Source organism: Brevibacillus sp. FSL K6-0770, assembly GCF_038000275.1.
Taxonomy (GTDB): Bacteria; Bacillota; Bacilli; order Brevibacillales; family Brevibacillaceae; genus Brevibacillus; species Brevibacillus parabrevis.
Window position 1 is genome coordinate 85,856 of sequence record NZ_JBBOBQ010000001.1, and the last position, 57,671, is coordinate 143,526.

General features: G+C 50.9%; 56 protein-coding genes (1 of these 56 cut by a window edge). 52 read left to right on the forward strand and 4 right to left on the reverse strand.

Going from position 1 to position 57,671, the window contains the following annotated elements:
• Positions 1-15: 15 nt before the first annotated feature.
• From NST23_RS00550 to rsmI, 11 genes are all read left to right on the forward strand, one after another.
• Entirely contained in the window at positions 16-198 is a 183-nt protein-coding gene (locus tag NST23_RS00550; protein WP_005830511.1) for a sigma factor G inhibitor Gin, read from the forward strand.
• 129 nt (positions 199-327) lie between these two features.
• Positions 328-1,800 carry an aminotransferase class I/II-fold pyridoxal phosphate-dependent enzyme gene (locus NST23_RS00555; RefSeq protein ID WP_340962960.1) on the forward strand — a complete coding sequence of 491 codons (1,473 nt, stop codon included), beginning with the start codon at positions 328-330 and terminating at the stop codon, positions 1,798-1,800.
• Positions 1,801-1,847: 47 nt separating this feature from the next.
• The gene (gene tmk, locus NST23_RS00560; RefSeq protein ID WP_122966039.1) at positions 1,848-2,489 is read left to right on the forward strand and encodes a dTMP kinase; all 642 of its coding nucleotides are present in this window, start codon (positions 1,848-1,850) and stop codon (positions 2,487-2,489) included.
• 128 nt (positions 2,490-2,617) lie between these two features.
• Positions 2,618-2,947: a cyclic-di-AMP receptor gene (locus NST23_RS00565; RefSeq protein ID WP_007719896.1), complete on the forward strand. Its 330-nt coding sequence runs from the start codon at positions 2,618-2,620 to the stop codon at positions 2,945-2,947.
• 137 nt (positions 2,948-3,084) lie between these two features.
• Complete coding sequence (locus tag NST23_RS00570) at positions 3,085-3,531, forward strand: YaaR family protein (RefSeq protein WP_122966038.1); 447 nt, start codon at positions 3,085-3,087, stop codon at positions 3,529-3,531.
• A 16-nt stretch (positions 3,532-3,547) separates the two neighbouring features.
• Positions 3,548-4,528, forward strand: a complete 981-nt coding sequence (gene holB / locus NST23_RS00575; protein ID WP_063230308.1) for a DNA polymerase III subunit delta' — start codon at positions 3,548-3,550, stop codon at positions 4,526-4,528.
• A gap of 3 nt (positions 4,529-4,531) precedes the next feature.
• Positions 4,532-5,347 (forward strand): PSP1 domain-containing protein, encoded by an 816-nt coding sequence (locus NST23_RS00580; protein WP_063230309.1) that lies wholly within the window; start codon positions 4,532-4,534, stop codon positions 5,345-5,347.
• Between the two features lie 28 nt (positions 5,348-5,375).
• Entirely contained in the window at positions 5,376-5,747 is a 372-nt protein-coding gene (gene yabA / locus NST23_RS00585; protein ID WP_122966037.1) for a DNA replication initiation control protein YabA, read from the forward strand.
• Between the two features lie 95 nt (positions 5,748-5,842).
• Positions 5,843-6,610, forward strand: coding sequence for a tRNA1(Val) (adenine(37)-N6)-methyltransferase (locus NST23_RS00590; RefSeq protein WP_122966036.1), 768 nt, complete (start codon positions 5,843-5,845; stop codon positions 6,608-6,610).
• Positions 6,585-6,860: a GIY-YIG nuclease family protein gene (locus tag NST23_RS00595; RefSeq protein ID WP_233454143.1), complete on the forward strand. Its 276-nt coding sequence runs from the start codon at positions 6,585-6,587 to the stop codon at positions 6,858-6,860. Before NST23_RS00590 ends, NST23_RS00595 begins: the two co-directional genes overlap by 26 nt.
• Positions 6,857-7,741 (forward strand): 16S rRNA (cytidine(1402)-2'-O)-methyltransferase, encoded by an 885-nt coding sequence (gene rsmI / locus NST23_RS00600; protein WP_173598010.1) that lies wholly within the window; start codon positions 6,857-6,859, stop codon positions 7,739-7,741. The genes NST23_RS00595 and rsmI overlap by 4 nt, the downstream gene beginning before the upstream one ends.
• Before the next feature lie 115 nt (positions 7,742-7,856).
• Here rsmI and NST23_RS00605 read toward each other — a convergent pair whose 3' ends face one another.
• On the reverse strand, positions 7,857-8,108 hold the full coding sequence (locus NST23_RS00605; RefSeq protein WP_007776347.1) for an AbrB/MazE/SpoVT family DNA-binding domain-containing protein: 252 nt from the start codon (positions 8,106-8,108) through the stop codon (positions 7,857-7,859).
• Between the two features lie 742 nt (positions 8,109-8,850).
• Between NST23_RS00605 and metG the strand changes: the two genes are divergently transcribed.
• The 11 genes from metG to spoVG all read left to right on the forward strand — a co-directional run bounded on the left by metG (position 8,851) and on the right by spoVG (position 18,520).
• Positions 8,851-10,875 carry a methionine--tRNA ligase gene (metG, locus tag NST23_RS00610; RefSeq protein ID WP_122966033.1) on the forward strand — a complete coding sequence of 675 codons (2,025 nt, stop codon included), beginning with the start codon at positions 8,851-8,853 and terminating at the stop codon, positions 10,873-10,875.
• 27 nt (positions 10,876-10,902) lie between these two features.
• Positions 10,903-11,673, forward strand: a complete 771-nt coding sequence (locus tag NST23_RS00615) for a TatD family hydrolase (protein WP_063230315.1) — start codon at positions 10,903-10,905, stop codon at positions 11,671-11,673.
• A 367-nt stretch (positions 11,674-12,040) separates the two neighbouring features.
• The gene (locus NST23_RS00620; RefSeq protein WP_173598011.1) at positions 12,041-13,135 is read left to right on the forward strand and encodes a 3D domain-containing protein; all 1,095 of its coding nucleotides are present in this window, start codon (positions 12,041-12,043) and stop codon (positions 13,133-13,135) included.
• 176 nt (positions 13,136-13,311) lie between these two features.
• Complete coding sequence (gene rnmV, locus NST23_RS00625) at positions 13,312-13,860, forward strand: ribonuclease M5 (protein ID WP_340962963.1); 549 nt, start codon at positions 13,312-13,314, stop codon at positions 13,858-13,860.
• Positions 13,861-13,863: 3 nt separating this feature from the next.
• Complete coding sequence (gene rsmA / locus NST23_RS00630; protein ID WP_242773324.1) at positions 13,864-14,760, forward strand: 16S rRNA (adenine(1518)-N(6)/adenine(1519)-N(6))-dimethyltransferase RsmA; 897 nt, start codon at positions 13,864-13,866, stop codon at positions 14,758-14,760.
• A gap of 290 nt (positions 14,761-15,050) precedes the next feature.
• Complete coding sequence (gene veg, locus NST23_RS00635; protein ID WP_122966031.1) at positions 15,051-15,323, forward strand: biofilm formation stimulator Veg; 273 nt, start codon at positions 15,051-15,053, stop codon at positions 15,321-15,323.
• A gap of 119 nt (positions 15,324-15,442) precedes the next feature.
• Positions 15,443-15,622: a small, acid-soluble spore protein, alpha/beta type gene (locus NST23_RS00640; protein WP_063230319.1), complete on the forward strand. Its 180-nt coding sequence runs from the start codon at positions 15,443-15,445 to the stop codon at positions 15,620-15,622.
• Positions 15,623-15,855: 233 nt separating this feature from the next.
• On the forward strand, positions 15,856-16,734 hold the full coding sequence (gene ispE, locus NST23_RS00645) for a 4-(cytidine 5'-diphospho)-2-C-methyl-D-erythritol kinase (protein WP_063230320.1): 879 nt from the start codon (positions 15,856-15,858) through the stop codon (positions 16,732-16,734).
• A 55-nt stretch (positions 16,735-16,789) separates the two neighbouring features.
• A complete protein-coding gene (purR, locus tag NST23_RS00650; protein ID WP_063230321.1) occupies positions 16,790-17,623 on the forward strand; it encodes a pur operon repressor in 834 nt (277 codons plus the stop codon).
• A gap of 6 nt (positions 17,624-17,629) precedes the next feature.
• Positions 17,630-18,013 carry a RidA family protein gene (locus NST23_RS00655; protein ID WP_063230322.1) on the forward strand — a complete coding sequence of 128 codons (384 nt, stop codon included), beginning with the start codon at positions 17,630-17,632 and terminating at the stop codon, positions 18,011-18,013.
• A 219-nt stretch (positions 18,014-18,232) separates the two neighbouring features.
• Positions 18,233-18,520, forward strand: a complete 288-nt coding sequence (spoVG, locus tag NST23_RS00660; RefSeq protein ID WP_005828662.1) for a septation regulator SpoVG — start codon at positions 18,233-18,235, stop codon at positions 18,518-18,520.
• A 57-nt stretch (positions 18,521-18,577) separates the two neighbouring features.
• On the opposite strand, the gene NST23_RS00665 is transcribed toward spoVG, so the two are convergent.
• On the reverse strand, positions 18,578-19,588 hold the full coding sequence (locus NST23_RS00665; RefSeq protein ID WP_173598012.1) for a CobW family GTP-binding protein: 1,011 nt from the start codon (positions 19,586-19,588) through the stop codon (positions 18,578-18,580).
• A gap of 195 nt (positions 19,589-19,783) precedes the next feature.
• On the opposite strand from NST23_RS00665, the gene glmU reads away from it, so the two are divergent.
• The 12 genes from glmU to NST23_RS00725 all read left to right on the forward strand — a co-directional run bounded on the left by glmU (position 19,784) and on the right by NST23_RS00725 (position 35,332).
• On the forward strand, positions 19,784-21,169 hold the full coding sequence (glmU, locus tag NST23_RS00670; protein WP_122966028.1) for a bifunctional UDP-N-acetylglucosamine diphosphorylase/glucosamine-1-phosphate N-acetyltransferase GlmU: 1,386 nt from the start codon (positions 19,784-19,786) through the stop codon (positions 21,167-21,169).
• 22 nt (positions 21,170-21,191) lie between these two features.
• Complete coding sequence (locus tag NST23_RS00675) at positions 21,192-22,142, forward strand: ribose-phosphate diphosphokinase (RefSeq protein WP_063230325.1); 951 nt, start codon at positions 21,192-21,194, stop codon at positions 22,140-22,142.
• 93 nt (positions 22,143-22,235) lie between these two features.
• The gene (locus NST23_RS00680; protein ID WP_063230326.1) at positions 22,236-22,838 is read left to right on the forward strand and encodes a 50S ribosomal protein L25; all 603 of its coding nucleotides are present in this window, start codon (positions 22,236-22,238) and stop codon (positions 22,836-22,838) included.
• Positions 22,839-22,949: 111 nt separating this feature from the next.
• Positions 22,950-23,519: an aminoacyl-tRNA hydrolase gene (gene pth, locus NST23_RS00685; protein ID WP_063230327.1), complete on the forward strand. Its 570-nt coding sequence runs from the start codon at positions 22,950-22,952 to the stop codon at positions 23,517-23,519.
• 94 nt (positions 23,520-23,613) lie between these two features.
• Positions 23,614-23,844, forward strand: coding sequence for an anti-sigma-F factor Fin (locus NST23_RS00690; RefSeq protein ID WP_007726431.1), 231 nt, complete (start codon positions 23,614-23,616; stop codon positions 23,842-23,844).
• A 151-nt stretch (positions 23,845-23,995) separates the two neighbouring features.
• Positions 23,996-27,544, forward strand: coding sequence for a transcription-repair coupling factor (mfd, locus tag NST23_RS00695; protein WP_122966027.1), 3,549 nt, complete (start codon positions 23,996-23,998; stop codon positions 27,542-27,544).
• Between the two features lie 33 nt (positions 27,545-27,577).
• The gene (locus tag NST23_RS00700) at positions 27,578-28,654 is read left to right on the forward strand and encodes a peptidylprolyl isomerase (RefSeq protein ID WP_122966026.1); all 1,077 of its coding nucleotides are present in this window, start codon (positions 27,578-27,580) and stop codon (positions 28,652-28,654) included.
• A 237-nt stretch (positions 28,655-28,891) separates the two neighbouring features.
• Positions 28,892-29,434, forward strand: a complete 543-nt coding sequence (gene spoVT / locus NST23_RS00705; RefSeq protein WP_092274966.1) for a stage V sporulation protein T — start codon at positions 28,892-28,894, stop codon at positions 29,432-29,434.
• A gap of 157 nt (positions 29,435-29,591) precedes the next feature.
• Positions 29,592-31,226, forward strand: a complete 1,635-nt coding sequence (locus NST23_RS00710) for a putative polysaccharide biosynthesis protein (protein WP_122966025.1) — start codon at positions 29,592-29,594, stop codon at positions 31,224-31,226.
• Positions 31,227-31,259: 33 nt separating this feature from the next.
• A complete protein-coding gene (gene mazG / locus NST23_RS00715; protein ID WP_340962964.1) occupies positions 31,260-32,747 on the forward strand; it encodes a nucleoside triphosphate pyrophosphohydrolase in 1,488 nt (495 codons plus the stop codon).
• Positions 32,748-32,749: 2 nt separating this feature from the next.
• Positions 32,750-33,043: an RNA-binding S4 domain-containing protein gene (locus NST23_RS00720; protein ID WP_063230333.1), complete on the forward strand. Its 294-nt coding sequence runs from the start codon at positions 32,750-32,752 to the stop codon at positions 33,041-33,043.
• Positions 33,044-33,151: 108 nt separating this feature from the next.
• Positions 33,152-35,332 (forward strand): GDYXXLXY domain-containing protein, encoded by a 2,181-nt coding sequence (locus tag NST23_RS00725; RefSeq protein ID WP_340962967.1) that lies wholly within the window; start codon positions 33,152-33,154, stop codon positions 35,330-35,332.
• A 44-nt stretch (positions 35,333-35,376) separates the two neighbouring features.
• On the opposite strand, the gene NST23_RS00730 is transcribed toward NST23_RS00725, so the two are convergent.
• Complete coding sequence (locus NST23_RS00730; protein WP_122966023.1) at positions 35,377-36,666, reverse strand: MDR family MFS transporter; 1,290 nt, start codon at positions 36,664-36,666, stop codon at positions 35,377-35,379.
• Between the two features lie 103 nt (positions 36,667-36,769).
• Between NST23_RS00730 and NST23_RS00735 the strand changes: the two genes are divergently transcribed.
• The 18 genes from NST23_RS00735 to nadA all read left to right on the forward strand — a co-directional run bounded on the left by NST23_RS00735 (position 36,770) and on the right by nadA (position 57,122).
• Positions 36,770-38,575, forward strand: coding sequence for an SgrR family transcriptional regulator (locus NST23_RS00735; protein ID WP_340962969.1), 1,806 nt, complete (start codon positions 36,770-36,772; stop codon positions 38,573-38,575).
• A 158-nt stretch (positions 38,576-38,733) separates the two neighbouring features.
• Complete coding sequence (locus tag NST23_RS00740) at positions 38,734-40,761, forward strand: copper amine oxidase N-terminal domain-containing protein (protein WP_340962971.1); 2,028 nt, start codon at positions 38,734-38,736, stop codon at positions 40,759-40,761.
• A gap of 103 nt (positions 40,762-40,864) precedes the next feature.
• The gene (gene yabP, locus NST23_RS00745; RefSeq protein ID WP_063230335.1) at positions 40,865-41,149 is read left to right on the forward strand and encodes a sporulation protein YabP; all 285 of its coding nucleotides are present in this window, start codon (positions 40,865-40,867) and stop codon (positions 41,147-41,149) included.
• Positions 41,146-41,718, forward strand: a complete 573-nt coding sequence (yabQ, locus tag NST23_RS00750) for a spore cortex biosynthesis protein YabQ (protein WP_063230336.1) — start codon at positions 41,146-41,148, stop codon at positions 41,716-41,718. Before yabP ends, yabQ begins: the two co-directional genes overlap by 4 nt.
• A 17-nt stretch (positions 41,719-41,735) precedes the next feature.
• The gene (locus NST23_RS00755) at positions 41,736-42,044 is read left to right on the forward strand and encodes an FtsB family cell division protein (protein ID WP_122966020.1); all 309 of its coding nucleotides are present in this window, start codon (positions 41,736-41,738) and stop codon (positions 42,042-42,044) included.
• A gap of 43 nt (positions 42,045-42,087) precedes the next feature.
• Complete coding sequence (locus NST23_RS00760) at positions 42,088-42,453, forward strand: S1 RNA-binding domain-containing protein (protein WP_063230338.1); 366 nt, start codon at positions 42,088-42,090, stop codon at positions 42,451-42,453.
• Positions 42,454-42,745: 292 nt separating this feature from the next.
• Positions 42,746-45,220 carry a stage II sporulation protein E gene (spoIIE, locus tag NST23_RS00765; protein WP_122966019.1) on the forward strand — a complete coding sequence of 825 codons (2,475 nt, stop codon included), beginning with the start codon at positions 42,746-42,748 and terminating at the stop codon, positions 45,218-45,220.
• 65 nt (positions 45,221-45,285) lie between these two features.
• Positions 45,286-46,047, forward strand: a complete 762-nt coding sequence (locus NST23_RS00770; RefSeq protein ID WP_122966018.1) for a vWA domain-containing protein — start codon at positions 45,286-45,288, stop codon at positions 46,045-46,047.
• Entirely contained in the window at positions 46,037-46,963 is a 927-nt protein-coding gene (locus NST23_RS00775) for a serine/threonine protein kinase (protein WP_122966017.1), read from the forward strand. Before NST23_RS00770 ends, NST23_RS00775 begins: the two co-directional genes overlap by 11 nt.
• A 15-nt stretch (positions 46,964-46,978) precedes the next feature.
• Positions 46,979-47,725 carry a threonine/serine exporter family protein gene (locus NST23_RS00780; protein WP_122966016.1) on the forward strand — a complete coding sequence of 249 codons (747 nt, stop codon included), beginning with the start codon at positions 46,979-46,981 and terminating at the stop codon, positions 47,723-47,725.
• Between the two features lie 6 nt (positions 47,726-47,731).
• The gene (locus NST23_RS00785) at positions 47,732-48,184 is read left to right on the forward strand and encodes a threonine/serine exporter family protein (protein ID WP_063230343.1); all 453 of its coding nucleotides are present in this window, start codon (positions 47,732-47,734) and stop codon (positions 48,182-48,184) included.
• On the forward strand, positions 48,156-49,583 hold the full coding sequence (tilS, locus tag NST23_RS00790; RefSeq protein ID WP_122966015.1) for a tRNA lysidine(34) synthetase TilS: 1,428 nt from the start codon (positions 48,156-48,158) through the stop codon (positions 49,581-49,583). The genes NST23_RS00785 and tilS overlap by 29 nt, the downstream gene beginning before the upstream one ends.
• Entirely contained in the window at positions 49,580-50,119 is a 540-nt protein-coding gene (hpt, locus tag NST23_RS00795) for a hypoxanthine phosphoribosyltransferase (protein ID WP_063230345.1), read from the forward strand. The genes tilS and hpt overlap by 4 nt, the downstream gene beginning before the upstream one ends.
• A gap of 69 nt (positions 50,120-50,188) precedes the next feature.
• Complete coding sequence (gene ftsH / locus NST23_RS00800; protein WP_122966014.1) at positions 50,189-52,114, forward strand: ATP-dependent zinc metalloprotease FtsH; 1,926 nt, start codon at positions 50,189-50,191, stop codon at positions 52,112-52,114.
• Between the two features lie 88 nt (positions 52,115-52,202).
• Entirely contained in the window at positions 52,203-53,075 is an 873-nt protein-coding gene (locus NST23_RS00805) for an HAD family hydrolase (RefSeq protein WP_173599738.1), read from the forward strand.
• 144 nt (positions 53,076-53,219) lie between these two features.
• A complete protein-coding gene (locus NST23_RS00810) occupies positions 53,220-55,205 on the forward strand; it encodes a helix-turn-helix domain-containing protein (protein ID WP_173599739.1) in 1,986 nt (661 codons plus the stop codon).
• Between the two features lie 41 nt (positions 55,206-55,246).
• Entirely contained in the window at positions 55,247-56,002 is a 756-nt protein-coding gene (locus NST23_RS00815) for an alpha/beta hydrolase (RefSeq protein WP_173598021.1), read from the forward strand.
• Between the two features lie 175 nt (positions 56,003-56,177).
• Positions 56,178-57,122 (forward strand): quinolinate synthase NadA, encoded by a 945-nt coding sequence (nadA, locus tag NST23_RS00820; RefSeq protein ID WP_063230349.1) that lies wholly within the window; start codon positions 56,178-56,180, stop codon positions 57,120-57,122.
• 82 nt (positions 57,123-57,204) lie between these two features.
• Here nadA and NST23_RS00825 read toward each other — a convergent pair whose 3' ends face one another.
• Positions 57,205-57,671: the end of an FtsW/RodA/SpoVE family cell cycle protein gene (locus tag NST23_RS00825; protein ID WP_340962973.1), read on the reverse strand. Its footprint extends 823 nt past the window's final position; 467 of the gene's 1,290 nt are visible here — the last part of the coding sequence; its start codon lies beyond the right edge, outside the window; the stop codon is at positions 57,205-57,207.

The following is a 57,671-nucleotide window of genomic DNA, read 5'->3' on the forward strand; positions in this document are numbered from 1 at the left end:
GCAGGCGTTTGCACTATGGAAAAAGTTGCTCAGCGATGTATCGTCTGTGAACAGGAGCAGAACGACGGGATCGCCATTTGTGAGCAGTTTATTTGTCAAAAATGCGAACAGGAAATGGTAAATACCGACGTCCAGGACGAAAAGTATCCGTTCTTTATCCACCAGATGAGACGAATTTGGCTGCGAAAAGATGCGTGACGGAAAAAGGCATCGGCATCCCCGGTGTCTTTTTTCATTTGCCAAAAAGCTTGGCGAATTTCCGTTTTCCTCATGTCAAATCATGCTAAAATAATGGGTAATATTCATGACAAAGGACGTGAGTCGCGCGTGCTTATGAGAGATGCTGAATTTCGGGAGCGACAAAAGCGTGCGCCCCTGTATGAACAGCTGGAACGGCACGCCAAGCATCGCCCGCATCCGTTTCATGTGCCTGGGCACAAAATGGGCCACAGCTTTGACAGCCACGCCAAACATCGTTTTCAATCCGTATTGGAGCTTGATTTGACTGAAATTAGCGGGACCGATGATTTGCACCAGCCTCAAGGCGTGATTGCGGAAGCACAGTCTTTGGCTGCGGAAGCTTTCGGTGCGGAAGAGACGAAGTTTTTGATTGGCGGCAGCACAGTCGGGAATCTTGCCCTGATCATGACGGTATGCCGACCGGGTGACAAAATTCTCGTGCAGCGGAATTGCCATAAATCGGTTTATCACGGGATCATCATGGCCAGAGCGGAGCCGATTTTTCTGGTGCCTGCCGTGGATTTGGCAACAGGTGTTGCCGCCGGGGTCAGGCGCGAGGATGTCGAGCGTGCCCTACAGACACATCCGGATGCCAAGGCAGTCTTTTTGACGAATCCGACCTATTACGGCATGGGCATCGACTTGGCGAAAATGGCGGCTACGGTGCATCGGCATGACATTCCGCTTTTGATTGACGAGGCGCATGGTGCCCACTTTGGCTTTCATCCGGCTTTTCCTCGCTCGGCGATGCAGTCGGGTGCGGACGCTGCCGTACAATCCACACATAAAATGGCTTCGGCCATGACGATGTCCTCCATGCTGCATCTGCAAGGCGGGCGAATAGACAGGGAACGATTGTATCGGCATCTAGCCATGCTCCAGTCGTCCAGCCCTTCGTACATATTGATGGCTTCGCTCGATCTGGCCCGGCGTCATCTGGCGCTTGAAGCCTGTGAAGAATGGGAGCGACTGCTGCCGCTACTGGACAAGCTCCGGGAGAGAACAGGCAAGCTGGAATGGCTGGAATGGCCGCAGCTTTCCGCGAACTGCGTATATACGACGTTTGATCCTTTGAAGCTGTTTTTGCACTTGCGCACGGGACAGACGAGCGGATTTGCGTTGCAGGAATTAATGGAAAGACATGGAATCTTTCCTGAGTTGGCTGATGATTCTCACGTACTGCTGGCAGCATCGGCAGGAACGACTCATAAAGACTTGGAAGCCTTGGCCCGATTGCTGGAATCGCTCTCGCCCCAGGTCGAAGCGGAAGCGGAGCGGATTCTTTTGCACGGCGTTGTCTCCTCGCACTATTTGCGCAAGCAGGCTGTGCCGATGCACGAAGCGGTTGACCGTCCGCGGGAGACGATTCCGCTCGAACAGGCAACGGGACGAATCGTGGCCGAGATGGTCATTCCTTATCCTCCAGGTATTCCGGTACTCGTTCCGGGTGAGCGAATGGATGAGGAAGGATTGGAAATGCTCGCCGAGTTGCGGCGGGGGCGCACTCGCTTTCACGGGGTGCAGGACGATCGTTTGCATACCATCCAGGTGTTGCGTTAGTTACAGATAGGAAGCAAGTGGCCTGCTACAACAGGTGCGGAAGGAGCATGCAAGTGACAACAGGAACAAAAGGCCGTTTTATTACTGTCGAAGGTGGCGAAGGGGCGGGCAAATCGACTGTCATCGCCAAGCTGTACGAGGAATTGCAGGCGCGTGGCGTGGATGTGCTGTTGACACGCGAGCCGGGCGGTATCGATATTGCGGAAAAAATTCGGGAGATCATCCTGAATCCGGCTCATACGCAAATGGACGAGAGAACGGAAGCATTGCTGTACGCCGCAGCGAGACGCCAGCATTTGGCTGAAAAAGTGTTGCCTGCCTTGCAAGCCGGCAAGCTCGTACTTTGCGATCGCTTTATCGACAGCAGTCTTGCTTATCAAGGCCATGCAAGAGGGCTTGGCATAGAGGCAGTCTATGAGATCAACCGCTTCGCCGTCGGTGACTGCATGCCGGAACTGACGCTGTTTTTCGATATACGTCCCGAGGTTGGACTGGCGAGAATCAACAAGGCGCGCGGCAGAGAAGTCAATCGGCTCGATCTGGAAGGGATCCGCTTCCACCAGCTGGTAAGAGAAGGGTATCAGCTTGTCATGGAAAAAGACCCCGATCGCTTCGTCGTTATTGATGCCGAGCAGCCGATGGAGCAGGTGTACGAATCGGCATTGCGCGTATTGCTGGACAGATTGTAAGGTTCGCAGTACCGCATGTACAGGTACATACTGTATAATATGTTTAGGCGAAATAGCGTACCAAGCCTACATGATTTTCATACAATAAAGCACGTGCGGGATAATTCTTGCGGAAAGGGTGATAGCCGATGAAAATGGTAGTTGCGGTCGTCCAGGACAAAGATAGTGGTCGTCTGTCTCAACAACTGGTAAAGAAAGGGTTTCGCGCGACGAAGCTCGCCAGTACCGGCAGTTTTTTGCGAGCTGGCAACACAACGTTTTTGATCGGTACGTCTGACGAAAGCGTGCCGGAAGTAATCGACATCATTGCACACAACTGCAAATCCCGCAAGCAAATGGTCACTCCTGTTTCCCCTCTCAGCAATGCAGTGGATTCGTTCATGCCTTACCCGCTGGAGGTACAGGTAGGCGGAGCCGCCGTGTTTGTACTGGATGTAGGAGAGTTCCACTCTTTTTGACATATGATGCGCAAAAGTGAAGAGCATCCTCATTCTCATCTGCAGGTTAGTTCATGCTCTCTTTTTTCGCCGCTTTCGTTTATACTTGATGTAACGGGGGGTTTATCCCCTACTGATCGGGCCTGTGGGGTGGCGAGATGAAAATCGGCGATGGGCTTAGACCTAAGCTGGACATGATAAAAACGGCAGATTCACGTAGAAATCCTCAGCTCGAAAAGCTGAATTTTGGCACGATGGTGCAAGGAGAAGACGAGCGCATGTCCCAGGAGCTGATCAATCGGCTGCTCGGCGACATCGACAGGATGGGGCAAGTTCTTGCCAGATCGCGCTCTGTTCGCGATTTTTATGCATATAAAAACCTCGTCAAGCAATTCATGGAGGAAGCCGTCAAATACGGGGTTGCCCTGGATGACAGACGAGGAATCAATCGGCGAGGCCGCAGCAGGCTGTACAAAATCGTCAAGCAGGTCGATGAGGAGCTTTTGCGTCTGACAGATGAGCTTTTGAGCGACCAGGCGCCGACGATTGATTTGTTGGCCCGGATTGGCGAAATCCGCGGCATGCTGATCAACTTGTATTTTTAGTGGGTGTGAAACCATTATGACATGGACCCGTTTTTCCCAGCAGCCGAGAGCTTCCGAGCTGCTGTATCATAGCCTGCTCAACAACAGATTGGCACACGCCTATTTATTGGCTGGTCCCAAAGGAGCGGGTAAAAAGCAGATGGCCCTGCATCTGGCGAAGTCCCTTTTTTGTCCGGAAAGGGAAGCGGACGCCTGCGGGGCCTGTCTTACATGCAGGCGGATTGAAGGGGGAAACCACCCCGACGTCCTGTTTATTACACCTGATGGAGCTTCTATTAAAATCGACCAGATTCGCGCGCTGCAAAAAGAAATGGCCATGCGCGCGGTAGAGTCCAAGCACAAGGTGTACATCATCGAACACGTCGACAAAATGACGACGCAAGCTTCCAACAGCCTGCTGAAGTTTTTGGAGGAACCGCCCGCTGGTGTACTGGCCTTGCTTCTGACGGAACATAGCCACTCGATCCTCCCGACGATTTTATCCCGGTGCCAAATCGTGCAATTCTCTCCACTTTCTGCCGAAGCCATTGCGGCACAGCTGCGGTCAGACGGCATTTCTGCCGGGATGGCGCAGATTGCCTCCCACATTACGACAAATGTGGAAGAGGCCAAGGCACTCAGCCAATCAGAATCGTTTGCACAGCTAAGAAATCTAGTGATACAATTGAGCCATGAGTGCAAACAGCGTAATTCGTCTGCGCTCTTCACCATCCATGATATGTTGCAAAAGAGCGACAAAATCAAAGAGGAACTACCCCTCTTTTTAGATTTGCTCATCCTTTGGCTGCGCGATATCCTGTATGTGCAAGTAGGCAGGCATGCCCATCTCATTAACAGCGACCAACAGGATGTGCTGCAAGGACAAGCACTGGTATGGACAAAAGCTGAGCTCTTGCACGGGATAGATTTGGTCATGGATACGAAAAATCGGATAGAGCGAAACGCCAACGCACAGTTGGCTCTTGAGCGGTTGGTTCTTCAATTCCAGGAGGGATAACCCTTGTATGAGGTTGTTGGGGTCCGTTTTAAAAAAGCGGGCAAAATATATTACTTCGACCCTGACCGACTGCCGATAGAGAAAGATTGCACTGTAATCGTCGAAACGGCGAGAGGGGTCGAATATGGCAAGGTCGTCATCGGCAAAAAGGAAGTCGCTGAGTCCGATGTGGTGCTGCCGTTGAAAAAGGTCATTCGCATGGCTGACGATAAAGACGCTAAGCAGGTTGATGAAAACAAGCAAGCTGCGAAAAACGCCTTTTCCGTGTGCCAGACGAAGATCAAGGAGCACAAGCTCGATATGAAGCTGGTCGATGTGGAATACACATTTGACCGCAACAAGATCATTTTTTATTTTACCGCTGACGGCAGGGTTGATTTCCGCGAGCTGGTAAAAGACCTCGCTTCCGTGTTTCGCACCCGCATTGAACTGCGTCAGATTGGCGTGCGCGACGAAGCAAAAATGCTTGGCGGCATTGGTCCCTGTGGCAGGCTGCTGTGCTGTTCGACATTCCTCGGCGATTTCGAGCCAGTTTCGATCAAAATGGCCAAGGATCAAAACCTTTCGTTGAATCCAGCAAAAATCTCCGGTCTGTGCGGCCGTTTGATGTGCTGTTTAAAATACGAGAATGACAACTACGAAAGCACGCGTGATGAAATGCCGGATGTCGGCAAGGTGGTCACTACCCCGATGGGAAATGGACGAGTCGTTTCTGTTAACGTACTGGATCAGTCCGTTCAGGTGGAGCTTTCGATCGACAAACGCATCACGGAATTTGGATTGGATGAGATTGCGATAGGGCTCCCCACCTATGAATAAAGTGTGGGGGTAGGGGAGAGGTGAGCTAGTGGACAAACGGGAAATCTTCGTCAAGATGGCGAGCATTGAAGAACGAATTGGGGACCTGTACAAAGAGATCGGTGAGTTGAAAGACGTCATCGTTGTTTTGATGGAGGAAAATGCCCAATTACTCGTTGAAAACCAGCATCTTCGCAACCGACTGGACAAGAAAAAGACTGGCTCCCAGGCAAAACAAAAAGGAACAAGCATTGTTGCCAAGGAGAAAGCCAAAAAGGCCGTGGTCGGGGAAGGGTATGACAACCTTGCTCGTCTGTATGCGGAAGGGTTTCATATCTGCAATGTGCATTTCGGCAGTTTGCGTAAAGAAGGGGATTGCCTGTTCTGTCTCTCGTTTTTGAGCGGCGGCCCTCAAAAATAAAGGTGACGAGCGATCACCGTATGGAGAAAGCGACCTGTGCCACGTGTCAGGTCGCTTTTTCCAAGACAAGGACAAAAAGGAGTAGGAAATAAAGGATGGAACCTGTCACCAACGTGCCGCTCTACGATGCGGAGCGCATTGACGATTTATTGACACACGAAATGAAAATCATCCAGAGCCACGAGGTGTTCTGTTTTTCCATGGATGCTGTGCTGCTTGCGCGGTTTGCATCGGTGCCAAAGCGCGGCAGGGTGCTTGATATGTGTACGGGCAACGGGGCGATTCCGTTGATCATGACGACAAGGACGCCGGAAGCTCATTTTGATGGAATCGAAATTCAGCCGCGCTTGTACGACATGGCGAGTCGAAACGTACAATTGAACGGGCTTACAGAACGGATCGAGATGCACCATGGAGACGTCAAAGAGGCTGTTGCCCATTACGGTCACGGCAAATTCGATCTGATTACGTGCAATCCGCCATATATGCCTGCGACGAGTGGCGAGAAAAACACCAGCGAGCACTTTGCGATCGCCCGTCATGAGATCTTGCTGTCGTTGGAAGATGTCATCCGGGTCGGCAGCCAGCTGTTGAAAAACGGCGGCAAGCTCGCACTCGTCCATCGTTCGACGCGACTGATTGATATCATTTCCTTGATGCGTCAATACGGAATCGAGCCGAAGCGGATGCGTCTGGTTTATCCGCGCAGGGATGCGGAGCCGAATATGGTACTAATTGAGGGAATGCGGGGCGGAAAGCCGGAGCTGAGGATTCAACCGCCATTGATTGTCTATGAGAATGGTGAGGAATACTGTGAGGAACTTCAGGAAATTTATTTTGGCAGAAGAGATTCCCTCGCATAAGAGCCACTTTGTCTACATGCTTTCCTGCGCAGACGGTTCCTTGTATACCGGCTATACGACGGAGCTGCTGCGCCGACTGGCGAAGCACCAGGAGGGAAAGGGCGCGAAGTATACCAGAGGACGCGGGCCGTTGGCGCTTGTCTTTTGGGAAGAGGGGCCTGACCGTTCATGGGGCTTGAAGCGGGAGGAAGCGATCAAACGGCTGAATCGCAAGCAAAAAGAAGACTTGATTGGAGGGACGCCGCAATGAATATACAGCGCAGCTTTGCGCAGGAGGAAACAGGTGTCCTGTATTTGGTGGCTACGCCAATTGGCAACCTCGATGACATCACGGTCCGGTGCTTGGAAACACTGCGCGCGGTCGATGTGATTGCCTGTGAAGATACGCGGCAAACAAGGAAGCTGCTGAACCATTTTCAGATCGAGAAGCGCACAGTGAGCTATCACGAGCATAATAAGGAAGCAAGCGGTCAAGGGCTGTTGCAATGGTTGGCAGAAGGAAAGCGAATTGCCTTGGTGAGCGACGCCGGACTGCCGGCTATCTCCGATCCGGGGGCAGACCTTGTGCGCGATGCAGTCGCCGCCGGGTATCCTGTCGTTCCGGTGCCAGGTGCCAATGCCGCACTGACAGCTTTGATTGCTTCGGGACTGCCTACAGACCGTTTTGTTTTTTGCGGATTCATCGGGCGGGAAAACAAGGAGCGGCGCGAGGAGCTGGAACGGCTCAAGCGTTATCCGGAGACGTTGATTTTTTACGAAGCTCCGCATCGGATTGCAAAGACGATTGCCGCGATGCAGGAAGCGTGGGGAAATCGCCGGGCTGTTTTGGCTCGGGAGCTGACCAAGCGCTACGAAGAGTTTGTTCGCGGCACTTTTGACGAACTGCTGGAATGGCTGGACAGCGGGGAAGTGCGCGGGGAATTTTGCGTCATTGTCGAAGGCTACACAGGCGCTGTCGAAACAGAGGAAGCTGTTGACTGGTGGCAGCAAATGAGCGTCGTTGGGCATGTCGACCATTACTGTGAGCAGGGCCTGAGCAAAAAAGAAGCCATCAAGCAGGCGGCTGATGACCGCGGCTTGCCCAAACGGGACGTTTACAACGAGTACCATCGCGATCAGGAAGCGGAATAAGGAGCTGGCCTTAGCAGGTCGGCTTTTTTCTTTTGCTCAGAAAACACAAATAGCCTTCGCATAGCTTGTCCCTGTGCGAAGGCTATTTGTATGTAAATCGGTTTTTTATCAAAAATTAGCGTTTTACAACTGGCATCTCAGTCAGGCAATCTTGGCAAACGATTTTACCTTTAAAATGAGATACTTTATCAGCGTTTCCACAGAAGATGCAAGCAGGCTCGTATTTTTTCAGGATGATGCGCTCACCATCTACGTAAATTTCCAAAGCGTCTTTTTCGGCAATACCGAGTGTGCGGCGCAATTCGATTGGAATAACGACACGACCCAATTCATCTACTTTACGAACAATCCCCGTTGATTTCATCATTGTAAATTCTCCTCCTAAAAATTCATATGTCGATGCTATTGTTAAACGCTCATCATTAATCGTCAATATTCGACATTTTCTGTTGGGATTATCATACCAGCGATTCCCAAAGGTGTCAACATGATTTTGACAAATCTTTGAAAACCAAAGTGTTTTTTGAAAATAAGAAAGTTGATATATCAGCGTTTTGTAGGAAACTGGAAAGTGTATGGAAATTTTTATGGATAAAATTTACTGGGATTAATGCATGTCGAAACAGTCACTTTATGTCGAATGAAACCGCGCCTATTCGACAAAAAAGCCTACTTCTCTCTGCTTTCCCTTTTCCTTACATTTGAAAATAATTCGGGAAAGATGGTGCTGGCTGGATGTTTACAAAACAGGTCGGTCGTGTACAATAGAGGATAAATGAGGGAATGCACAGCAAAAGCAAACGACCATGATGGGAAGAGTAAGCCGATCCTCCTTATTCCAGAGAGCCGGGGTAGCTGAAAACCGGTATAAGCGAGCAAGCCGAACATGGACCCAGAGTCTTGCAGATGAACAGCCGCGACCAAACCGTCGTGTCCAGTAGTCTGTGACGTTGACCCGCGTTAAGGGTAGAGTCTGTTTTGGACTCACCAAGTCCGTTTTCCGCGAGGGAGACGGAGCATTTGGGTGGTACCGCGAGTTAGAGCTCGCCCCAATTTTTTGGGGTGGGCTTTTCTATTTTTCTACATGTTATTAGGAGGGGCTAGGTTGCATGAAACCAACATACTACATCACCACACCGATTTATTATCCAAGCAATAAGCTGCACATCGGAAATGCCTACACGACAATTGCTTGCGATGCACTGGCGCGCTACAAACGTTTGCGCGGCTACGACGTCTACTACCTAACAGGTACGGACGAGCACGGTCAAAAGCTACAGGAGCGCGCGGCCGAAGATGGCAAGCAGCCATTGGAATTTATCGATCCTGTCGTAGACTGGATTCGCGACCTGTGGCAGAAGCTCGACATCTCGTACGATGATTTCATCCGTACGACACAGCCGCGCCACAAAGAAGTCGTGCAAAAAGTGTTCCAGCGTCTGCTTGACCAAGGCGATATTTACCTCGGCGAGTACGAAGGCTACTATTGCGTACCAGACGAGGCGTTCTGGACAGAAACCCAATGTAAAACCGACAAGGGTTACATTTGTCCGGATTGCGGCCGCGAAGTGAAGAAGGTCAAGGAGAAAAACTACTTCTTCCGCATGTCGAAGTATCAGGACAGACTGCTCGCGCACATTGAAGCGAACCCTGACTTCATTCAACCGGAGAGTCGCCGCAACGAGATGATCAACAACTTCCTGAAGCCTGGACTCCAGGACTTGTCCGTATCCCGCAGCACATTTGACTGGGGAATTAAAGTGCCGAGCGATCCTGAACATGTGATTTACGTCTGGATTGACGCGTTGACCAACTACATTTCTGCTCTTGGCTACTTGTCTGACGACGACAGCAAATATCGCCGTTTCTGGCCTGCCAACGTCCATATGGTCGGAAAAGACATTTTGCGCTTCCATACGATCTACTGGCCGATTTTGCTGATGGCGCTCGATGTTCCGCTGCCGAAACAAATTTTCGGTCATGGCTGGCTGTTGATGCCGGATGGAAAAATGTCCAAGTCGAAAGGAAATGTTATCGATCCCAAGCTGCTGATTGACCGTTACGGCTCCGATGGCGTTCGCTACTTCCTGTTGCGTGAAATCAACTTCGGGCAGGACGGCATTTTCACACCGGAATCGTTCGTACAGCGCCTGAACTACGATCTGGCAAACGATATCGGCAACTTGCTCAGCCGCACCGCTACCATGATCGAGAAATACTTCGAAGGCGTAGTTCCAGCTCCGCAAGATGCTGGTGAACCGGATGACAGCCTGATCAGCCTCGCGATGAAAACGAAGGCGCTGGTCGAGGAGCATATGGAAGAAATGCGTTTCTCCAATGCGCTTGCCCACATCTGGGAACTGGTGGGCCGCACGAACAAATACATCGACGAAACCATGCCGTGGAACCTGGCAAAATCGGAAGAAACCAAAGGACGTCTGGCGACAGTCATGTACAACCTCGCGGAAAGCATTCGCATCAGTTCCGTGCTGATTCAACCGTTCATGACCAAGGCGCCTGCGAAAATTTGGGACCAACTCGGCATTTTGGGCAACGAACAGGCGACAAGCTGGGAATCGGCTGGCGTATGGGGCGGATTGCCTGCCGGCAGCATCGTGAGCCGCAAAGAGCTTTTGTTCCCGCGTCTGGACGTGCAGGCTGAGCTGGCTTTCATTGACGATTCGACCGCAGAAGCACGCCGCCAAGCGGAGGAAAACAAGAAAAAACAAGACGCTTTGAAAGGGGAAGCACCTGTGAACGAAACAACGGCAAACCAGGCGGAAGCGACAGAAAAACCAGCGGATGCCAAAGAAGAAATCGGTATCGACGATTTTGGCAAAGTAGAACTGCGTGTTGCGCAAGTAGTGGAATGTGCGAAGCACCCGAACGCCGACAAACTGCTGATTTTGCAACTGGATCTCGGCTATGAAAAGCGCCAAGTCGTTTCCGGTATCGCGAAATACTACACGCCGGAAGACATGGTCGGCAAAAAAGTAATCCTCGTAGCCAATCTGAAGCCTGTGAAACTGCGCGGAGAGCTGTCGCAGGGCATGATTTTGGCAGCGTCCGCAGGCGATCAGCTGACGCTTGCGACAGTAGATCCGAGCATGCCGAACGGAGCGATTGTGAAGTAACGAGGGGCAGGAAAGGAAGAACCTATTTTGCTATTTGAGACACATGCGCACCTGAATGCAAAAGAATTTGATGAGGATCGCGAGGAAGTCATCGCCCGCGCGCGGGAAAACGGCGTCAGCACGATCGTGAACATCGGATTCAACGCAGAAACCATCCCGACTTGCATGGATCTGGCGAAAAACCACGATTTCATATACGCAGTCATCGGCTGGCATCCCCAGGACGCCAAAGACATGACCGACGAGCATTTGGAGTGGATCGAGGAGTTGAGCCGCGATCCGAAGGTAGTGGGGCTGGGCGAAATGGGCCTGGACTATTACTGGGATACGTCGCCAAAAGACGTGCAGGCAGAAGTATTCCGCAAGCAAATTCGTTTGGCGCGGAAGCTCGACATGCCGATCATCATCCACAATCGCGACGCGCACCAGGATGTTTTGACGATCCTGAAAGAAGAAAAGGCAGCAGAGGTCGGAGGGATCATGCACTGCTTCTCCGGCAGCTGGGAGACGGCGAAGCTGGCGCTGGACATGAACTTTTACATTTCATTCGGCGGCCCGCTGACCTTTAAAAATGCGAAGCAGCCAAAAGAAGTAGCAGCCCAAGTACCGCTCGACAAGCTGTTGATAGAAACAGACTGCCCGTACCTGACCCCTCATCCGTTCCGCGGTAAGCGAAATGAGAGTGGATACGTGCGTTACGTCTGCGAGGAAATGGCGAACATTCGCGGCTTGTCTTACGAAGAAATGGCCCAAATCACCACAGAAAATGCAAGACGACTGTTTCGCCTCCAGCCGTAAAAAACAGCAAGCCAAAACGGGAGATCACGCCATATCACGTGATTTCCCGTTTTTTTGTGCTGCGATCTGTTGTTCTACTCGTTTTTTGCGACGCATACCTTGAACAATGTGTCGAACGATTATTGTCCATCCGACAAAGCTTCTCGACAGAAATCTGCTACCATTCGCCATCTGATTTTTGCTAGTCTGTTAGCATTATCGCTTCGGCCAGGGGAGGGTAAATTTGACAAAGGGAAAAAAGTAACTTACAATCAAAGCCGACCTTGTTAAGTACAGACCACTTCCAGAATATTGGTGCAATTACATCGACCCTTACCTGGCTAGACAGGAGAAGCCTCGTGCTTTTCTAGGAAAAGGAGTGTGGGAAATGGAGTTACGCGCGATATGGGAAAAGTATAAGCATTCGGGGCTTGTCGTTTTCGGCATCCTTGCTCTTGTGCTCGTTCCCATGGTTGGCTATTTCTCTGCCCAGGCTACCCAGCCAAAACAGGTCACTTTTTCGTTGGACGGAGAAAGCCAGACGGTAGCTACCAAAGCTAGTACCGTACAGCAGTTCTTGACCGAGCGAAACATTACGGTAACGGAAAAGGATTCCCTTCAACCAACACCTGAGACGAAGCTATCAGACGGAGCATTGATCACTTTACATACAGCCTGGTCCATTCCGGTCCAGGTTGACGGGCAGACTAAAACGATACAGACACTTAGTCGGGATGTTGCTGGCGTGTTGAAGGACAGCGGCATTGCGCTGGGTGAAAAGGACCGGGTAGAGCCGGCCCTGACCGCCTCGCTGACGAAGGACGCTTCGATTACAATCAAGCGCGTAGTCGAGCAGACAGTCAAAGTCGAGGAACGGGTTGCTTTTCAGGAAATACGCAAGAACGATCCGGCATTAACCAAGGGTAAGTCCCGTGTACTGCAAAACGGGCAAGAGGGTAAGGCAATTGCACACTACAAGCTGGTCATGGAAGACGGAAAGGAGGTCTCCCGTGAACTGGTGACAAGAGATGTGCTTGTGCCAAAGAAGGACCAAGTGGTGGCCGTCGGAACAGCAGCTCCTTCGCTGCAAAACAACGATCCATCGCAAAGGGTCTTGGTCGCTTCAGCGGGAATGATCTCGCGTGGTGGGAAAGTATTCAGGCCGAAAAAAGTGCTGAGCGGGGTTACTTTGACTGCCTATTCTCCTTCAGGGGGAGGCAAGCATCCTAGCTCGCCAGGCTATGGACGTACGGCGACAGGGGTCAAAGCAAAGGCAGGCCACACGATCGCAGTAGACCCAAAAGTCATTCCATATGGCTGGTGGGTGTATATTGAGGGCGTAGGGTATCGCCGGGCAGAAGACACAGGCGGCGCCATGCGCGGCGGAAAAATTGACGTGTTTGTGAGCACAGAGCCAGAAGCCGTTCAATTTGGTCGCAAGCGCAACAAAACCGTCTATATAATCGGGCCGCAGAAACCATAGGACAGGAGCAGACCGCTCCTGTCTTTGTCTTTGGCGTTTTGCGAATAGACATGATAAGCTGTTTGATAGTTAGACGGTTTCAGGCGAGGATTCGTTTCGGCATTTCCAGGCTTTTTGCCTGATTTTTTTGGAACACTACTAGCAAAAGCGACATTGTACGAAAGTAGGAGTACGTCATGAAAATAAAAGAGGTCATCGTTGTGGAGGGGAGAGACGACACCGCTGCCATCAAGCGTGCAGTGAACGCTGACACGATTGAAACGGGTGGTTCCGCCATCCATGCCAGAACGATAGAAAAAATCCGGCTGGCGCAGCAGAAGCGCGGCGTCATTATTTTTACAGACCCCGATTACCAGGGGGAGCGCATTCGCAAGATCATCAGTCGTTCCGTACCGGGCTGCAAGCACGCCTTCATTACGCAGGAGGACGGTATGAAAAAAGGCGACATCGGGGTGGAGAACGCTACACCGGAAGTGATTGTTCGCGCGCTGTCGGAAGTCCGGACAGAGATGGCGGAAACAGCCGGAGAGATTACCTCCGATGATTTGCTGGAAAATGGACTCATGTCGGGAAGCGATGCCAAGGAGCGGAGAATCAAGCTTGGGGAAGCTTTGGGGATCGGTTACGCCAACGCCAAGCAAATGCTGCAACGGCTGAATGCTTTTCAAATCACTCGCGCGGAATTTAAAGCGGCTGTAGAAGCCATCGATAAAGAGAGGGAGTAAGCAATGACGCAAGCAGCAGGCAAGGATATTGCCACACCTACGCGAACAAAAGAAATCCTGGAGAAGTACGGCTTCTCCTTCAAGAAGAGTTTGGGCCAAAATTTCCTCGTAGACACCAACATTTTGCACAATATCGTGGACGAAGCTGATCTGACGAAGGAAAAAGGCGCGATTGAAATCGGCCCGGGGATTGGCGCTTTGACCGAACAATTGGGACGAGCAGCAGGGAAGGTCATGGCGATTGAAATCGACCAGCGGCTTTTGCCCATTTTGCAGGACACGCTGTCGCCCTACGACAATATCGAGGTCGTGCATGGCGACGTGCTGGAGCTTGATTTGCGTTCCCTCATTACAGAGAAGCTGGCTGGGGTCGAGAAGCTGAGCGTCGTAGCCAATCTGCCTTACTATGTGACGACGCCGATTTTGATGAAGCTGCTGGAAGAGAGACTGCCTCTGGAGAACATCGTGGTCATGATTCAAAAAGAAGTGGCTGAGAGAATTGCTGCCAAGCCAGGCACGAAAGACTACGGCTCTCTTTCTGTCGCGGCGCAGTTCTATGCGGAAACAGAAGTCGCGATGATCGTTCCAGCCAGCGTGTTTATTCCTCGTCCTAACGTCGATTCTGCCGTCATCAGGCTCAAAGTCAGGGAGCGTCCGCCAGTTGAAGTGGACGACCAGGATGTGTTTTTCCGGGTGGTGCGCTGCTCGTTCGCCCAACGGCGCAAAACTTTGTTGAACAACCTGATGAACGGTCTGTTTCTAAAAACACAGAAGGATGAAGTAATACAGATGCTTTCTGACATCGGGATTGAACCGACCCGCCGCGGCGAAACCCTCAGTATCGAGGAGTTCGCCCGCCTAGCCAACGAAGGCTTGCGGCGCGGCCTGATTGGGCAATAAGACAAACTTTTACCCTCGTTTTTGGACGGAAAAAGCCAAAGACGGGGGTTTTTTGTCGATGAATGCAAGAAAAATGCGGAAAAAAAGGCCGGGCTATTATCGGAAAGCCTTGCTGTAGCAAGGTTTTTGCGCATTGTGGACATACTGTTGGAGAGCAGGTGACAAATATCTGCTAATTTGCTGAAAAAAACCCCGTTGACAAAATATCTACAGGGTTGCTATAATTTTTTATTTCTTTGACAAAATATAATTGAGCTGTTATAATAGATGTAAGCGAGGTGGATGGAACAATGGCAAGAAACGCGTTACTTGACATTAAACGCAGTTTAGACGGGCACATTGGTGAACGCATCCTTCTGAAGGCCAATGGAGGTCGCCGTAAAACCGTCGAACGAAGTGGCATCCTCGAAGAAACATACCCATCTGTGTTTGTGGTAAAGCTTGACGACGATCAACTCTTTGAGCGGGTCTCCTACAGCTATGCCGACATCTTGACGGAAACAGTAGAGTTGACGGTGTGCCGCGATAACGAGCACATCCGCATCACATTTGTACAACAGTAGAGCCCTTTTGGGTTCTACTGTTTTATTTTTGCTATCAAAAGGTTGTAAATATTTGGGCGCGAAGATGAAAAAGCTGGACTTGGAGCACACTATACCTGTCAACGGGAAGGGAGGATGCTATGGGTCGCAGACGAGGAATGATGTCAGAGCAGTTCAAGATGGAACTCGCCAAGGAGCTTGGCTTTTACGATACGGTAAAGGCGGAGGGCTGGGGAGGCATCACGACGCGTGACGCGGGAAACATGGTGAAGCGAGCTGTACAGCTTGCCGAGGAAGCACTGGCTGCCAGACGGTCATAAGCGCTGGCAGGACGCGAGCGGACACATCCCATCTCAGGAATACAATCATACAAACTCGTTGACAAGGCCGGGACCTCCCGGCTTTTTTCATGCCGAAAAACACTGCTGAATTTTCGAAATAACCGCAATGATCTCGATCCTATTCTTTTTGGGGTATCAACTGGCAGGGGAGAGATTGGCTATGCTACAATAAGAGACTAGGAAATTTAGTATAGTAGGCAGAGGTGAACAACGTGCGTATCTCGGTCAAAGCTCCGGCCAAAATCAATCTGACTCTCGATGTGCTTGCCAAACGGCCGGACGGTTATCACGAAGTGGAAATGGTGATGACTACCGTCGACTTGGCAGATCGTGTAGACTTGACTCTGCGCGAAGATGGTGAGATTACGCTGGACTGCTCTGCCAGCTTCGTACCGGATGATATCCGCAATCATGCTTATAAAGCGGCAGTGCTCTTAAAAGAACGCTATCAGGTGCGCCAGGGCGTACGGTTGTATATAGACAAACAAATCCCGGTTGCGGCCGGACTTGCTGGCGGCAGCAGTGATGCCGCGGCGACGTTGCGCGGTTTGAACCAGCTGTGGAATCTCGGATTGAGCTTGGATGAACTGGCGGAGATTGGCGCAGAAATCGGTTCTGACGTCCCTTTTTGCGTCTATGGCGGAACTGCGCTGGCAAAAGGGCGCGGGGAGCAAATCACGCATTTGGGAACGCCGGCCCCTTGCTGGGTGATTTTGGCCAAGCCGCCGATCGGTGTGTCCACTCCTGATGTGTACGGGAACTTGCGTGTCGACAAAATCGACAATCATCCTGACACCAGGCAGATGCTTCAAGCTATCTCAGAGCAAGACTTTTCATTAATGTGCCAGTCGCTCGGAAATGTGTTGGAAAACGTCACGCTCTCCCTTTATCCGCAAGTGCGGCAAATCAAGGAGCTGATGATCGCGTCCGGAGCGGACGGTGTCTTGATGTCCGGCAGCGGTCCTACGGTGTTTGCCCTCGTGCAAAAGGAAGCGAAAGTACATAGGATTTACAATGCACTCAGAGGTTTTGTCAAAGATGTGTTTGTTGTCCGAATGTTAGGCTCCCAAGATGGGGAAATACTTGCATGAACACGTATAAAAATGATACATTAGCAGCATAATATTCGGTTTTGGAGGAAGAGCCATGAAGAAATTGCGCAGAAGTGCGCGTCTGGTTGACATGACGCAGCACTTGCTTGCCCATCCCCATACGCTGACTCCTCTCACTCTGTTTGCGGAACAATACGGCGCAGCGAAATCATCCATCAGTGAAGACTTGTCGATCATCAAGGAAGCGTTTGAGGTCCAGGGTGTAGGGCAGCTCAAGACGGTGGCGGGTGCGGCAGGCGGAGTGAAGTATATTCCCCAGGTAAAAACGGAAGAGGCCCTTCACTTCATGCGCGAACTGATCGAGCAATTGGCCAATCCGGAAAGACTTTTGCCAGGTGGATACCTGTACATGTCCGACATTCTCGGCAACCCGGCGACTATGGCGAAGATCGGCAAGCTTTTTGCCACTGCTTACGCTGACAAAAACGTCGATGTGGTCATGACAGTGGAGACAAAAGGAATCCCTCTCGCATACGCGACGGCCATGTTTTTGAATGTGCCTGTCGTCATTGTGCGTCGCGACAACAAGGTGACGGAAGGTTCTGTGGTAAGCATCAATTACGTATCCGGTTCCAGTAAGCGGATTCAGACGATGTCTCTCGCTCGCCGCGGCTTGGCCGAGCAGTCCCGCGTCCTGATCGTGGACGACTTCATGAAGGCTGGCGGCACGCTGCGCGGCATGATCGATCTGCTTCAAGAGTTCCGCGCGACTGTTGTTGGTTGCGGCGTGCTGGTCGAAACGACAGCAGATGTATCCGAGCGATTGGTTGATGAGTATGTGTCTCTTGCCAAACTGCAAGATGTCGACTTCAAGGGCAAGCAGATTGAAATTGAGCTAGGCAGTTTTTTTGAAAATAGAGGGGAGTAGATCAAAATGGCAATCTCTTTTGTTTCAACTGACAAGGCTCCAGCAGCTATCGGCCCGTACAGCCAGGCTGCAAAAGTAGGTCCGTTTCTGTTTGCATCCGGCCAAATCGCGCTGCGTGCGGACGGCACGCTGGTAGAAGGCGACGTTGTGGAGCAAACCCATCAGGTGTTCTCCAACATCCAGGCTGTTCTGGCAGAAGCAGGAGGAAACCTCTCGCATGTAGTGAAGGCGACCGTATTCATCAAGGACATGAATGACTTTGCGCAATTGAACGAAGTGTATGGCCAATATTTTGGCGATCACAAGCCTGCTCGCTCTACCGTTGAAGTGGCACGCCTGCCGCGCGATGTAAAAGTAGAGATCGAGATCGTTGCCTATATCGAAGCGTAAGAATAGAATAATTGGAAATTCGACACAGCCTGATGCTCGGTGCGTTAGGCTGTTTTTGCGTTGTTTATAACATGGATAGTAAAAATGTGCCGTGTAAAGAGTTGATGTTATGAACATATTTATATATTTTTTTAAAAATTGCATAACATCAGCAGGAATATTTACCCAGAGGGTGGAAATACTCCTAAACGCGTTTCATAGATAAAGGGAGTGAACTAGATGGAAGTTACAGACGTAAGACTGCGCCGAGTGAATACGGATGGTAGGATGAAAGCGATTGCATCCATTACAATTGACCATGAATTTGTGGTTCATGATATCCGTGTCATTGACGGAAACAACGGCATGTTCGTTGCAATGCCGAGCAAGCGCACACCAGACGGAGAATTTCGCGATATCGCCCATCCGATTTCTTCGACTACCCGTGAAAAGATCCAAGCTGCTGTTTTGACCGAGTATGAACGCGTAGGTCAAGAAGAAGAAAGCACGATCGAAGCGGGTGCGTAAAATAGCACCCAATACAAAAGCACCCTGTCATTTCTGGCAGGGTGCTTCGGCGTCTGATTACCCGTAACATTTGGATAATTTTCTTGTAATTTCCTGTTGATCCATTCCTTCCCCGATAAAAACAGCGACCAGTTTCGGTCCGAAGTTCTCGAATGGAAAGAACAGCACTTGATTGTCCGTGTGCTGGAACGAAATCAGTTCTTTTTTTCCATGAAAGAGCACATACCCCTTTGCCCGATACACGTTTTTGGGCAGATCATACAAAAAATCCTCGAATTTTTTCTCGTCTACCGGCCCAGTAAAAGTGTAGGAAAACGTATCGATGCTGTTGTAAAGCGAAGGTGTGCTCGTTTTCAGGCCGAGCGATTGTTTCAGCCTGTCCATCGTGGACATGCGGCCGATCGTTGTTTGGACGGGAGCAGGGGAGGCAGAATCGGGTTCTCTCACATGCTCGACTCGTTTCACAGCCTGAAGCCGGGAGAGATCGATGTTCGCCTGCACCGCTTGGTGAATCGGCGCTTTCGGGTTTAGCTCCGCGAGCTTCTGCTTGACGCGCTCCACCAGTTCTGCGCTCGCCATATCTGTTTTGTTGAGCAGGATGAGGTCGGCGTATTTGACCTGATTGCGGATGGTCTTCACGAGAGCCGCTGTGGAGGCGAAGCGCGAATTGAGATCCAAAAAGCGGGAAGCATCCACGACGCTGATCGTCCCTTTCAGCTCGATGCGATCGTAAAGCTCGGGATGGGTAAGCGTATCGATGACATCGATCGGGTCGGCGACTCCTGTTGTTTCTATCAAAATGCGATCGGGTTGCAGGGAGTTCAAAATATCCCGCAAGCCTTCTGTCAGTTCCCCTTTGATCGAGCAGCAAATGCAACCGTCCAGCAGCTTTTTTACGGGGAAGCCAAAGCCTTGCAGCTGTTCGCCGTCAATATCTTCCTCGCCCATTTCATTCATCAGGACGACTACGTTTTCGTTCTGGACGCGTAGATGAGTCAGCCATTTTTGCAATAAGGTCGTTTTTCCGCTGCCCAAGTATCCGGTCAGCAAGTAGACATTCGCTGGCATTCCTTCCTGCCTCCTTTATATAACCTCTTTCGCCCATCAATATATCACTTTTTGTCAGATTATTAAATGTTGTCTGTTAGATGAACAACTTTCAGGCAATGTCAGGGAAACGGCGATAATCCTGCATCGATTGTCTTGAAATCCACATATGATTAAGATATAGTCATTGTGGAACTTCTACGATGGAGGGTTGACATGTCTAAGATCCATGCCGTGGTTCTGGCCGCTGGTCAGGGTACGCGGATGAAATCGAAGCTGTACAAGGTTCTGCATCCTGTATGTGGGAAACCAATGGTTCAGCATGTTGTGGATACGATGGTTTCTATGCAGGTTGAGGACATCGTTGTCGTCGTAGGTCATGGTGCTGACGTGGTCCGCGCCAAACTAGGCGAGGGCGTTACTTACGCACTGCAAGAAGAACAATTGGGAACGGCGCATGCCGTTTCGCAGGCAGCGCCGTTTTTACAGGATAAAGAAGGCACTACGTTTCTTTTGTACGGAGACGTTCCCCTCTTGTCTGAACAGACGTTGTCCGCCTTGCTGACCTATCACGAAGAGCAGCAAGCGGCTGCAACTGTATTGACCGCCGTGCTCCCCGATCCGACAGGCTACGGGCGCATCGTGCGCAACGAGGCGGGCGAAGTATTGCGAATCGTGGAACATAAGGACGCCACAGAAGCGGAACGGGCGGTCCAGGAAATTAACACGGGCATATACTGTTATGACAATCGCAAATTATGGAAAGCCTTGGCGGAAGTGAAAAATGACAACGCGCAAGGCGAATACTATGTAACAGACGTTGTCGGCATTTTGCGGGAAGCGGGCGAAAAGGTAGTGGCTTACGAAGCGGTTGACCCTGAGGAAACGATGGGCGTCAATGATCGTGTGCAGCTGTCTGAAGCGGAAGCGTATATGCGGAAGCGGATTGCCAACGGTCATATGCGCAATGGTGTTACCATCATTGATCCGGCTTCTACGTATATCGAGGCAGATGTCGTCATCGGGGCCGATACGGTTATTCAACCGGGTACATTTTTGCGCGGACGGACAACCATTGGCACGGATTGCGTCATTGGGCCACAGGCTGACTTGACCGATGTGCAGGTTGGTTCCGGCGTCACCATTTCCTATTCGGTCATGGTAGAGTCAAGTGTGGAAGCAGAGTCGGCAGTCGGGCCATTCGCCTACATTCGTCCAGGCTCGCAAATTGGCCGCAAAGCGAAGATCGGTGATTTCGTCGAATTGAAAAATACAAAGATCGGCGACGGAAGCAAAGTACCTCACCTCAGCTATGTAGGTGACGCGGAAATTGGCGATGGCGTGAACATCGGCTGTGGTACGATAACCGTCAATTACGACGGGGCAGTCAAGCATAAGACAATCGTCCAGGACGGAGCGTTCATCGGTTGCAACAGCAATCTGGTGGCTCCCGTTACCGTTGGACAAAATGCGTATGTTGCAGCAGGATCGACCATCACTCAGGATGTGCCTGACAATGCGCTTGCGATCGCACGTGAGCGTCAAGTGAATAAACCAGATTACGCTAACAAAATGCCTCGCAAGGGCAAAAAGCAATCATAACGGGAGGTTCTAAGAGAAGATCATGGCTAATTACCGCGACCCCAAACTGAAGGTATTTACGTGCAACGCAAACCCTGAATTGGCAAAAGAAATCGCTGAACACATTGGTGTACCGCTCGGAAATGCACAAGCTGTGCGCTTTAGTGACGGCGAATGCCAAATTAAATTGAATGAAAGCGTTCGCGGTTGTGACGTATTTGTTATTCAGCCAACGTCTGCTCCCGTTAATGAGCATTTGATGGAGCTTTTGGTAATGGTCGATGCACTGAAACGCGCATCTGCAAAAAGCATCAACGTTGTTATTCCTTACTACGGATATGCCAGACAAGATCGCAAGGCGCGCGCACGTGATCCGATCACAGCAAAACTGGTTGCCAACCTGATTGAAACCGCAGGAGCGCAACGTGTAATTACCATGGATCTGCACGCAACACAAATCCAGGGATTCTTCGACATTCCTGTGGACCATCTGCTCGGTGTGCCGATTTTGGGCAAACACTTCTCCGAAAAAGGCTTGAAGGACATCGTCGTCGTATCGCCTGACCATGGCGGCGTAACTCGTGCCCGCAAGCTGGCTGAGCGTCTGGAAGCGCCAATCGCCATTATCGACAAGCGCCGCCCAGAGCCAAACGTAGCGGAAGTCATGAACATCGTCGGTAATATCGAAGGCAAGACTGCCATCATTATTGACGATATCATTGATACAGCGGGAACAATCACCCTGGCTGCCAATGCATTGGTAGAAGCTGGTGCCCGCGAAGTTTACGCATGCTGCACACACCCTGTTCTGTCCGGTCCAGCAATCGAGCGTATCGCCAACTCGAAGATCAAAGAGTTGATCGTAACCAATTCGATCCCGCTGACCCAAGAGCAAATTATCGACAAAATCACCGTTCTGTCCGTAGCGCCGATCATTGGCGAAGCGATCATTCGCGTACACGAAGAACTGTCTGTCAGCAAGCTGTTCGATTAAGGCAAGCATCCCCTTTTAGGGGATTGAAATAAACCTCCTTTGGACAAGCTAGTGAGGAAACTTTTACTAGCTAGGGTCCGAGGAGGTTTTTTTGTGGAAGCGATAAAGGCTCAAGTGCGCAACCAAACAACAGGCAATTCCGTAAAGGTGCTGCGGCGTGAAGGCTGGGTGCCTGGTGTCGTGTACGGAAGCGATGTAAGCAGTCAGTCGATTCAAATCAATGGACGGGAGCTGGATGCGGCCTTGCGTCACCAGACGACAAACAAGCCGTTCCGGTTGGATGTGGATGGAACTACCCATGATGTGATGGTAAACGAATTGCAACGCCATCCTTTGCAGGGCAACATTTTGCATGCCGATTTCAAGAAAATCAATATGAACGAAAAAATGCAGACGTCGGTACCTGTCCTCATGACGGGAGATCCTGAATTGGGAGTAGCGACGCTTGTGCGCCATAACGTAGAGGTCAACTGCTTGCCAAGCAATATTCCGGGATCGTTCCTGGTGAACGTGGACGGCTTCCAGATTGGAGACGTTGTTTTGGCAGCCGACCTGGAAGTTCCGGCGGGAGTAGAGCTGCTGGTTGACCCTACAGAAGTGCTGATCAGTGTCCTGCCAGTGAAGGCCAAGTCGGAAGAGTCGATCGAAGCGGAGCAAGAGGCGGAAGCCGTAGCAGAGAAGGCTGCGGCTGAATAAGAAAAAAGTCGAATGATGGAAAGAAGGGGCCGAGTTGATGACTGCGGGCCCTTTTTCTTTTGTTACCGATGTCATTCTAGTACAATGGGGAGAGAGTAGGAGGGAATGAACGTGAAAGTAATCATTGGATTGGGCAATCCAGGTAAAAAATATGAAGACACCAGACATAATGCCGGATTCATGGCCATAGATAAGATTAGCGACAAATGGGGCATTCCCGTTACGCAAAACAAGTTTCGCGCTCTTGTCGGCGAAGGCCGGGTGGAAGGCGAAAAGGTGCTGCTTGTCAAACCGCAGACGTACATGAATCTGTCCGGTGAGTCAGTCGCAGAAATCTTGAAATTTTACAAGCTGATTCCGGATGATCTGGTTGTCATTTTTGACGATCTCGACTTGCCGACCGGACAGCTTCGTCTGCGTGAAAAAGGCAGTGCTGGTGGTCACAACGGCATCAAGTCGATGATTCAACATTTGGGAACCCAGGAATTTAAACGCATCAAGGTCGGGATCAGCCGTCCAGAGCCAGGGCGCAGCGTGAGCGACTACGTGCTGCAATCGTTCCCTGCTGCGGAGAGAACGCTGATTCAGGAAGCTGTGGAGCATGCTGCTGATGCAGCGGCGATGTGGACGAGAGAGCCTTTTATTAAAGTGATGAACCAGTTTAACAGCCTGCAAAAATAAGCGGCAGCACACAGGAGTCAGGCTTGCCGCTAGTATGATTTTCCACCCAACCGACCATACTAAGCGATATGAAAGGTATGGGGGTGGCATATGCATGAGCATTCGCTATACGTGTCGTTGCTGCGGCATGAAAATCGCGGAATTTGACGAATCGCAAGTGACAGAAGCGCAGCTCGGGTTTGATTCCTTGACCCCGGAGGAGCGTGCTCTTATAATATCGAGAGAACAAAGTGGAGATACGGTCGTCAGCATCACGTGCGACTACTGCCGTGAAGCGCTGATTCAGCATCCAGAGCTTTCGCTAGTTGGAAACCCACTTCAATAAATAAGTGGATACTCGTTAGGAAGGCTTGCACTGACAAGGCCTTAGCTTGGGGAGCTAAGGCTTCTTTTCGCATGGTCGACCCGCGGGCAAATCGCTTGACCAGTCATGCTCTGGCTGTAGATGACAGAAGAATTAGAGAGGGGATTAGTGAATGCAAGTCATCATTAACCCGATGAAACAAGACTCGAACGTCGGGACAATTGTGGCTGGTTTGGAGAAAGGTCTGCATGAGCAGCTTGTCTCCGGTCTAGCAGGCTCAGCCCGACAGACACTGATGGCGGCACTGAAACAGATGACCGGGCGTCCGGTTTGTGTCGTCACGCATAACATGTACCAAGCACAAAAAGTATACGAGGATCTTATTGAGCTGGTTCCTTCTGATCAAGTGCTGCTTTATCCGGGAAACGAGCTGATTGGCTCTGAGCTTGCCATCGCCAGTCCCGAGATGCTGGCGCAGCGCATTCATGTATTCAACCGTCTGGCCCAAGGCTTTACGGGTTTTTTGGTTGCGCCATTCGCCGGATTGCGCCGCCTGGTTGTGCCTCCCGAAGTGTGGAAAGAGGCGCAGATTACGCTGTCTGTCGGTGACGAGCTGGATATCGAATCGTTTTTGTCCCGCTGTATCGAGCTTGGTTACGAGCGCGTCGATATGGTCGAGCGAAAAGGCGAACTGAGCGTTCGCGGCGGAATTATCGACCTGTACCCGATTGATTCCGAGTGGCCTGTGCGCATCGAGCTGTTCGATGTGGAGATTGACTCGATCCGTACGTTCGACATGCTTTCCCAGCGCTCGCTTGAATCGGTGCAAACCTACATTTTGGGCCCGGCAAAAGAAATGATCGCCTCTACGCCTTTGCTGATGGAAGCGGCTGTTCGCTTAGAGCAGAAGCTCGGTGAAACCGTTGCCAAGCTGAAAGATGGCGCCGCCAAGGAAAAAGTGGTCGAGCGGATTGGTTCGGATGTCGAGCGTATGAAACAAGGGCAGCGTTTTGCTCAGCTGTACTCGTACGTTTCCGTCATTTATCCGTCACAGGACACGCTGATCTCCTACATGCCGTCTGAAACCCTCTTGATCATGGATGAGCCTTCCCGCGTTTTGGATACGGCAGCACAGCTGCAAAAAGAAGAAGCAGAGTGGCTGACCGGACGAATCATTCAGGGCGAGTACATGGCTAACCTGAGCCTGTCCCGCACTTATGAAGACATCGTTTCCCACAAGAAGCGGCAGATTGTCCACCTGTCTTTGTTCCTCCGACAATCTCCCAAGACCCAGCCGCAAAACATCGTCAACCTGACCTGTCGCACTATGCAGAACTTCCACGGACAGATGAATGTGCTGAAAACAGAGCTGGCCCGCTGGAAAAAGTCTCAGGACCAGATCGTTTTTGTCGCGGCCGATCTGGAGCGTGCCAAACGTCTGGAGCGCGTCCTGCACGATTATGAGATGGAAGCAGATGTGTTGACCGAAGCGGTTGAGGTGGTGCCACCAGGGCGTCCTACGATCATCTTGGGGAACCTCCAGACAGGCTTCGAGCTGCCTCTGAACAAGCTGGTCGTTATTACGGAGGGCGAAGTATTTACCGCCAAGCAGCGTAAAGCGCGCAAAGTTCAGCAGACGATGAACAATGCGGAGCGGATCAAAAATTACTTGGAGCTAAAGCCCGGCGATTTTGTGGTGCACATCAATCACGGGATTGGGAAGTACCTTGGAATTGAAACCAAGGAAATACTCGGAATTCATAAAGATTACCTTCACATTCAATACGCAGCAGGCGACAGCCTGTTTGTGCCGATCGATCAAATCGACCATGTGCAAAAGTACGTGGCGAGCGAAGAAGCCCAGCCGAAAATCTACAGCTTGGGCGGAAGCGAATGGAAGCGGGTCAAAAATAAAGTTCAGTCTTCCGTCAAAGACATTGCCGAGGATTTGATCAAGCTGTACGCTGCGCGCGAAGCAGCGGTCGGTCACGCCTTTTCCTCAGATACAACCGAGCAGCGCGATTTTGAGTCGATGTTCCCGTATCAGGAGACTCCCGACCAGTTGCGGGCAATCGCTGAGGTCAAAAGCGATATGGAGCGCAGACGCCCGATGGATCGCCTCGTTTGCGGAGACGTGGGTTACGGAAAAACAGAAGTGGCGATTCGCGCAGCGTTCAAGGCTGTCATGGACGGCAAACAGGTGGCTGTTCTCGTTCCGACGACGATTTTGGCGCAGCAGCATTACGAGACGTTTCGTGAGCGTTTTGCCGACTACCCGATCAGGGTTGAGGTGTTGAGCCGTTTTCGCTCGCGCAAGGAACAAAACGCTACGTTAAAAGGACTGAAAGAAGGCACTGTCGATGTCGTCATCGGAACGCATCGTTTGCTGTCCAAAGACTTGACGTTTCGCGAACTCGGACTGCTCATCGTCGACGAGGAGCAGCGTTTCGGTGTGAGTCACAAAGAAAAGCTGAAGCAAATCAAGACAAATGTCGATGTTATCACGTTGACCGCGACGCCAATCCCGCGGACGCTGCACATGTCGATGCTGGGTGTGCGCGACTTGTCTGTCATCGAGACACCGCCAGAAAACCGTTTCCCTGTGCAGACGTATGTAATGGAATACAGTCCTGCGCTGGTGAGAGAAGCGATTGAGCGCGAGATGGCGCGCGACGGCCAAGTATTTTTCCTCTACAATCAGGTGCAAGGCATTGAGCAGATGGCTGAACAAATATCCATGCTCGTGCCTGATGCACGGATCGCGGTAGCGCACGGCCAGATGAACGAGAGCGAGCTGGAAGGCGTCATCCTCGACTTTTTGGAAGGGAATTTTGACGTGTTGGTCAGCACGACGATCATTGAGACCGGGGTGGACATCCCGAACGTGAACACGCTGATCATCCACAATGCCGACAAAATGGGCCTGTCCCAACTGTATCAGCTTCGCGGAAGGGTTGGACGTTCGAACCGGATTGCTTATGCTTACTTCACATACCAACGGGACAAGGTGCTGACAGAAGTCGCAGAAAAACGGCTTCAGGCGATCAAGGAATTTACGGAACTCGGCTCCGGCTTCAAGATCGCCATGCGCGACTTGTCGATCCGGGGGGCCGGGAATTTGCTCGGTGCCGAGCAGCACGGGTTTATCAATACAGTCGGTTTCGACCTGTACAGCCAGATGCTCAAGGAAGCGATTGACGAGTTGAAGGGAGAGGTCAAGCAGGAAGCGGTTACGCCCGTGGAAATCAATCTCCAGCTCGATGCTTACATCCCGTCTATGTACATTACCGACAGCCGGCAAAAGATCGAGATGTACAAAAAGTTTGTGGCGGTATCCACGCTGGAGGATGTCGACGATCTGGCAGAGGAATTGTTGGACCGTTTCGGCCCTGTTCCGCAGCCGGTTGACAATCTCCTGACCATTTCCCGTTTGCGTGTCTATGCGCTGCAACACCACATCACCGAGATCAGCCAAAAAAATCCGGATGAAATCAAGCTCGTTCTCCATCCTAGCCAAAACAACAACATTGATGGCGGTGCGCTGTTTGCGCTTGCCAGCAACTGGAGCCGGAGGTTGGGGCTCTCAGGTGGACAACAGATCACGATTACTGTTAAAGTAAAGGGGTTAAGGGAAGACGAAGGTGTACAGCTGATCGAGAAGCTGCTTCGTCAATTTCACCAGGTGCGTAAAGACACCGGTACGGAGAGTCCTGTGTCCTAATGGGCAGAGGACTTGCCAGGAAGGGAGATTTCTATGAAACGTTCTGTAGCGATCTTGTCTTCTGCTGTTTTGGTCGTGGCGCTCATGACGGGCTGCGGCAAGGCAGAAGAAAATGCTCAGCAAAACCAAAATCCATCCAGTCAGACAGACGGTAATAAACAAGGAAACCAAGCGACTGATGCCAACGATCCTTTGACACAATTTCCTAAGCTGACTCTGCCATATACAGCAGATGCGAAGGCTGTGGTTGTTGAGTATCAGGGTGGAACGATTACAGGTCAGGAGTTCGAAGAGTTCCTGCGCGTAATCAACTTCATGAACCCGCAACAAGGCACGATGATCGAGGCTGCCGACAATCAAGCGCTGAAAGCTTTTGCACGCGAGTACACGGCGACGAAAATTTTGGCCAGTCGCTCAGACGATGCCATGAAAAAAGAAGCCAAGGACTTGGCGGATAAAACCTTTGAAAAAATCAAGGGTCAGTACATGGGCTTCCTGGGCAAGGATGAAGCCAAGTTCACAAAGCTGATGGAAGGCCAAGGGGTCACCAAAGAAATGGTAACCAACCAAATGGCGCTCATCAACGAATCGATTACCGTTCTGAAAAAGAACATCAGCGACAATACGCTGAAGCAAGAATTTGACAAAATGGATAAGGCATCGCGCACCGTTGCATCCGTACGCCACATCCTGATTTCGACAGAACAGCGCAAGCCTGAGGAAGCATTGAAAATCGCCAACGACCTCGAAGCGCGTCTGAAAAAAGGTGAGGACTTCGCCAAGCTGGCGAAGGAGTTTACCGATGACCCTGGAAGCAAGGAAAACGGCGGTCTGTACGCAGATGCCGACGTAAGCCAATGGGTGCCTGAGTTCAAGGACGCAGCGATTACACAAAAAGTGGGCGAAGTAGGCCCGCCAGTGAAAACAAGCTTTGGCTACCACATCATTAAAGTGGAAAACCGCAAAGAAAAAACCTTCGACGAAATGAAGGAGCAGCTTCGCGCAGGTGCGCTGGAGTCTGGCTATGACGCTTTTGGCAAAAACGAGCTGGACAAGCTGATCACGAAATACAACGTGCCTGCATCCAAAAACGAGGCCGCTCCAAAATAATAAGTCGTCTGATCAAAAACAGGGAATCCGTTTCCCTGTTTTTTCGTTTTCTCGCATATTCTTGAAGCGTGGGCAAATACTATTATCACTCGCTACCACCCGGGGGAGAGTAACAAAGCAATTGGTAAAAATTGATGCAAGCACCCATAGTTAAAATTAGAATTTGAGGAAAAAATACAAGTAACCAACCACCATTTATTCACTACCCACTTCTCAGGGAAAGCGAGGCAACATGACATGAAAGCAACTGGTATCGTTCGTCGAATTGACGACCTCGGTCGGGTCGTGATTCCTAAGGAGATTCGTCGTACACTGCGCATTCGTGAAGGCGACCCGCTTGAGATTTTTGTGGATCGTGACGGAGAAGTCATTCTCAAAAAGTATTCACCGATTGGAGAACTGGGTGATTTTGCAAAAGAATACGCTGACTCCCTGTACGAAAGCATGAATCATACGGTATTAATCTCAGACCGTGACAGTGTGATCGCTGTCGCTGGCGCATCGAAAAAAGAATATCTGGAAAAAGCGATTGGCAGCATTGTGGAGAAATGTTTGGAGGAACGCAAGACGCGACTGGAGAAAAACGCCGGTTCTTATGAAATTTGCCGCGACATGAGTGAAACGTACGGTTCCTTTGTCGTCGCTCCGATTGTAGCGGGAGGGGACCCGATCGGCTCTGTCATCCTGCTCAACAAAAATGAATCGACGAAGATGAGTGATTTGGAGATGAAGATGTCGGAAACAGCGGCCGGTTTCCTGGCAAAGCAAATGGAACAATAGCAAGAACAAAAACAGCCTCGGACAAAAGAGGCTGTTTTTTTGTCGTAAAAAAATCAGCTGATCCTGTTGCGTTCAGGGCTTGGCAGATTTTTTCTCGCCGATTTGCTTGTGGTATAATGGACGAAGTTTCTGGTTGGAGAGGAGAAATTTCACGCACATGGCTCAAGAAAAGGCATCTGTTCAATTTGTGAAAGGCGCCGCAATATTAGGGGTTGCCGGTCTTGTCTCCAAGCTGCTTGGCGCAGTATACCGCATTCCATACCAAAACATTGCCGGAGATATCGGCTTGTACGTATATATGCAAGTATACCCGCTGTATACCACGTTGTTGATCCTGGCGACGGCAGGCTTTCCTATCGCCATCTCCAAGATCGTCTCGGAGCGCGTCGCAATCGGCGATACGCTGGGAGCGCGAAGAGCGTTCCGTGTTGCCAGTATTGCGCTGGTCGTGCTCGGCTTGTTTTTCTTTATGCTGTTGTACACAGGAGCACCAGTCATTGCCCGGTTCATGGGGGATGAGCATTTGACGACTCCGCTGCGTGCTGTTGCCTGGTCCCTGCCGCTCGTGCCGATGGCAGCGATCTTGCGCGGGTATTTTCAAGGACATCAAAACATGATGCCAACAGGAGTATCACAAGTTATTGAGCAGTTGATTCGCGTTATTTTCATTTTGGTCGCCGCTTTCTGGGCGATGAACGTTTACCAGGATGCTTATCTTGCTGGTACGGGAGCGGTGTTTGCCGCATTTCCCGGCGGTATTGCCGCCATCCTCGTCTTGCTTTGGTACTGGAGAAGAGACAAGCAGGGCGCCCAACTGATTCCGGAAAGGACTCAGCAAGCAGGAGTGAGCGCCTGGACCAACCGTCAGGTGCTGCGCAGCCTGTTGATGTATGCGGTTCCGATTTGCATGGGGGCGCTTGTTTTGCCGCTCGTCCCGCTTGTCGATTCTGTTACCGTCGTGAACATGCTGCAAATCAGCGGGACCCCGGAAGATTTGGCCAAACTGGCAAAAGGGGCATTTGACCGCGGGCAACCGCTCATTCAGTTCGGTACATTTTTTGCCACCTCGCTGTCTTTGGCGCTTGTGCCTGCGATCAGCGAAGCAGTCGCCCAGCGTCAGCATCAAATGATTGCGAACCGTTCCGAAATCGCCATTCGCCTGACATTCTTGCTGGGACTCCCGGCATCGTTTGGGTTGGCCCTGCTTGCCGAGCCGATCAACGTCATGCTGTACGGCGATAAAAACGGAACCGAAGCGCTTGCGGTTCAATCCTTCACGATTATTTTTGCCACATTGAGCATTGCCAGCGCGGGAATTTTGCAAGGGTTGGGGCGCGTCATGCGGCCTGCGCGCAACTTGTTTATCGGTGTGCTCGTCAAACTCATATTAAACCTTGCGCTCGTCCCTCTTTGGGGGATTTCCGGCGCGGCACTGTCTACGGTCATTGCCTATCTCGTAGCGATGGGGTTGAACGTGCTCGCTGTGAAAAAATATACAGGGGCGCAGATTGGATTGCGCCAAACAGTCAAAAAGCCGTTTTTGTCTGTCATCGTCATGTCAGTGGTTGTCCTGATTGTGGAATGGGGAGCAACGGCCTTGCTCGGGAAGGCAGGCATGTCTGAACGACTGTTCCAGACGCTGGTTGGACTGCTTGCCGTTGGTGCAGGGGCAGTAGTGTATGTGCTGGCGCTTTTGAAAACAGGCGGGCTTACGAGAAACGACATTCATTTCCTGCCAAAAGGAAAACGAATTGCTGCGCTGTTGACACGGTTCCAGCTTCTCCCCAAATAAAAGGCATGAGGTAGTCGAGTGGAGGCGAAACGATTGGATAAGAACAAAAATACGATTACGGTAGTGGGGCTGGGCGCAGGTGACCTCGATCAGCTTCCGTATGGGATTTATCGGACACTCAAACAGGCTGACCAGCTGTACTTGAGAACGAAAGAGCATCCGGTTGTCGCGCAGTTGGCAAGCGAAGGCGTCGCCCTGACCTCTTTTGACGAAGTGTACGAGCAGCACGACGGCTTCGCCGAGGTGTACGCAAACATCGTCGAACGGCTGTTGGGCAAAGTGCAGGAAGCAGGTCATATCGTGTACGCCGTTCCTGGCCATCCTTTGGTGGCGGAACGCACGGTTCAGTTGTTGCTTGAAGAAGGCCCGAATCGCGGCGTGCAGATTGAGATCGGCGGCGGGCAAAGCTTTATCGACCCCCTTTTCGCAAGACTGCACATCGACCCGATCGAGGGCTTTTCCTTGCTCGACGGGACGGCTCTCTCGGCGCATCAAGTGTCGCCAGGGCTGCACACGATTATCGCGCAAGTATACGATGCTTTCGTCGCATCGGATGTGAAGCTGACCTTGATGGAAGTGTTGCCGGATGATTACGTGGTAACGGTGGCTACAGCTGTCGGCGTAGCGGGCCAAGAGCGGATCGAGAGCGTTCCGCTGTACGAGCTGGACCGGGTCGAGCATTTCGGCAATTTGTCTTTGGTGTACGTGCCGCCAACTACAGACGACACCGTATCATACCGTCAGTTTTCTTATTTAAAAGAGATCGTCGCCATTTTGCGCAGTCCGGATGGCTGCCCGTGGGATCGCGAGCAGACGCATCAAAGCATTCGCAAAAATTTGATCGAAGAAACGTACGAGGTACTGGAAACGATTGATGACGAAGACCCGGATGCGATGTGCGAGGAGCTGGGTGATTTGTTGATGCAGATCATGCTGCATTCGCAAATCGCAGCGGAAGATGGATATTTTACCGTCGACGATGTGGTTGCGACTTTGAATGAGAAGCTGGTGCGCCGTCATCCGCACGTATTCGGAGAAAAGAGTGCCAATGATTCAGAGGAAGCGCTCGCGAACTGGCAAGAAATCAAGGCACAGGAAAAAGCGGCAAAAGGAATCGACGTGGCCGCCGCGTCCAAACTTTCCGGTATTCCGCGCGATCTGCCAGCACTGATGTACGCTTACAAGCTTCAGAAAAAAGCAGCGGAAGTCGGCTTTGACTGGGACGATATTGCAGATGTGTACAAAAAGGTAGAAGAGGAATACAACGAGCTGCGGGAAGCGTCCGCAGAAGAGCGCGCTGGCGAGTTGGGCGATTTGCTCTTTGCCGTGGTCAATCTGGCTCGTTTCCTCAAAATTGATCCGGAAGAAGCGCTGGCACTGACAAACAACAAGTTCAAAAAGCGTTTTTCCTATATCGAAGGGAAGCTGCACGAGGCTGGCCGCACCTTTGAACAAACCGATTTGCAGGAAATGGACAAATGGTGGGAGGAAGCCAAACACCAGACAAAAGGGAGAGAGTAAGGATGAGACTGGATAAGTATTTGAAAGTATCCCGCCTGATCAAGCGCCGTACGCTGGCAAAAGAAGTGTGCGACAAAGCTCGGGTAGAAATCAACGATCGTCCGGCCAAAGCATCCAGCAACGTGAAAATTGGCGACAAGCTGGCGATCCGTTTCGGACAAAAGATCGTTTCCGTAAAAGTAGAAGACATCAAGGAAAATCCGCGAAAAGAAGAAGCAGCTTCGCTCTATACAGTCATTGGTGAAGTTCCCGTGCCACGTGACGAAAAAGAAGAGGACGCTTACTTGAAAGGGTAACGTGCCCAGGATTGCAACTTGGACTGCCATTACGGCAGTCTTTTTATTTTGACAAGGCTGCTGGTGGCACAAAACCGCAGGACGTTTTTTCTGCAAAAGAAGGATATAATGGAAATACATGAAAGCAAATCAGAAGGGATGGTGGTGCAGATGGAACAAAGGGGAGTTCAGACGGGGTACTTCTTGGCCATTTCACTTTTGCTTTCAGCCCTGTTTTACTTTTTCGCCTCCAACTGGCCGATGCTGGACAGATGGGAGAAAATAGGTGTCAGTGTCACTGTATTGGTTCTTTTTTATCTCTCATCCTATGTCACGTCCGTGTTGTTGAAACGTCATGCTTTCCTCAGCAATTGGCTGCTGGTTGCCGGAGGTTTGGCATTTGGGCTTTGTGTCGCTCTTTTAGGGCAGATTTACAACTCTCACGCCGATAGCTACATGCTGTTTGTCGTCTGGCTGATTCCTAACCTGCTCTTCGCGATTTTTACGCGCTACCAGCCTTTTTACGTGATCAGCTATGTTTTGGCGCATCTGGCCCTGATCTTTTTCCTCGAACCGACAGTCGTTCACGTATCGCGCGAGAGCGAATGGTGGTACATGATTTTCTGGTTGGTCGCACTTGGCAATATGGTGCTTTTCTGGCTGACGTCGACGCGAAAGCTGCCGTCTCAACCGATCTATTATTTGTCCTTTCTCGTCTTTTCCGTCAGCTTGTTCATCTCATCGTTTGTCGAAGTATACGATGCATTGCCTGAAATTCTGTATCTTTTGGTCGGAGCCGTCCTGTTCGTAACCTTTTTGAAATGGCTGCCCAACCGCGGACTGCTGATTGCGACAGCTTCCATGCTGTCTTTGTTCCTGCTCGCGAAGTTTTTCTGGTATATGCTTGAGTATTACTCTGAGGGCTTTTTCCTCGTGGCGCTGTTGGCGGCCGCGGGTCTTGTCTGGGGGGCGGTCGTGGGCATCAACTGGCTGCGCAAGGAATCGGCGCACCAAAAAAGCAAGTGGGTGCAATTTTTCCAGGAAGCATTTACGGTGCTGGTAACGACGATTGCCGCATTCATTGGAGCCATTTCGCTGACCGGGCTGCTCGTTCTTGTATTCGATGACGAATCGGTGCTGTATTTTATCTTTTTCCTGTCACTGCTCGGGTTTCTTGCCCCGGCTTTGTTGCTTCCGAAAATGAATGCAACGGTTCGTTATACATTGCTTACGATAGGCTATTTGCTCGGAATCGGCTCTTCGCTGTTTTTGGAAGGTTATTATTGGGTGGTCTTCCTCGCCGTTCTGCTCTACGTGTGGAAGGCGGTAGCTGGCATTCCCGCGCGGCTTTTGACCCAACTCGCCTTTCTGCTCGTGCTCTATTTCAAGCTTACGAACAACATGTTCATGCAGGATACGACGGTGCTTTTGATCCTGTTTGTGTTCCAAATGGGGATGTATTACGTCCGGAGCCTGCCCACCGTCTTGCGAAACAGCTCCCTCGTCTACGGCTTGCTGTCTTTGCTTGCGTTGACCGAGCTTCATTTTGAATCATTTGCCGTGAATTTGCTGATTCAAGCCGGGTTCTTTGTCTTCACGACTTATTTGCTTTATCAGACCTTGCACAGGAAGAGCAAAAGCGCTTTCGGCATCGTTCTCGCCTTCTGGTTTGCCTTTTTGCTGATGAAGTATTACGACCTGTTGTGGAGCTTGCTGCATAAATCGTTGAGTCTGCTGCTTTTGAGCATCGTCTTTTTCCTCGTCAGCTATTGGCTGGAGCGGCGCGTACAGTCAGACACGCCGATAATGTCGCCAGTCTTTGCGAAGCGGCCGCTAATTTTGCTGATGATTATGCTGCTTCAACTTGTTTTGGCAGGCTACCAGGTGTACAGCAGCGAGACGATTTTGTCCCAAGGAACCTCCGTCAAGCTGAAGCTGGCGCCAGTCGACCCACGCTCGCTGTTGCAAGGCGATTATGTGAGATTGAACTACGACATATCGACACTTGCAGACGAGGAGCTTCCTTCCGGGGAAAAAGTCCGTGTCGTATTACGGAAGCAAGAACAGAATGTGTACGGCTACAGTGGCTACTATGAAAAAGCAGGCGTCTGGAACAAGCCTTATACGGCTGATCCGTCCGATGTCGTCATCAATGGGAAAACAGTCGGATGGGGCCAGGTTGAGTACGGAATCGAGAGCTATTTTGTCCCTGAAGGAACAGGCTTGGAAGTACAGGAAAATGCAAAGTTTGCGACGATCAGAGTCGGAGCCAAGGGCGATGCCTTGCTGGAGAGCCTGTCGTCGGAATAAAGATGAAGCATCTTGAAAAGAAACAGCAAGAAGCTGTCCGAGCATTATCGGGCAGCTTCTTTTGCATGGGTCATCGGGACATGAGTCTGCTCCAGTTGCGATACGACATGGCGGACGATCAACATGCCCGTAACCCCGAGCAGGAAAAACAGCAGCGCCATCAGATAGGAAGGGAAAATAGCCCCCAGCGTAATTCCCGCTGTTCCGATGATTCTGGCGCCCTGAAACACAAGGCCGTTCACTGCCATGTAGGAACTGCGGGCGTCATCGCGGACAATCCGGGCGAGAAAGGTTTGCCTGGTCGGAATGTGAATCAGCTCGCCCCAAGTGGCGATTAGCATAGCCGCCATCAGCAGGAAAAGGGAATTGCTGTACAGGATTACCGTATAGCCGACGATGTACAACAGCCCGCCAACGTACATGGCAGAAGCTTCTCGCGCATGGCGGATCAGCCTCGTGATAAAGAGGGAGAGCAAGACCACCAGGAGCGTATTTTCCAACTGAATGAGACTGAACATTTTCAGACCAGTCAGTTCAACGGCAAACCAATCGAAAAGCGAGATGCTTTGGGACGGGAACTCGTGGGATAGCCTTACAGCGACGTAGTTCGCAGTCTGGAACTCCAGGGAAAAGATAAACAGACCTCCCAGCGAGTACAGCAAAAAGCGACGATCCGTTATTACCTGCCTGTAGCTTTTTATGACATCCACGAGAACGTTTGCGCCTGCAAAAGGAGTTCGTTGCGCCCTGTCTTTTTGCGGAAAATACGATTCCTGCATGCGCACAGACATCATGTAGAGCGTGAACAAACTGACCAAGGTTAGGGCAATAAACAGCTCGAAGCGGTGCGTGGCAAACAGCAGTCCGCCGAGAACGGAGCCGATTGCAATCGACAAGTTGGAAGCCCAGTAATTGATGCTGTACATGAAGGTGCGATTTTCCGCGGTGCTCACATCAATCAGCATCGCATCGGCTGCTGGACTAATCAGCCCATTGCTCGCGCTTTGCAAGAGCATCATGGCAAAAGTGAGCCAAGCGGAATCGAGCCACGGTGAATTGGCAAGCGTCATGATCAGGAAAGCGGCACATTGGACCGATTGACCGTATACCATTACTTTTTTTCTGCCCCAGCGATCAGCCAGATAGCCCCCGTAAAAACCGAGCAAAATCTGAGTGAGCAACGTCAGACTTAACAAAAACCCTGTCAAAGCCAACCCCATTTTGGCAGAAAAGTAGATGGCCATGAACGGGAAAATCATATTTCCAACCAGTTTCGTCAGAAAGGAAGTCACGATGCGAATGCGGATATTCGGGTGTAGTTCAAACAAACTCATGTGCAGACCACCTCTCCTTTTTCTTGACTAAATTGTAGCTGTTAAAAGGAGAAGAAAAAGAGTAAGATCGCAGTAATGATTTCACCTTTTAGGATGGATGAACATGAAAAGTCATGAACACTTTACGCAAATGTTGCTCGGTTTTTCCGCTTGGGAGCCGGGGGCAGAGCTGACGGTTGGAATTACGGAATTAGCGGAGCTGCTTTGTTGCACACCGCGCAATGTGAAACTGATTTTACGCAAATGGGAGAGGGAAGGGCTGCTGAGATGGCAGCCGGGCGTGGGCAGAGGCAACCATTCTACGCTGACGATTCTTTGCGATGTCAGCCAGTTTTTGACCGATTCCTTTCACGAGCTGCTTTCACAAGGAAACGTTCGGGAGGCGGTGGAGCTTTTACAGCATAAAAGCTTGCCCGTAAATGTCCGGCGCTGCTTGCAGGAAGTGTGGGACGCTCAATTTGGCTTTGTCGCAGAGGAAGGCGAGAGCAGACGCCAGGATGTTCTACGCATTCCGCGGGAGCGCGTGCTTTCAACTCTTGATCCGGCATTTGTTGCTGTATCGGCGGAGAGTCACTTTATTCAACAAATTTGCCATACACTCATTATTTTCAATCCTGCTTCCCAGTCCTTTCAGCCTCAACTAGCCTACGCCTGGGAAAGCGATCAGGAGAAGCGGACCTGGACGTTTTATTTGCGCAAAGGCGTGCGGTTTCACCATGGGCGCGTGCTTACGGGAAAAGATGTCGCCTATACGATTCAGCGCCTCGTCGACCTCGACTCGCCTTATCGCTGGCAGGTCGAGGACATCGTGAGCATCGAGCACCCTGACGATTGCACGGTCATCTTTCATTTGCGGGAGCCGAACGGGTTTTTCCTGCATTATGCCGCGTCTATCGCACTGTCGGTTTTGCCGCATGATGTGCCGTTTTCCGAGCGTGCGATAGTAGGAACGGGGCCGTTTCGCATGCTGGAATTTACCGAGGACAAGCTGGTGCTTGGCGCTTTCGAAGACTATTACCGGGAGAGAGCGATATTGGATCGGGTAGAAATTTGGCGGGTATCGGGCGCGGAACAGACGAAGATGCGGTACCAGTTGCCGGAGCAGACAGAGCAGACAGTGTCGTCCTCAACAGTTTTGCAAGGCGATGGCGATGGCGGCAACAACATCGAGTTTCAAGAGATCGGTTGTTATTACTTGAGCTTCAACTTTAACAAACCAGGCATTCAGCATGACTTCTATTTTCGGCAGGCGATCAAGCATCTGCTCGATCCCGTTCAGATGATCGAAAAGCTGAGAACACAAAACCGATCTCCCGCAGGCAGCTTCCTCCCGTCGAGAAGCCAGCAAATGACTTTTCAATCATCAACGATAGAAGAGGCGGCAGCTTGTTTGCAAAAAAGCGCCTACCAGGGAGAGGCGGTTGTTCTTTTGTACGGGGAAGGAAAACAATATGGCGAGGAGGCGGAATGGCTGCGGCAAAGATGTGAGCAAATCGGTATCCGGCTTGAAGCGAGGAGCGCGACGAAAGCCGAGACGTTGTCCGACTTTGCTGAAAAACACGCGGATATGTGCATGATGGGAGAAGTGCTGCAACGCGATATTGAGCTGGGCTTGATTGAAATCTACAAAAATAAATGCACGATGGTGTATCGTTTCCTCGATGACAAAAAGCGGGAGATTGTGAACAGGCAATTGGCTGGGGTGTTCGGTTTGGAACAGCAGGAGGAGCGCCTGGAAGCTTTGGCACGCATCGAGGACATGCTGAGAGATGAGTTGTGGATTTTATTTATTCACCATGCAAGGCGCATTGACCGCTATCATCCGGCTCTGCAAGGGATCACGCTGGATTCTTTTGGCTGGATTGATTTTTCAAAACTGTGGGTTAAGTCATTCGTTACCAGTCTGTAACCCTTTCTTGCCTTACTTTTCCTATCATAGAAGGAATTGCAGCGCAGGGTTTGATTTTGTGCTGCAGGCCGCTTGCGGTCACATCCATATTGGAAAAACGGCGAGCGAATCGCCACCCCGTTCGGGGAAGTTTTTCAGAGGAGAAGGAGGCGTTACCGTTGAACAAAAGCGCGAAGAAAGGGATCTCTGTCCTGCTGGCGACTACGGTGCTAACAAGTCCGTTTGTGATGGAGCCAAAAGCTGCTCAAGCTCTTTCCATCGAAGAGGTTTCAGCAGATGATACAGGTGCGGAAGAAGAAACGGAATATACGATTGAGTTTGAAATCGACAAGGAACTGAAATCAGGCGACACGATCTACGTTCGGTTCCCTTCTGACTATTCCGTAGACAAAAAGCTGAAAAAATCCGACGTTTCGGTTAAGGATGACGGCGACAAGGTTACGATTGACAGCGTATCTGTAAGTAAAAACGTGGTGGAAATCGAAATCGGGGATCGCATTAAAAAAGGCTCCGTAGTGACTGTGGAAATCGATAACATCACCAACCCCGATGATAAGGGCAGCTATTCCATAGAGGTCAAAACAAGCAGCGAAAGTACCTATAAAAGCAAAAAAATCTCGATTGGCAAGTCCTCTTCCAGCAGCAGTAGCAGCAAAGGGGATTTCGAAGCTTCTCACAGCAACAAAAATGCAGAAGAAAGCATTTCGCTGACGCTCGGCAAATTCACTCTGGCTTCCAAAAGCAAGCTCAAAGAGGGCAAATACATTTATGTAGACTTCCCAACGAGAGACATGCTGCCGAAAAGCATCAGCAAGTCCGATGTAAAGGTCAACGGTTACAAGGCTGATTACGTGACGATAATCGACAGCGATACCGTGCGAATCGAAGTGCCGAGCGGTGCTGACGGAGACAACTATATCAAACTGGAGTTCAGCTCATCGGCAGGCATTGTGAATCCGTCCGATCCTGGCAAGTCCTACTATTACACATTGGAGTACGACAGTAAAAAGTACAAATCCAAGGACGTGGAAATCTCAGGCGCCAGCAGCACGCCTTTCTCAGTTTCCTTGTCTGATAGCTCCGTGGGAGCGAGAAGCAGCTATACGCTTGATTTCGATTTGTCCAGCAAGCTGTACAGCAATTCAGATATTCAGGTCGAGTTCCCTGAGTGGGGAATGGTGCCGCCTGTTCTCTCCAGCTCCAATGTGACCGTCAACGGCGATCAGGTGACGGGACTTAGCGTGAACGGGAACAAGGTGTCATTTCGCACGCCCAGCGGCTTTTCCAGCTCGAATCGCCTGAGTGTCAAATTCGCGTACGACGGCTATCTGGTCAACCCGAAATCCGCAGGGAGCTACACGATTACGGCAAAAGTCGATAACAAAACATACAAGTCCAAAGATTTTCAAATTAGCGGCGTAGTTGCCCCTGTTCCTGTAGACAACACGCAGGCTACGATCGGGCTTACCAGAGCTACCGCATCGACTCCGGCCGGATTGCAGATTGGCATCAAAGCACTGGGCGCTCCGATTGTCCGCAACCAGGGCTTTATTGAAGTGGTTCTTCCTGTCGGCTTCAAGGTGCCAGCTTATGTGCCAACAAATACAGTAACCGTGAACGGCGTGGCAGCCAATTACGTAGGCGCGCGCGGACAAAATCTGATCATCGTGCCTTCCACAGACATCCCGGCGCGTGCTGCGGTGCAAGTCAACGTGGCTGAATCGGCGGGGATTGTAAATCCGGGTACGCCGGGCGTCTACAGCATCGGCGTCTATACCTCTGAAGAGAAGGGCTTGCTGTTCGCCCGTCCTGCCAATGTAGTGGCTCTGAACGGTGTGAGCTTCAAGGCGAACGTCGCGACCTTCACGAAAGCAGGCAAAACGACAAAACTGGCCGTTGCTCCGTATACAGTAAACGGCAACACGCTCATGCCGACTACATTTTTCCGCGATGCTCTCGGCTTCTCGGTCAGCTACACGAAAACGACAGCAAAAGTTGTCAGCGGCAACACGGTGATGCAGTTCAAGGTCGGCTCCAACATCGTGAACGTCAACGGACAAAACGTTACCTTGCCGGCAGCGGTTCAGTTGAAAAACAACATTCCTACCTTGCCGCTCAAGACGATTGCCGATCGTACCGGCTACAAAATCATTTATGTGAACGGCAACTATACCGTGTACAAATAAGAGTGGCAAAAGCAACCCCGCAGGTCAGCGGGGTTTTTTTGTTCTAAAAGGACATCCCCCTCCATACGATGGTACAAGAAGGGTACGTTAGGGGGGAGTAATCATGAACGACCACACGAAGCGGCCGCGCCACGAAATCGTGATGATCAATCGACGCAGTTTGGCGATTTCGGGAGTAAAAAACGTCGAAAGCTTTGACAGTGAAGAATTCCTCTTGGAAACGGACGGCGGCTTTTTAACCATACGAGGCCAAAACCTGCATATGAAAAATTTGAGTCTGGAAACCGGAGAAGTGGCGATCGAGGGCCTGGTTCACGAAATGGCGTATCTGGAACAAGGTCAGGCCGGAGATCGGTCGAGAGGATTCTTCGGCAAATTGTTCAAGTGAACATCATCCTTCAGTTGCAGACGGTTTTGGCCATGTCGACGTGCGGGGCTCTTATGGGAATGGGATTTGATACGTATCATGTGTTCAAAGGGAAGAGCAGGATGCCGCTCTGGCTGGTCTTCTTCTTTGATGTCCTGTTTTGGGTTGGCAGTATGGGAGCCGTTTTCTGGATTTTAGTAAAAGTAAACGACGGGATAATTCGTTTTCCCATCTTTTTTGGAATGATTTTCGGTGCGTGGCTGTATTTTTTATTAGGAAGTAAGAAGTATATCCTTTTTTTAAACCGCATGATAAAATTTTGTCAGTGGTTATACCGAACGGTCATACAAATTATTGATACCCTGGTTGTACGTCCCGTGCTCTTTATTTACCGAGTGATCCTGATGGTGCTGGCATTTTTTTATTCCATGTTGCTCATGATCCTCGGCTTTTTGTGGAAAGTGACACGTTTTGTCACCTCTCCTTTTGCCAAATGGGGTCAACATTTGGGGAAAAAAATGTTCGGAAAAACAACAGGAATCTGGACCAATTGGAAGAATTGGTTTCACTCAAAGAGAAAGCGGGAGTAATCCGAGGTGGCGAAATGATGAAACAGGCAACGACCTCTCCAACCAATCGAAAAGGACAAAGACGAAGAATGCGGCTCTTTTTCTTTTTTATCCTGTGCTTTTTCGTCTGGACTGGCTATACACTCTACTTGCAGAGCGGAGTGTTGGCTGAAAAGAGCAGCGAACTGGAAGCACTCAAGCAGGAATCGGTTGTCTTGAAGCAAAAGGAAGAGGAACTGACGTATGAGGCAAGCCGCTTGAACGACCAGGAATATTTGGCCGAGCTGGCGCGCAAACGAATTTACTACACCAAGCAGGGCGAGAGCATTTACGTGATTCCGGAATAAGCTCACAGTGTGATCTTCTAGGAGAGGGAGGCTTTCCACGTACATGGGAGTCGAGATCGGGAGCAAACTGGAAGGAAAAGTCACTGGCATCACGAAATTTGGCGCGTTTGTAGAGTTGCCTGGAAATGTGACCGGACTGGTGCATATCAGTGAAGTTGCCGACGTATATGTGAAAGATATTCACCAATTTTTGAAAATCGGCGATATCGTAACGGTAAAAGTCCTCAGTGTGAAGGAAGGCAAGATCGGGCTGTCTATCAAAAAGGCGCAGGAAAAAGAGCGCCAGCCCCGCCAACAGCGGGAACGCACAGAAGGCTTTGAAGATAAGCTCAATCGCTTCCTCAAAGAAAGCGAAGACCGCCAGTCCTCTCTGAAAAAGAGCGGAGATAAAAAGGGACGTGGCCGGTGAATATTGATCGGAAAATTATGACTTTTCTTTCTTTGTTAAAAGCACAGTTTGACAGAAAAAAGAGGAAGGTCATTTTGAAGTAGTGACGAATAAGGTATCGTAAGCCCGTTTCGCAAAGCGCGAATCACCTGTCAGCCGACGTTATCCGCCATAACGTCGGTTTTTTTTGTCCAAATTCGCAGGTTTATTTGTCGCACGATTCTGTGAATATTCGCTGGTTTTTTGACAAATTTTACAATACCACCTCCGTATAATGGAGAAACACATTGAACAAGAACGGGGTGGAGCTAAAATGATCGCAAACAAAAATGTGACCCAAGCTGGGCAAGCATGGGCGCGCCAAGTGTCAGAACGAATGGATACGACCGCACGAACATGGGGAGACAAAGTCGCTGATGCCGTACGCAGATGGAATGTGCTTCCACTTTTGATGGGGTTTTTGCTCGGGCGGGCCTTGATCTTGGAAGAGCTGACGCCTTTTGCTATACCGTATTTTATCGTCATGTTCTATATTCGCAGAGACTGCCTGCTCGTTACCGGATTGGCGCTGATTCTCGGGGCTTTTACCCAATCGGTGCCGATCGGGCTACAGACGATCCTCAGCATCGTCCTCGCTCTGTTTACATGCAAAATGATGGAGCGGCTGCGGCGCAAAGACTTTTCGCGCACTCCGCTGCTCGTGGTCGTCACGATCTTTGTCAGTCGGCTCTTGTACGCGGTGCTTACCAATCAGGTAAATACGTACGAGCTGATCATGGTGGCTGTAGAAGCTGTACTCGGCTTCGTGCTAACGCTCATCTTCATCCAGTCGCTTTCGATCATTCATTTGGCCAAGCCCTATGAGCCGCTGAAAAACGAGGAAATCGTGTCGCTCGTCATCCTGCTCGCCTCTGTGATGACAGGTACAGTGGACTGGATGGTCGAAGGCATCTCGATGGAACACGTACTCTCTCGCTATTTGCTGCTCGTCTTCGCCTTCGTCGGCGGTGGAACCGTTGGTGCAGCGGTTGGCGTCGTAACTGGTCTTATCCTCAGTTTGGCAAATGTAAGTGCCCTTCTGCAAATCAATTTGCTGGCCTTTTCAGGTCTTTTGGCAGGACTGCTGAAAGAAGGCGGAAAAGTAGGCGTTTCCGCAGGTCTGCTGATCGGAACAGCGATCCTGGCTATTTACGGCGGGGCGGAAGAGACGCTTTACTACTCCTTGATTGAAACTTCTCTGGCGATTGTCTGCTTCATTCTCACCCCTGCTGTACTTTGGAAAAAAGTAGCCAGATTTATTCCGGGTACCCCCGAAAATTTGCAATCTCATCAGGAATATATGCGCAGAGTCCGCGATGTGACGGCGGGCAAAATTCAACAGTTCTCCGATTTGTTTACCCAATTGTCCCGCAGCTTTGCCCAAACCGCAGATCAGGAGGAGATCGAGGAACAAGCCGATGCCTTTCTCAGCCGGGTGTCCGAATTTACGTGCCAAAAGTGCTGGAAAAAAGAACAATGCTGGGAAAAGGACACGCAAGCTACGTATCAAGGCATGCGCTACCTGATGGAAAAAGTGTACGAAAATGGCACGCTCGCGGGTGTCACTCCGCCACGCGACTGGGAGCGAAAGTGCGTCAAGACAGAAAAGGTGATGACGGTCATGGAACAAGAGTACGACCGTCAGCAAGCTTTTGACCAGTTGAAAAAACAGGTGAAGGAGAGCCGCAAGTTGGTAGCTGACCAACTGTCGGGAGTTTCCCGGGTCATGAGCGATTTTGCCCGCGAAATTCAGCGGGAAGGCATGGAGCTGTCTTTTCAGGAAAAGCAAGTTTCCAAAGCGCTGGAAGGATTGGGGCTATCGGTTCGCCGGGTCGAAATTCACAGCCTGGAAGAAGGCAAGGTCGATATCGAAATCAGTCAGCCGACTTGCTTTGGACATGATGAATGCGGGAAAATCGTCGCTCCGATGCTGACGGAAATTTTGGGCGAGAACATCGTGGTTCGCGAGCGTCAATGCGAAGCGCAAAAAGACGGCTCTTGCACGATGTGCCTTGCCTCCGCCAAAACGTTTGAAATCGAAATCGGCGTCGCTGGCGCAGCGAAAGATGGCAAGCTCTTGTCTGGAGACAGCTTCCGCACGATGGATTTGGGCAATGGCAAAATGGCGCTGGCGATCAGCGACGGCATGGGCAATGGGGAACGGGCTTTTCTGGAAAGCCAGTCTGCCCTCGACATGCTCCAGCAACTGCTTCGCTCCGGCATGGACGAAAAAATTTCGATCAAGACCGTCAATTCTATCCTGGCCTTGCGCTCTACAGATGAAATGTTCGCCACCGTTGATCTGGCGTTGATTGACTTGCAGACGGCGCATACCCGGTTTATCAAAATCGGTTCGACACCGAGCTTCGTCAAACGAAAAAACGACGTCATCACGATTACAGCCAACAACTTGCCCGTGGGCATTTTGGAAGAAATCGAGGTCGATGTCGTGTCGAGAATGCTCAAGCCAGGCGATCTTTTGGTCATGATGTCCGATGGCATCTACGAGGCTCCCCGCCATATCGAAAACAGGCAGGCGTGGATGAAGCGAATCATCAGCGAGCTGGAAACAGATGATCCGCAAGAAGTAGCCGACCTGCTCCTGGAAAAAGTCATTCGTCAGCATTCCGGGAAAATCGTGGATGACATGACGGTACTCGTGGCGCGGATTGATCGGTTCGTTCCGCAATGGTCAGCGATCCAGGTACACGGGATGGAGAAGCTGGAACGGCCGCGGATTGTAAGCTAGGGAGTATGTTTTCCCATCAGCGCGGCGATACTGTTGCTAAAACAGGCTGAATGGGGAGATTATTTGTGAAAGAAGCGACACTTCGTCAAATTCTCGTAGTAACAGACGGCTGCTCCAATTCGGGAATAAGCCCGGTTGCCGCAGCAGCACTGGCGCGTGAGCAAGGAATCACGGTCAACGTGATCGGAGTCATTGACAAAAGCGAGCTTGGCGAAAAAGGGGAGCGGGAAATCCGCGATATCGCCGAGGCGGGAGGAGGGCTTTGCGATATCGTCTATCCGCAGCAATTGGCGCAAACAGTCCAAATGTTGACGCGCAAGGCGATGACAAGAACCATCCATCAAGTGGTCAATAAAGAATTGAAAGAGATTTTGGGCGATTCCGGAATAGATGAACTGGCCCCGGACAAACGCGTTCAAGTAGCAGGCATGGTCGACGATCTGGGCGAAAAAAGCAGTCTGAATGTCGTGATGCTTGTCGATACATCCGGCAGTATGAAGCCAAAACTGTCTGCCGTTCAGCAAGCGATCCACGATTTTAGCATTAGCTTGCACTCCCGAAGTGGACAAAGCAGAATGGCTGTCGGCTCATTTCCTGGGAAACAAAAGCATTTGGATATACGCATTCCTTGGACAGAAAAAGTACAGCAGGCTCATCAGTTGACCAGTGATCTGGCAATGAGCGGCATTACGCCGACCGGGCCTGCGATCGTTGAAGCGATTGCTTTGTTTGAGCAGGATAAACTCCCAAGCACGCTGAAAGATCGCTATACAGACGAAGAAGAAAACGACGACATGAACGGAAGTCTGCGCGACCATGTCTTCTAAGGCAGCTACTCCAGATCTGCCCAAGTATTTTCAGGGCAAGTGGAATCGGAAGTCGTACCACGTTCTGCGGGAGTTGGGGCGTGGTGCGAACGGAACCGTTTACCTCGTCTCCCAGGACGGTGTGCGCCGTGCTGTCAAGGTAGGCGTGGAAGGTATGGACATTTTAATGGAAGTGAACGTGTTGAAAAGCGTACAACAGGGGCGGGATTCCAAAGTGGGACCGCTCCTCTGTGATGTGGACGACCTGGTCGTCAACGGAAAAGCGTGTACGTTTTATGCCATGGAGTACCTGGAGGGCGAACAGCTGGATCGCTATATCCAGCAGGCAGGGACGGAATGGGTGCCTGTCCTGATCGTGCAGCTGTTAGCCCGGCTCGATGTGCTGCACAAGCACGGCTACACGTTCGGTGATTTGAAACCGGAGAACATCATGGTGAGCCAGACGGACAAAACCGTCCGGCTGATTGATTTTGGCGGTGTTACCAAGCAAGGAAGTGCCGTTCGCCAATTCACGGAAGAGTACGATCGCGCCTTTTGGCATGCTGGCGATCGAAAGGCCGACACAGGCTACGACTTGTTCTGTGCAGCTGTGATCATGGTGCGTTTGACCGTTGGAAAAGAGTTGTGGAAAAGCAGCCTTAGTGAACCGCGTCATACGGGTTTGCTCTGTGATATAATACGGAAAAGTGACAGCCTGTACCCTTACCGAGTGCCTTTGTTAAAGGCTTTTCACGGGAAGTTTGCCTCGGCGGGCGAGATGAGAGCGGAGCTTTTGACAGTCCTGCGGGAGCGCACTGTCGCGCAGCCGCGAAAAAAGGCGCCGAAGCCAGGCAAAGTCGGGGGAGGCATAAGCGGCTTGTTTGTCGCCTCTTTGCTGCTATTGGCTGGAACTTTGTATTATGCATGGTTCATGTGAAGGATGTGACGGTTTGTGTCCTCGGATTTGGTGATGGATACTTGCTTGTTGGCAGGCTCAATCATATTGAAAAATGGTGGTGAAACATACAGGACGGAAGAGACGATGGCTTTGATTGCCGTGGCTGCGGGGATGGATGACGTCAACAGCTCGGCTACACCTACGAGCATCATTTTGTCTTTTCGGTGTAGCGGGCTGGATCATACCCGCATGGTCCGAACGCCAAAGCGAACCACCAATTTGAATAAAATCACACTTGTAAACGACGTATCCCGGCGCTTTGTCAGCGGGAAGATCACCTTGGAGCAAGCGTATCGAAGGCTGCGTGAAATCGACCAGGAAAAGCCGATTTATCCGAAGTGGATGCAGCATATGGCAGCAGCCATCGCCAGCGGCTCCTTTGCCATGCTTGCCGGAGGTACATGGTTTGATCTCGTCCCGTCGGCGCTGGCTGGACTGATCGTCAATCTGAGCCTCGAATATTTGGAACAGTTTGTTCGAATGAAGTTTTTTACCGAATTTACGGCTGCTTTGCTGGGCGGGCTGTTTGCCTTGCTGGCTGTAGCCCTTTTCCCACAGCTGCACATTAGCATCATCATTATCGGTGCCATGCTTCCATTGTTCCCAGGGATTGCGATCACCAACTCGCTGCGGGATTTGTTGGCAGGTGATCTGGTTGCGGGTGTTTCCCGGGGAGTCGAGGCCATGTTGACGGCCGTCTCCGTAGCGGTAGCCACAGCGATTATTCTCTGGTTGAGGTGAGTAAGTATGTTTGTTCAAGGTTTGGCGCTGAGCTTCTTCTCATCAATGGCGTGGTGCGTGCTGTTTAACGTCCCGGTTCGCACGATTTTGGCCGGTGGCTTGGCCGGGATGGTCGGATTTTGCGTGTTTTCGCTTTTGCCGATCTGGGGGGCGGAAGTGCTGCTGTCGACATTTGTTTCCGCAGCGATCGTCTCGTTGCTCAGCCAGTTTTTATCGATTTTGCTCCGTGTTCCCTCGACCAACTTTAGCGTCGCGGGCATTATTCCGCTCGTTCCCGGTTCGTTGGCCTACAAATCCATGCTGGCTTTCGTGAACAACAACTACGTGGAGGGGATCACGCTGGCTACCAAGACGTTGATGGTGGCTGGGGCGATTGCATCCGGACTTATTTTTGGTATTTCCGTCGTGACGATTTGGAAAGGAGCCCGTTATGCTGGAAAGCGTACGCAACGAGATTGAGGCTCTAAGGCTCCTTCTCCCCGGAGAAACGGTTGTCGTCGGAATTTCCGGCGGCAATGATTCTACAGCTCTTTTGCATATATTGGCTTCTCTAAATCAACACTATCAATACGGCTGGAAGCTGCATGCCGTTCATTTGAATCACGGCTTCCGCGGAGAGGAGGCCAGGCTGGATGCACAGTACGCAGAAGCGTTGTGCAGCGAGCTTGGCGTGTCTTTTCACCTGTTTGAGTACGATGTCCCTTCCTATATGAAAAAGACGGGGAAGGGAGGCCAGGAGGCAAGCCGCGAGCTTCGCTACCGCTTTTATCGCGAAGTAGGCATTGCTCATCAGGCAACCAAGCTGGCGTTGGCGCATCATGCCGATGACCAGGTGGAGACGATTTTGTTCCGTCTCGTGCGCGGCAGCAGGTTGCAAGGACTGGCTGGCATGCCGCAGCGTCGCATGCTGGAAGATACTGGGATTGAACTGGTGCGTCCGCTGTTGCATAAAACGCGTCAGGAACTGGAAGCCTATTGCCAGGAAAATGGTCTTGCTCCACGAGAGGACAGCAGCAATCGTTCGCGCAAGTACAAGCGCAATTTGCTGCGTCTGGATGTGATGCCGCTCTTGGCTCAGGTAAACGAGAAGTACCGCGAGCATATTCTTGATTTGGCAGGCGCGGTTTCGCAGGATGAGGCGTTTTTGACCAGGCTGGCTCGCGAGCGTCTGGACGAGGCTGTGATCGAAAAGAAACAGGAAGCATTTGTCATTGACAAAGACAAGTTTCAAACTTGTGACGTTGCTTTACAAAGGAGAATGATTACTCTAATATTAAGTTATCTCTCAAAACATACCGAATGGTCTTCGCAGCATGTGGAGACCGTTTTGCACATGCTAGGGGGAAGTCGCCCTTCTGCGGAAGTTCATTTGCCCGACAAACTGGTCGTAAGCCGGATGTACGGACGAATCCTTTTTAGTCGTAGAAAGCGGCAAGACAGCATACATACCTATAGTTACGAACTCGCAGTTCCAGGGGTGACCCGGATCGACGAGAGCAATGCCACGGTACATATTTCATACCTTGAAAGTCCCATGGATTGGGGACGACTCCCTGAAAATGAAGCGGTTTTCGACGCCGATCAGCTCCCGGGAGCGCTTTATTTGCGCAACCGGAGATCAGGAGATCGTCTCACCCTGTTTGGCTCTGCAACTGGAAAGAAGCTGAAGGATCTACTAATTGATGCCAAATTTCCGCGAGCATGGCGGGACAAACTTCCGCTTTTGACGGCGGGCGATGAGGTGATTTTGGTACCAGGTGTGCGCCGTTCCGCCGTAGCGCCTGTAAATGGACAGACCAGGCGTTTTCTACACGTGCGGGTTGAGTTTGGAGAAGATTGGCGGGAGGTTTTTTCATGAATCAAGACATCGAGAAGATTTTGCTATCAGAAGAAGATATTGCAGGAAAGGTAAAGGAGCTGGGCGAAACACTGGCTGCCGAATATCAGGGCAAAAATCCGTTGGTGATTTGCGTACTGAAAGGCGCGGTTGTTTTCATGGCTGACCTGATCCGTCACATGAACATTCCATGCGAAATGGATTTCATGGCGGTTTCCAGCTATGGCAGCGGAACAGAGTCATCCGGCATGGTGAAAATCCTCAAGGACCTCGATACTTCCGTGCAAAACAGACACGTGCTGGTAGTAGAAGACATCATGGATAGCGGACTGACATTGAGCCGGCTGGTAGAGCTGCTTCGCCATCGCGAAGCTGCCTCTGTGAAAGTGGTCACACTTCTCAACAAGCCAGAGCGTCGCAAGGTGGATATTTCACCGGATTACAGCGGTTACGATATTCCTGACGAATTTGTTGTTGGATACGGCTTGGACTATGCCGAGCACTATCGTAATTTGCCGTATATCGGGGTGTTGAAACCTGAAGTCTACACGAAGTAGCTTTGTTGTGGAGACCCTGCAAAATATGATAAAATGTGAAAAGTGTCTGTTCGTGAGAGGAGGTAAGGAATGAATCGCTTTTTTCGTAATACCGGGTTCTACCTACTGATTTTTCTTGTCACGGTCGGGATCGTGAATTTCATCCTCTCCGGTACTGATAAGGTTGGGAAACTTACATATCAGGATTTCCGGGTACAGCTGAAGGCTGACAATGTTACAGAGCTATCCATGCGCCCTGAAAATGGCACATACAGGGTAGAGGGTACACTGGCTAAAGCTATTCCGGGACAGGAAAGCAACAAATTTTTTACCAACGTTCCTTTGTACGACTCCGATGTTGTAAAACTTGTGGAGACGAAAATTGATGATCAAAAACTGAAAAAGGTAGAGTTCAATCCAGCGGAGGGCAACAGCATTTGGCTCACGTTCCTGACCTCGATCATTCCTTTTGTCATCATTTTCATCCTGTTTTTCTTCCTTCTGAACAACGCTCAGGGTGGCGGAAGCCGAGTCATGAACTTCGGAAAAAGCCGCGCGAAGCTGTACAACGAAGAGAAGAAGCGCGTTACGTTTGACGATGTAGCGGGTGCAGATGAAGAAAAAGCGGAGCTGGAGGAAGTTGTTGAGTTCCTGAAAGACCCGCGCAAATTTAACGCTGTTGGCGCTCGTATTCCGAAAGGGGTTCTGCTTGTAGGCCCTCCAGGTACGGGTAAAACATTGCTCGCCCGCGCTGTCGCTGGTGAAGCAGGCGTTCCGTTCTTCAGCATTTCCGGTTCTGACTTCGTGGAAATGTTCGTCGGGGTCGGTGCATCCCGCGTGCGTGACCTGTTTGAAAACGCGAAGAAAAATGCTCCGTGCATTATCTTTATCGATGAGATTGACGCCGTAGGTCGCCAGCGTGGTGCTGGACTCGGCGGTGGTCATGACGAGCGCGAGCAAACTCTCAACCAGTTGCTCGTAGAGATGGACGGGTTCGGCGGCAACGAAGGTATCATCATGGTAGCTGCGACCAACCGACCTGACATTCTCGACCCGGCGCTTTTGCGTCCAGGACGTTTTGACCGTCAAATCACAGTGGATCGTCCTGACATCAAGGGCCGTGAAGCGGTGCTCAAGGTTCATGCCCGCAACAAGCCGCTTGGCGAAGACGTGAAGCTCGATGTGATTGCCCGTGGTACTTCGGGCTTCACTGGTGCAGATTTGGAGAACTTGCTGAACGAAGCAGCTCTTCTCACTGCCCGCAAAAACAAAAAGCAAATCAGCATGAAGGAAGTAGACGAAGCCATCGACCGCGTTATTGCTGGTCCGGCGAAAAAGTCTCGCGTAGTCAGCGAAGACGAAAGACGCCTGGTTGCGTTCCACGAAGCTGGTCACACGATTATCGGCTATCATTTGAGAAATGCAGAAATGGTACATAAGGTAACAATCATTCCGCGCGGCCAGGCTGGCGGATACACAGTGATGCTGCCAAAAGAAGACCGTTTCTTTGCAACCAAAAGCGATTTGCTCGACAAAATCGTCGGCCTGCTGGGTGGACGAGTGGCTGAGGAATTGGTGCTCGGGGATATCAGTACCGGGGCGCACAATGACTTCCAGCGTGCGACAGCAATTGCTCGCAGCATGATTACCGAATACGGAATGAGCAAGCTCGGTCCGATGCAATTCGGTAAAAGCCAAGGACAGGTGTTCCTGGGCCGCGATTATGGCAACGAGCGCAACTACTCGGACAAAATCGCGTACGAGATCGATCTTGAAATGCAAAACATCATCAACGAATGCTACGCCAAGTGTACAGAACTGCTGACCAAGCACCGCGATCAGCTGGATCTGATTGCTAACACATTGCTGCGCGTAGAGACACTTGATGCTGAGCAGATCAAGCAATTGATCGAAACGGGAAAAATGGACAACGATCCGGCTAATCAGGAAAACAATGATGTGGTCGTGAACATTCAACCAAAACAAGAAGAAACAAACGAAGAACCGAAACAATAAGAGGCGCCTCAGGTGCCTCTTTTCTTCATAAAGGGACAAGGGGCATTTGTCTAGCCCAACAAACCGAATCAGTGGAGGAGGAGAAATGATGCTACTTACACCGGGGATGGCAGCATTTGATATGGATGGTACATTGTTGAATGAGGCATCACAAATGAGCGAGGGAAACAGGGAAGCACTGTTCAAGCTGCAGGAAAAAGGCTGCAAGCTGGTGCTGTCGACAGGAAGGATGTTTGGTTCCGCACAAATCCCGATTGATTCGTTTCCGTTCGATGGTTACGTGTGTAGCAACGGGGCGGCCCTTTACGAAAAAGACGGCACACTGGTCCGCCGCTACTCCTTGGCAAAAGAACTGGTGATCGGTGCGATTCATGGGCTGAGACAAGAGCCGGTTTACTACGAAATGCACGATACAAACAGCAATCGCTGGATGGTGCAGGAGGATCGGGATCGTCTGGAGGCGATCATCGAGCAGGATGCATCGCTCGAAGGAGTTTCCATGCGGCAGTTCGCCTTTTACAGGCTTGCGCGCGTGGCGCCGCTTGAAGAAATGTTGGCAAAAATCGAGACTGGCGAAGTGGAGATTGTGAAGTTTTTTGTTTGGGACAACAATCAGGAGCGCCTGAAGTGGAGTGCCGATCAGTTTGCCCCATGGCAAGAGCAGATTTCGATTACTTCATCCGGGCAGCACAACATTGAAATCAATTCGCACGGTGTTTCCAAATGGGCAGGGCTGCTGTATTTTTGCGAAGCATGGGGGATAGCACCGGAGAAAGTGATGGCTTTTGGCGATGCGGAAAATGATCGGGAGGCATTGACCGAGGCTGGCTATTCGGTAGCGATGGAAAATGCCTCGTCCAAGATCAAGGAGATCGCCAAATACACCGCACCACATCACAATGAAGATGGTGTCGCCCAATTTATTTGGCAGCACGTCCTCGGTGAGACGCCTTCACGATAATGGACAAATCGAGCCAAAGGCTTTTACACGAAGAAACCGTTCGTCAGTGGACGGTTTTTTTGTTGTTATTGAGAATTGTTATCAATTATAATGAGCGTAGTGATCTGGCAGGGAGAGGTGATTCGCATGAGGCGAAACGAGTTAGTGAATCTATGGAATCATGCTTCCGTAAAAGTCATGGATGTGCGTCATCAAATTGTGCAGCCCACGGATATATTCAGCTATGCCTCTCTTCCTTCCAGTGTGTTCGTCTATGCTGTTCGTGGCCAGGCGGAAGTGCTGCTGGATGAACTCGTGTATTCGGTTAACGGATGCCACGTGATTCACGGCGGAAAGGGACATGCCCTCGAAATCGTTCCCCAGAAAACGGAATTTGAGTTCTACATTCTTTTCTATAAAGCGGTGATTCCTCTGCCGTGCCGTCAGGAAATCAAGAGCCTTTTGGAGACGCGCAACTGGTTTCTGCTGTCGTATGACTTTGTGCCACAGCAGTCGATTGTGCTGCTCGACAAGCTCGAAAAACTCCAGGACATATGGCAACAAGTCACCGATACTGCTGTACAGCCGCTCTACGCCAAAGCTTTGTTCCAGTTGTTTGTAGCCGAATTGCTGGAGCAGATGCATGGGACGGAGGAGGGGGGAGAGAGTGGCGATCTGGTTTGGCAGGCCAAGCAATTCATTCACTCCCATTACAGCGAGCCGATTACGCTGGAAGCCATCGCGCAAAAGCTGCGCTACAGCGTCCCGTATTTGTCCAAGCAATTCAAGCAACAGACAGGCTACAGCCCGATTGATTACTTGATCCGCGTGCGCTTGGACAAGGCAAAAGCTTTGCTGATGCGCACCGAAGCTTCCTTGCAAGCTATTGCCGAAGGAGTCGGGTACAGCGATCTTTCGTACTTTATCCGGGCGTTCAAAAAGCACACGGGAGTAACACCCGGGCAATTCAAGGAGCAAGCGGAAGCGGCACTCTGGGAAGCAGGCTCAGAATATCCTGTGAAAAGGCTAAGATCATCTCTTGTTCAAACCTCGCCCCGCTACTACAATCTGTTTAATAATGAAAATCATTATCGAAAAGGTGAGGGAGAGAGAGTGCAGCTATTCAGAAACGGAACAAAAGGCAAAATGCATAAACTTATGCTGGGGCTTGCCCTGCTTTTGAGCGCATGCTCCGGTACCGGCAATGGAGGGGCAGTCAACAGCAGTCCTCCACAGTCGACCCAGCAGTCAACAGAAGTAGCTACCTCCGCGTCCACTACAGCTAGTCCGCAATCGGCCAAGCAGCAATGGCCGAGAACATATGTCGATGCGACAGGGAAAGAAGTGGTGATTGCCAAACAGCCGCAGCGCGTTGTCGTTACTCATTTCGGCATGATGGAATATTTCTTTGCCCTGGAGACTCCGCCGATCGCTTCTACTTTGGCTGAGCGCATGCTGGGTTCGTTTGAGACGTTGAAGCCTTACGCCAAAACGGCTTCTGTCAAAGACATCGGGGAAGTGACCACGCCGAATCTGGAATTGATGACGGAGCTTGAGCCAGATTTGATCGTCGCCTTTTCCGGTACGCATAACGACGTTTACGAAGATTTGAGCCATATTTCGACCGTTGCCATGATTAACAATACTGAGGAACGGACTTGGGCACAGACGCTTCGTGAATACGCCAAGCTGATTGGCAAAGAGCAATTGGCCGAGGAATACATTACAAAGCTGGAAGCGCTGATGGCTGAAGCGAGAGGCAAGATGGCTGCGAAAAAAGACAAGACCGTGACGTTCCTGCGCGCTTCGGGAGACGGCAACACTTTTTACGTGCTGGACGACAATGACGTGTCCTACGCTTTTGATGACAAATCAGGACTGGGACTCAAACCTCCCGGCCAGTACAAGCTGGAGGGCGATGTTGTGTCGCTGGAAGGCGTGACTGTGCTCGATCCCGATTACATTTTCCTCGTCGATTACTTGGACAACGTCGATACTACGCTCGCCGAGTTGAACAAAAGCAAAGTCTGGAACTCGCTGAAAGCAGTCAAAGCCAAGCACGTATATCCGCTGGATGTCTCAATCAGTACAAAAGGTCCGTTGGCGGTTGAGTATACGACGAAGGAGCTGCTCCGGGTTCTTTCGGAATAGCACCGAGAAATCAATCGCACTGACGGAGAGGAGAGACTCAGATGAGTCAGCCTAGCGTGATCCACGATACGTTTAACGATAGACAGTTGCTGGTTTACTTGCCTGACGGCTATGCGGACAGCGATCAGCACTATCCCGTGATTTATTTGCAAGACAGCGGCGATTTGATTGAGCCAAAAGATAGCGACACGCTGCTGAGAGTGCGAGAGCTGACGGCGCAGGGCGAGTTGCCAGGCTTCATTTTCGTCGGAGTGGCTTCTTTTGATCGCAACGACGAATACACGCCGTTTGTTTCACCAAACGTGTTTGAGCCAGGCAAAATGTTTGGAGGCAACGCCTCTGTCTACGCTCAGTTTCTCGCGCACGAGCTGAAGCCGTATATCGACGGTCGATATCGTACGTTGCCGGAAAAAGAACATACGGGAATCATGGGCTTTTCTCTGGGAGGACTGATTTCGGTCTACACCGCCTTATCCTACCCCGATATTTTCGGGCGGATCGGGAGCTTTTCCGGATCGTTTTGGTTCCCGGGCATTATCGAGTGGCTGGAGCAACTGACGATTGAGGGTACTGGCCAGCGCCTGTACATGAACCTGGGCCACGCCGAAGGGGCCACCCGTACGAATGGACAGCAATGGATGGTGCCAAACAGCAAAAAGGTGTACGAACATTTGTTGCAAAACGGTTTTACAGAGAGCACCGTGCGACAGGTGATTTACGAGAGCGAGTTTCACTCGTTTGACCTGGGAGTGCAATATGTTCCAGACGCCCTGCAATGGTTGTTTCGGGCAAAATAAACAAGAGCGACAAGAACGAGGCTCATATCCTTTTCGGGTATGAGCCTTTTGTTTCCGTGTCTTTCGCGAAAAGGCAAGGATCGGCAAATCATGTAACAACGCTTACATTGACAAGACCAAGTAATCAGCTTACAATGACCGTAAATTATGACACCACCGTAGGGGGATTTTTTCCATGGACGCTTTAGCGTTAGAAAAAAAAGCCCAGCGCAACGCTGAGTTACGTGAACGACTGATGCAGTTGAAGAAAGAACGGAACGCCATCATTCTTGCCCACTTTTACCAACGCCCCGAGATTCAGGAAGTAGCGGACTTCATTGGCGACTCTTTTGGTCTGGCGCAAAAAGCGAAAGAAACCGATGCAGATGTGATTTTGTTCTGCGGAGTTCACTTCATGGGAGAAAGTGCAAAAATTCTCAATCCCCAAAAGACGGTAATCATCCCTGATGAACGTGCAGGCTGTCCGATGGCGGACATGGTGAACGTGGAAGGGCTGCGCAAGTTGAAAGCACAGCATCCGAACGCAAAAGTAGTGGCGTATATCAACACATCTGCCGACGTCAAGGCAGAGACTTACATCTGCTGTACGTCGTCCAACGCCAAGCGGGTGATCGAATCGGTGGACAGCGAGGAGATCATTTGGGTGCCGGACAAAAATCTGGGCCACTACGTATCCCAGTTCACAGACAAAAAAATGATCATCTGGGAAGGCTACTGCAACACGCATGACCAGTTGTCCGTAGAAGACATCATGACGTTGAAGCAGCAGCATCCGGAGGCAGTGGTTGTCGTCCATCCAGAATGTCGCCCAGAGGTCGTTTCTTTGGCTGACTACGTAGGTTCGACTACGGGAATCCTCAAATACTGCCGCGAATCGTCCCACAAGGAGTTCATTATCGGGACCGAGGACGGCACGCGCTACATGCTGGAAAAGGACAGCCCGGACAAAACGTTTATTTTCGCCTCCAAATACCTCGTTTGCCCGAATATGAAGGTAAACAACCTGAAAAAATGCGTCGAAGCGCTGGAAACGATGAAACCGGAAATTTATGTGCCAAAAGATGTTGCCGACGCAGCGCGCGCGTCTTTGGAGCGCATGCTGGAAGTAGCTCCGGCGTAATGGCAAACAATAAAAGGGAACAGAGCTGGTCATGAGCTTTGTTCCCTTTGTTTTTTCCAAGTGTAATTAGATGGTGCCAGGCTTAGGACTGTGCGAGGGGCTGGATGTCTTTTCGACGGTAAACGTCCAGGGCCATCCCCAGCAAAACCATGTTCAAAATGAGGTGAGCATTCCCGTGACTGATCAGCGGCAAACTGATCGGTGCTGGCGGCAGCAGGCCCGTTGTCATAAACATGCTCCAGAAGTAGGGGAGGAAGATGAGTACGGCAATCCCGGTCAACAACAGAGAGCCGTATGTATCTTTTACCCGATTGATGGCACGTATCCAGCGGCTGACCAATAAAAGGCCGATGGCGAACAGCGCTGCACCTGTCATTAGACCAAAGCTGTAGATCATGTAGGCAAAAACAAAATCAGTTTCAGGAAGCGGCACAGTTTCAAGTTGCGAACCAAAGCCTTGTCCCCATAACCCGGCTGAACGAACGGCAGCCATGAGCTGAATGGCGAGATAACCGCTTCCGTTCGGGTCGCTATAAGGGTTAAGATACG

Excerpts from the sequence above, each read along its gene's own strand:
- NST23_RS00640 (WP_063230319.1), top strand. The coding sequence starts at position 15,443 with ATGGGTCGCAGACGAGGAATGATGTCAGAGCAGTTCAAGATGGAACTC.
- NST23_RS00620 (WP_173598011.1), top strand. The coding sequence starts at position 12,041 with ATGGAGTTACGCGCGATATGGGAAAAGTATAAGCATTCGGGGCTTGTC.
- NST23_RS00785 (WP_063230343.1), top strand. The coding sequence starts at position 47,732 with ATGTTTGTTCAAGGTTTGGCGCTGAGCTTCTTCTCATCAATGGCGTGG.
- NST23_RS00775 (WP_122966017.1), top strand. The coding sequence starts at position 46,037 with ATGTCTTCTAAGGCAGCTACTCCAGATCTGCCCAAGTATTTTCAGGGC.
- NST23_RS00605 (WP_007776347.1), bottom strand. The coding sequence starts at position 8,108 with ATGATGAAATCAACGGGGATTGTTCGTAAAGTAGATGAATTGGGTCGT.
- NST23_RS00665 (WP_173598012.1), bottom strand. The coding sequence starts at position 19,588 with ATGCCAGCGAATGTCTACTTGCTGACCGGATACTTGGGCAGCGGAAAA.
- NST23_RS00755 (WP_122966020.1), top strand. The coding sequence starts at position 41,736 with ATGAAACAGGCAACGACCTCTCCAACCAATCGAAAAGGACAAAGACGA.
- nadA (WP_063230349.1), top strand. The coding sequence starts at position 56,178 with ATGGACGCTTTAGCGTTAGAAAAAAAAGCCCAGCGCAACGCTGAGTTA.
- mfd (WP_122966027.1), top strand. The coding sequence starts at position 23,996 with ATGCAAGTCATCATTAACCCGATGAAACAAGACTCGAACGTCGGGACA.
- tilS (WP_122966015.1), top strand. The coding sequence starts at position 48,156 with ATGCTGGAAAGCGTACGCAACGAGATTGAGGCTCTAAGGCTCCTTCTC.
- NST23_RS00710 (WP_122966025.1), top strand. The coding sequence starts at position 29,592 with ATGGCTCAAGAAAAGGCATCTGTTCAATTTGTGAAAGGCGCCGCAATA.
- NST23_RS00730 (WP_122966023.1), bottom strand. The coding sequence starts at position 36,666 with ATGAGTTTGTTTGAACTACACCCGAATATCCGCATTCGCATCGTGACT.
- spoIIE (WP_122966019.1), top strand. The coding sequence starts at position 42,746 with ATGATCGCAAACAAAAATGTGACCCAAGCTGGGCAAGCATGGGCGCGC.
- metG (WP_122966033.1), top strand. The coding sequence starts at position 8,851 with ATGAAACCAACATACTACATCACCACACCGATTTATTATCCAAGCAAT.
- NST23_RS00675 (WP_063230325.1), top strand. The coding sequence starts at position 21,192 with ATGGCTAATTACCGCGACCCCAAACTGAAGGTATTTACGTGCAACGCA.
- NST23_RS00550 (WP_005830511.1), top strand. The coding sequence starts at position 16 with ATGGAAAAAGTTGCTCAGCGATGTATCGTCTGTGAACAGGAGCAGAAC.
- NST23_RS00760 (WP_063230338.1), top strand. The coding sequence starts at position 42,088 with ATGGGAGTCGAGATCGGGAGCAAACTGGAAGGAAAAGTCACTGGCATC.
- NST23_RS00570 (WP_122966038.1), top strand. The coding sequence starts at position 3,085 with ATGAAAATCGGCGATGGGCTTAGACCTAAGCTGGACATGATAAAAACG.
- NST23_RS00655 (WP_063230322.1), top strand. The coding sequence starts at position 17,630 with ATGGCAATCTCTTTTGTTTCAACTGACAAGGCTCCAGCAGCTATCGGC.
- NST23_RS00720 (WP_063230333.1), top strand. The coding sequence starts at position 32,750 with ATGAGACTGGATAAGTATTTGAAAGTATCCCGCCTGATCAAGCGCCGT.
- NST23_RS00700 (WP_122966026.1), top strand. The coding sequence starts at position 27,578 with ATGAAACGTTCTGTAGCGATCTTGTCTTCTGCTGTTTTGGTCGTGGCG.
- NST23_RS00590 (WP_122966036.1), top strand. The coding sequence starts at position 5,843 with ATGGAACCTGTCACCAACGTGCCGCTCTACGATGCGGAGCGCATTGAC.
- NST23_RS00815 (WP_173598021.1), top strand. The coding sequence starts at position 55,247 with ATGAGTCAGCCTAGCGTGATCCACGATACGTTTAACGATAGACAGTTG.
- rsmA (WP_242773324.1), top strand. The coding sequence starts at position 13,864 with ATGACGCAAGCAGCAGGCAAGGATATTGCCACACCTACGCGAACAAAA.
- holB (WP_063230308.1), top strand. The coding sequence starts at position 3,548 with ATGACATGGACCCGTTTTTCCCAGCAGCCGAGAGCTTCCGAGCTGCTG.
- glmU (WP_122966028.1), top strand. The coding sequence starts at position 19,784 with ATGTCTAAGATCCATGCCGTGGTTCTGGCCGCTGGTCAGGGTACGCGG.
- yabP (WP_063230335.1), top strand. The coding sequence starts at position 40,865 with ATGAACGACCACACGAAGCGGCCGCGCCACGAAATCGTGATGATCAAT.
- spoVG (WP_005828662.1), top strand. The coding sequence starts at position 18,233 with ATGGAAGTTACAGACGTAAGACTGCGCCGAGTGAATACGGATGGTAGG.
- NST23_RS00735 (WP_340962969.1), top strand. The coding sequence starts at position 36,770 with ATGAAAAGTCATGAACACTTTACGCAAATGTTGCTCGGTTTTTCCGCT.
- tmk (WP_122966039.1), top strand. The coding sequence starts at position 1,848 with ATGCAAGTGACAACAGGAACAAAAGGCCGTTTTATTACTGTCGAAGGT.
- purR (WP_063230321.1), top strand. The coding sequence starts at position 16,790 with ATGAAGAAATTGCGCAGAAGTGCGCGTCTGGTTGACATGACGCAGCAC.
- veg (WP_122966031.1), top strand. The coding sequence starts at position 15,051 with ATGGCAAGAAACGCGTTACTTGACATTAAACGCAGTTTAGACGGGCAC.
- rnmV (WP_340962963.1), top strand. The coding sequence starts at position 13,312 with ATGAAAATAAAAGAGGTCATCGTTGTGGAGGGGAGAGACGACACCGCT.
- rsmI (WP_173598010.1), top strand. The coding sequence starts at position 6,857 with ATGAATATACAGCGCAGCTTTGCGCAGGAGGAAACAGGTGTCCTGTAT.
- ftsH (WP_122966014.1), top strand. The coding sequence starts at position 50,189 with ATGAATCGCTTTTTTCGTAATACCGGGTTCTACCTACTGATTTTTCTT.
- NST23_RS00565 (WP_007719896.1), top strand. The coding sequence starts at position 2,618 with ATGAAAATGGTAGTTGCGGTCGTCCAGGACAAAGATAGTGGTCGTCTG.
- NST23_RS00805 (WP_173599738.1), top strand. The coding sequence starts at position 52,203 with ATGCTACTTACACCGGGGATGGCAGCATTTGATATGGATGGTACATTG.
- spoVT (WP_092274966.1), top strand. The coding sequence starts at position 28,892 with ATGAAAGCAACTGGTATCGTTCGTCGAATTGACGACCTCGGTCGGGTC.
- hpt (WP_063230345.1), top strand. The coding sequence starts at position 49,580 with ATGAATCAAGACATCGAGAAGATTTTGCTATCAGAAGAAGATATTGCA.
- NST23_RS00725 (WP_340962967.1), top strand. The coding sequence starts at position 33,152 with ATGGAAATACATGAAAGCAAATCAGAAGGGATGGTGGTGCAGATGGAA.
- NST23_RS00690 (WP_007726431.1), top strand. The coding sequence starts at position 23,614 with ATGAGCATTCGCTATACGTGTCGTTGCTGCGGCATGAAAATCGCGGAA.